Source organism: Arthrobacter sp. FW306-1B-F12A (assembly GCF_058781865.1).
Genome location: NZ_JBYSXD010000012.1, coordinates 30,494 through 85,817 on the forward strand (window position 1 = coordinate 30,494; position 55,324 = coordinate 85,817).

Here is a 55,324-nt window from a genome sequence, read left to right on the forward strand (position 1 = left end):
GGGGGGGGCCCAAGTGAGCCGCCGCCGTCGGGGGCTGCTTGTCAGCAGGCCGGCCGGTTCCGGACGTCGCTCGAGACATGCTGCTTGAGCAGCGAGCCACCGGCTTCTGCCTTCAATTCCCGGTTTTCAACCATGACCTGCCCGCGCAGGACCGTCATGCTCGGCCACGCCGCCACCTCGTAGCCGTCCCACGGGGTGTAGTCGGCTTCGTGCAGGTCCTCGGCATGGATGGCTTTCTTCACTGTGGTGTCCAGGACCGCCAGATCGGCGTCGCTGCCCACCGCGATCACGCCCTTCTGCGGGTACAGGCCGAGGATCTTCGCCGCGTTGGCCGAGGTGATGTCAACAAAGCGGGTCAGGTCAAGACCGCGTTTGGCCACCCCTTCGGTGTACGCGACGGCCATGCGCATTTCGACGCCGGCATGACCGCCCGTGGCGTCAAGAATGGTCTTGCCGCGGGTCTTCACCTCAAGGTCGGTGCACACGCCGTCGGTTGCCAGGGTGCTGAGTGAGCCTTCGAGCAACGATTCCCACATGGAGTCGCGGTCCGTTTCCGACTTCAAGGACGGGTAGGTGTGATAAATCGCGCCGTTCTTCTGTTTGTAGTCTTCCGCCGTGAAGTACGCGTAGTGCGGGAGGATCTCGCCGTACACCGCTTGGCCGCGCCCGCGTGCCTCGCGGATGGCGTCCACGCCTTCGCGGGCGCTGACGTGCATGAGGTAGATGGGCGCACCAACGTGCTCCGCGAGGGTGATGACCCGCTGGAAGGACAACTTTTCCGAGAGGTTGTTGTGGGCGTGGTGCATGTTCTCCAGCCCGATCCTGCCTTCGCGCTGCAATTGCTTGTAGGCGTACATGACAATGTCGTCGTCCTCGGCGTGCACCGCGAGCATTGCCCCGGCCTGGGCTGTTTGTTGCATGAGCCCCCACATGTTGCCGAGGTCTGTCTTCTGCTTGGGGCGCGTCGGGGTGGTGTTGGTCATCCAGACCTTGTAGCTGCCATGGCCGGCCGCGACGGCGTCGGGAATCTGCTCGAGTACCTCGAATGGAATCTCCGGTTCCTTGAACGTGCCGTGCAAGGCGTAGTCGGTGTAGCTTGACCCGGCCCACTCGGCCGATTTGCGGGCAAAGGACTCCGAGAGCTCATCGCCGGGTTGCCAATGCGCGAAGTCCACCAGCGTGGTGGTGCCGCCATAGATGGCGCCCTCGCTCACCCGGTCGGGGCCAAAACACTTGATTCCGCTTTCGGCCGCCGTCGGAAGGACGGAATTGGTGTGGACATGCGGGTCTACGCCGCCGGGGACAACCAATTGGCCGCGGAGATCGACCGTACGTGTTGCTTCCTCCGTGTGTCCGAGGCCGGTCTCGCGGAGGGACACAATTTTGCCTCCCGCGATGCCGATGTCCAGGGTTTTGGCGCCAGACGGGGTAACGACCAAGCCGTTGGTGAGAACGAGATCAAGCATCAGGGGGTCGCGCCTTTCAGTGTTGGTGACGGTTCAGTGTTGGTGAGGTTCAAGGGAAAACGGTGCGGAGGTGAAGTAGCGGGCGGCAAGGGAGACTTTGACCGAGGCACGGGCGTTGACGAGCTGGGACACGGAAACGTCTGCGGCCGCGCTCATTAGCATCGCTGTCTTCTCGCGGGTCCACTTCCGGTCCGCCTGCAGGAGTTCGAGCATGTCGTCGAGCGCCAGCCGCGCGGCGTCGTCGAGCGTCTCGCCGTCGCCGATCGTGATGACGGAACCCCCGGACAAGACCACCGGCCGTTTGACGGTGACCCCGGGCAAGACGTGGCAGGAGAGGACAACGCTGCCCTCGACCTCGACGGCGGTAAGGGAGCACTCGCCGTCGCCCTGTACCGCATGAAGGTCGCCGGCGTAGAGCAAGGCGTTCGCGCTCTGCACGGGCAGGATGACGGCGGAACCGGCGGTGACGTCCTTGCAGTCCATGTTGCCGCCGTGCGACCCGACGGTGCTGGAGTTGGGATTCCCATCGGCCGGTGCCACGCCGATTTTCCCGATCATGGGCCGGATGGGAATCCGGATGTCGTCGTCGAACCGGACGCTCCCGTCCACAATGTCGACCACCCGGCCGGACCGCCCCAGTCCGCCGGTGAAACCGCCGCGCCCGGGGAGCGTCACCATGGCGCCCCGGTCCGCTATCCGGATCTCGTGGACGTCAATACGGAGCGTGTCCCCGGGATTGGTGCCGCGCACTGCCACCGGCCCGGTCACGGGGATCGACAACTTCTCGTACTCCCCGGTGCTTTCGAACAGGCCGCCTGTCAGTAGGCTCCGGGCGCCGAGGGAGAACTGCTCGCCCTGGCTTACTTCGATCACGGGGGCGGCGTCGCGGTCAAAGGATCCCGACGCCGATTCATGGCTTGCGTGGAGCATGTTCAGCATGCTGCCCCTTTCGTTTGAGTCGGCGGGGTGAAGCTATGCGGTGGGGTAGACGGGCTGTGCCCACTGTTGATCGGCGGCGACCCGTCCGACGACCGCCTGCCGGTACGCGTGCTGCAGCTGGCGGGTGAGTTCACCCGCAGTACCGTCGCCGATGGGCGTGCGGTCCACGGAAGAAACGTGGTTGATTTCGGCGGCGCTGCCGCACACGAAGATTTCGTCGGCCGAGTAGAGTTCCGTGCGGTCGATCGGGCGGATGTCGACCTCGACGCCGAGGACGTTGCGTGCCAGATGCAGGACGCTGTCCCGGGTGATCCCCTCCAGGATGCTGTCCGTTGCCGGGGGAGTGCACAACCGGCCCTGGCGGACCATGAACACGTTGTAGCCGGCACCTTCGGCAACGTGACCGTCCTCGGTCAGCAGAAGGGCTGCGTCGTACCCGTTGCGCCGGGCCTCCAGCATGGCAAGGCGCCCGTTTTGGTAGTTGGCGATCGATTTGACGCGGGGCGGCATGGAGCGGTCGGACAAGCGGGCCCAACTGCTGATCTGCACGTCAAGTCCGCTGGCACCGAAATAGTTGCCCATGGGGATGGCCGCCATGAATACGGAGACAGGGCCGGTGTCCTCCGGCTTGCCGTCGCTCGAGTCGACGAATACTTGTGCGCGCATGTGGAGGTTCCCGCGTAGCTCGTTCGCCCGCACCAGGCCGAGCAATTGTTCACTCAAGACGCCGATGTCGCGCGGCCCGTCGATTTCCACCACCCGCATCGAGTCAATCAAGCGGCGCATGTGGTCGGCCACCCGGAAGGCGTAGAGCTGCTGGTCCTCATCGCTCCAGTAGGCGCGGAACCCTTCGAAGACGCCGACGCCGTACTTCAACGTGGTGCTCAGGACATGGAGCTTGGCATCCGCGTATTCCACCAGTTCACCGTCACGGAGCAGGTAGCGAACGCTGGGCTCGAATGCGGGCTCTTTGGTGTCGGTCACAGTTGCCGATTTACTCAGATTGGTCATTGTTGTCTCCAAATCGTCTTCGGAAAACAGATCAGGGCTCGGCTTCACACCAAGGTTGACATCCGTCTTCATCTTACTGTTGGTGTTGTCACCATAATGAAGACGCTTGATGGTCCTGTCAACAGTGACCATTGACACACAATCATAGACTTCAATAAAGTGATGAAACTTCGATATGCAAATTCTCGGCAGGATGTCGAGTGGCTGGAGCCCCGCATGCGCCAGTCAAAAGAAGGCTTTCACCTACACCCGTCAACCGGATCGAGTGCCAATTGAGTGAAACTACGACAGCCGAGTCCCGGACTCCAGTGAGGTCCCTGGGCGGACGTGCGTCGGGCTGGGCCAAGCAAGGCAGGGCCTGGGCGTACAAGCGATCAGGGGCGGTCCTTGCCGTCGTCGCCGCCGCCTTCATTGTGGGACTCCCGCTCGCGGCGATTTTTCTCCACCTTCCCCAAAACCCCCTCCAGCCGGACGTAGAATCCATGGCCCTGGCCCCCAACTCCGTTCATTGGTTCGGCACGGACGGCAACGGCATGGATGTGTTCTCCCGGACGATTGAATCGGCGAGGCTCGACCTTCCCATATCCCTCGCGGCGACGGCCATTGCCCTTGTCATCGGCGTTCCCTTGGGCCTCTTCGCTACCACCGGCGTGGCCGGCGAGGCGATCATGCGCGTAGTCGATGCCTTCGCCGCCCTCCCCATCATCGTGATAGCCGTGGTGTCCATCCAGCTCATGGGCGGCGGTGCCACCGATGTCATCCTCGCCATCGCCCTGGTTGCGGCTCCGCGCTTCGTACGCTTGTCCCGTGCGGCGGCGATTTCGCTCCGCTCATCGAGGTACGTCGAGGCGGCGGTGGCCATCGGATGCTCGCCAATCCGCGTGGCCTTCAACCACATCTTCAGGAACGCCTACGGTGTGATCCTCGTGCAGGCCACGCTGACCACTGCCGGCGCCCTGAGCACGATTGCCGCCTTGAACTTCCTCGGCGTCGGGGTCAAACCGCCCCAGCCAAGCTGGGGCGCGATGATCGACGACGGCGTGAGCATGCTCATCCGGGGCCAATGGTGGGCCGTGGCTTTTCCGGCGCTCGCCCTCCTCCTGGTCATCGGTTCTCTCAACATCATCGCCGGTGCCATTGAGGACAAGATGGAACGAGTGGAGCACACCCGATGAACAAGACCCTCCAAGTCCGGGAACTCGAAACCGAGTTCCACACTCCCCGGGGTGTGGTCCGGGCGCTGCATGGCGTCTCCTTTGAGGTGCAGGACAACGAGATTGTCGGGATCGTCGGTGAATCCGGCTCGGGCAAATCGACCGTGGTCCGCTCCATCACGAAGCTGTTGATGCCGCCGGGCAAGGTGTCTGCCGGCAACGTCAACTTCGCCGGCCGCAACCTCCTGGACCTGCCCGAGCGGGAAATGCGCCAAATCAGAGGCAAGGAGATCGGATTCATCGCCCAGAATCCGTTCAGCGCCTTGAATCCGGTGACCCGCATCGAAAAGCAGTTCGCCAATATCGCCAAGGCGCACGGAGTGAAGGTTGATGCCTCCGAGCGCAGCCGTGCACTCCAGCTCTTGGAGTCGACGGGAGTCCGCGATCCGGAACGCGTGATGCGCGGTTACGCGCACGAACTCAGCGGCGGCATGGCCCAGCGCGTCGTCATCGCCATGGCGCTTTACCTCAACCCGCAGCTGGTGATCGCCGATGAGCCGACGACGGCGCTCGACCTCACCGTCCAGCGCCAGGTCCTGGACACCCTTCGCCGGCTGACGGTCGAGAGCGGCCGTTCGATGCTGATCGTGACCCATGACCTCGGGGTGGTGGCCTCCTACTGCGACCGCGTCCTTGTCATGTATCGCGGAAATATCGTGGAACAAGGACTCGTTGAGGACGTTTTTGTCCGTCCGCGGCATCCTTACACGATCTCCCTGCTCAACTCGGTGGTGCGTCCCGAAGATGAGACGCAATTCGTTCCAGGGGACGCCGAAGCTCCGGATACCGCGGAGCCGGAAGCGCCTAACCCCTCCACGGTCCAATTGTCCGAAGCCCGGAGGTCTTGAGAATGCCGCTCCTTGAACTCGTGGATGTCACGAAGATCTTCCGTACTCCCCATGGGGAAGCACGCGCCGTGGATGGAATCACCCTGTCCGTGGAAGCCGGCGAGACGCTCGGCGTCATCGGCGAAAGCGGTTCTGGCAAGTCGACCCTGGGCCGCCTGATCCTGAGGCTCGCCGAGCCGGATTCCGGATCCGTCGTTATCGAGGGGCAGGACGTGTTGGCCCTTGGCCGTGGCGAACTCCGCCGGAAGCGCCGCCATTGGCAGATCGTCTTCCAGGAACCCTTCGCGTCATTGAACCCGCGCCTGACGATCCGGCAGATCGTCGAGGAGCCGCTCATCGTCGCCCGGATGGGCGACCGTGCCGAGCGGCGGCTGCGGGTCCTGGCGACATTGGAAGAGGTGGGCCTCTCGGCCGATTTCATGGACCGGCGCCCGGCGAACCTCAGCGGGGGACAGCAGCAGCGCGTGGGCATCGCACGCGCCCTGGTCACGAATCCCAGCCTGGTGGTCCTGGATGAGCCAACGTCCTCGTTGGACCTGACTATCCGCGCCTCTATCCTGCGCACCCTCGCGCGCCTCAGGGCTTCGCGCGGCCTCACGTACGTCTTCATTTCCCACGACATCGAAACGGTCCGGCACTTCTGTTCCACGGTGGCTGTCATGCACCGCGGAAAAATCGTCGAAACTGGTCCCACCCGAGATGTCTTGATGGCTCCGCAGCACCCTTATACCCAATCGCTGATTTCCGCGGCGTTGCCGGTAGTTCCCTATTCCGCCGTCGTTGGCTCTACGAATTCCCGGGGGCAGATTTCATGATCCGCTACATCATTTCGAGGCTCCTTGTTGCTGCCTTATTGCTGTGTGGCCTCATCACCCTCAGTTTTGGCCTCGTGTCCCTTCTTCCCGGCGACCCCGCGGTGGCCCTTCTGGGTGAATACGCAACCCCGGCAGACGTCGCCCGTATCCACGCGGAACTTGGCCTGGACCTGCCTTTCTGGGAACGCTACCTCGGGTACATGTCCAGGACCCTGAGCGGGGACCTTGGCCATTCCCTCTTCACGGGCAGTTCGGTGTCCAGCGAAATCCTGACCCGGCTCCCGAATACCTTGATCTATATGGTGCCGGGGCTCGCCTTGGCCCTCATCATCGGCATGGCGAGTGGAACGTTCGCGGCTTATCGCTACCGGCGTTTTGCCGATAAAGCCTTCACGTTCTGGATATCCATCCTCATGGCCATGCCGGAATTCGTGCTGGCCCTCGTGTTGCTGTTCGTCTTCTATCAACAACTGCGCATCGCGCCCGCACCGATCGGCATGCTCTCCAGTGCGCAGATCACTCCGCCCCGCGTCACGGGATCAATTCCCCTCGACGCCATAGTTGCCGGCCAATGGGGTACGTTTTCGTCAATCCTCGGCCGCGCTGTCCTTCCTATCGTGACGATGGGTTTGTTCTTTGCTGCCCCGTTTGGAAAGACGGTGCGCTCGGGACTCTTGCAGGTGCTCCAATCACCACAAATCGAGTTCGCGAAGGCCTGCGGACTGCGTCCCACCCAGGTCTTCCGATATGCCCTCAGTGACATCCGCGGGTCACTCATGACCTACTTGGTACTTCTCTTTGCCGCGTCCCTCAGCGGAGCGGCCATTGTGGAAAGTGTCTTTTCCTGGCCAGGAGTGGGTGGTTGGTCGCTCGACGGCGTACTCAAAGGCGATGTGCCCGTCATTCAAGGTTTTGTCCTCATCATGGGAACCACAAGCTTGCTCGGCTACGTCGTTCTCGACGCCTTGATCACCCTTCTGGACCCCCGTACGCGCAGCAAAGCCGTGGCAGGACGCCGTCAGAAGCGCCTGCGCGCAAACCCGGCAACCATCTCCTAAGAAGCCCTCAGCCGCCTCCGAGAAGTCTTGACAGACGTCTCCCGACTTCAATAGATTGAAGACATGTTCACTAAAGTTCATGAAGATAAAGTTATTGCCCTCGGTGGAACCATTCCGCTCGATGGCCGCGTGAGCTGGGTACCGGCCGGGGCAACCGGCTTCCAGCCGTCGAATTGCTATCTCCTCAGCGAAGGGTCCGGCCGACTGTTGGTCGACACCGGGCTCGCAGTCCACAGCCAGGAAATCCTCGATGACCTGGTTGAACTGCTCGACGACGACGGCCGGCTCTCCATGTTCTTCACGCGGAGCGAGATGGACTGCGTTTCGAACCTGGAACCCATTGCCGGGAAGTTCGACATCGAACGCCTCTTCACCGGCGGCGCCATCAACCCCTTCGATGCCTTCGATGACCTCAGCCGGCTTGCGCTCCGAGGACGCCGGCAGCAGATCGACCAGAAGGGAGAGGGCGGAGATTCCATGGCCCGCACTCCAGAGATCGAGGTGGCGCCGGGCCGTCACTTGACCATCGAGTCGCCGCTCCTGCGGCTCCTCCCGACCTTCTGGGGCTGGGACGCGAATACCGGAACCATCTTCACCTCCGACACCTTCACCCACGGCACCATGACGAGCCCGGACGGTTCCCGCATCATCGACTCGATCGCCCAGGACACCACCACGGCCAAGCAGGTCGCCGAGCACCTCTACGCGAAATACGAGTGGATCCCGCGGGCCACGTGCGAGCCGCTCCGGGAATGGCTCTCGGACAAGTTCGAGACCCTGGCCCCAGAGACCATCGCCCCTTCCCGCGGTTGCGTGATCCGCGGGCGCGAGCTCGTCCGCCGGCACCTTGATTTCATGCTCGCCGCGCTGACACCGGAAAAGGCATAGGAGAATCCCGATGGAAGAACTAGTAGAAACCATGAGCCGCGACCTTCCGCGCGAGGTAGCCGACGGCGTCACCTGGATGAGTTCGTGCCTGCCGTTCCACCTCCAGGACCGCGTTATCCACGGGCACACCTCCACGTACCTGGCACAAGGGACCGAGTCGTCCATCCTCATTGATACGGGCAACCCCTCCAGCTGGAACATCATTTCGGAAACCCTTGACGGATTGCTCGGGGACAAACCGCTGAGCTACGTCTTCCCGACGCATCCGGAGCTTCCGCACACGGGAAACCTTCCGCGCCTCGTGGAGAAGTACCCCGATATCAAGGTTGTCGGCGACATCCGGGACTACCACCTCTTCTACCCGCAGATCGTGCCCAACCTGCACGCCCGGGTTCCCGGGGACAAAGTGGATCTCGGCTGCGGGTATGAATTCGTGATCGTCGAGGCCATGATCAGGGACCTGCCAAATACCCAATGGGGCTTCGTACCGAAGTCGGGCGTGCTTTTCACGGCCGACGGTTTTTGCTACATGCACCGCCCGGAACTCGATGATGAGGATCCGGTGCACCTCCCCGGCGAATGTGGCCTGACAACAGATGAACTCTCGGCACCCATCGCGGTCGAGAACGCAGCCTTCTTTACCGGCAGCGCGTTGTACTGGGCCAGATTCGCCAACGACGCCGACCAGGTTTACGACCGGGTCGGCAAGCTGATGGATGACCTTGGGGTCAAGATCGTAGCGCCCACCCACGGCAACGTGATCACCAATATTCCGGAGGTGGCGCCCATCATCCGGGCCGGCCACAAGCACGCCTACCGTTACTAATCCACTGCCCCCATCAGCAGCGCACTACTCGTAACACGTCCTTTCCCTCTGTACAGAAATTGGAACCAGGCTTATGAAGAATTCGCGTTTATTGCTCGGCTGGGTCGCAGCAGCGGCAGCTGTGTCGCTCACCGGATGCGGGGGAGCCACTCCCACCGCGGCGGTGGCCAAGCCGGAGTCGGTCGTCATTGCGGTCGGCGCCCTCCCGGACAGCCTCACCCCCGCCCCGTGGGGCGGCAGTGCATCACACGTTGTGCTCAGCGGACTCGGTTCCCAGTTGCTGGAGTACAAGACCGGCGCAACTGATGACCAATCATGCTCGACGCCGTCTACCGCGGTGACCGGCCGGCTCGCCGAAAGTGCGGTTGCCGCCCCGGACGGCAAGGGGGTCATCGTCAAGCTGCGGAAGCTGACGAGCCAGTTTGGAAACACCCTCTCGGCCGAGGACGTGAAATGGAGCCTCGCGATCGGGATGGTGCGGCAGCCCGTCATGAAGGGGACGCTCAAGAGCAGCGGATTCAATGTGGACAACCTCGTCACGGTGATCGATGACCGCACTGTTGAACTCAACACCCTCGGCATGACGTCATACACGCTCGAGTCACTGCAGAACAATCTCTTCTACATCCACGACAGCAAGGAAGCGAAACTTCACGTCACGCCGGATGACCCCACGGCCAACAAGTGGCTCTCGAAGAACCTGGCCGATTACAGCGGGTGGAAGCTCGAGGAGTTTACTCCCGGGACGTCCCTGACGGTGACCGCGGACCCGAACTGGGGAGGCGATCGAGGCTCGGTAAAGCGGGTTGTGGTCAAGGCCGTTCCCGACACCGCGACCCGGACCCAATTGGTGAAGACCGGCGAGGCCCAGATTGCCAACGGCTTCGAATATGACCAATACAGCTCCATGACCGGTGTCAGTGGGGTAAGTGTCCTCAAGTGCACCAGCCAGACACGCGACACCATGATGTTCAACACGAAGACCGGTCCGCTGGCAGACGAGAAGGTTCGCCAGGCAGTCTCCATGGCGATCGACCGGGCCGCCCTGGCCAAGGGTGCCTACGCCGGCCTCGCGGACCCGGCGGGCTCGATCTTTCCCGCGGTGAAGGATTCGCCCACCTACAAATATGACCCCGACGGGGCCAAGAAGCTGCTGGCACAGACCCAGTACGCGAACGGATTCCCCCTGACACTCAGCTACAGCGTGAGCCGCCCGGGTCCCGTCGCGAAGAGTTCAGCCGTCCTCATCCAATCCATGCTGGCGAAGGTGGGCATCACGGTGCAGCTGTTGAACGTTGCGAGCCCGACCGACTTCTCCTCGGCGCTCATCGACGGACGCTTCCAGGCCGTCCTGTACTCCGAGCCGATCGTCATCGCAGACCCCGCGTTCTACACCTACGCGTTCTACTCGACGGGAGCTCCGAGCAACAGCACCGGATGGTCCAATCCTGAATTCGATGCCGCCCGGACCCAGCTGGCCGCCACCCCGAGCACGAACACGGACCAGCGGACGGCCCTGCTCAAGAAGATGGCCGGACTGGTGGACCAGGGCGCCCCGATCCTCTCCCTGGTGGAGGTCCGGAACCTGATCGTCAAGCAAGACACCTTGACGGGTGCGGTACCGCTCACCAACGACCAGGTCTATTTCGCCGGTCTGGGCAAGTAGCAAATCCCAAGAAGCACATGGTTCTGGCCGGCGGGGCGACCGCCGGCCAGGACTCACCCGACCCCATATCCGCTGTGACCCCGGATCCGCTTGAAGGAAGAAACCATGATTGAAATCTGCGGCAAACCCGTCCGCGACACCCTCGAGGAACTGCTCGATCCCGCCACTACTGCACTGGTTGTCATCGACATGCAGGTGGGAGCTGTTTCGCACGGTGGCGCAATAGGGGATTCCGGACATGACATGAGCATGATGCCGTCCGTTGTCGAAAAATGCGGGCGGGCCATCACCGCGGCCCGTGCCAATGGGGTGCCGGTTTTCCACATACGCGTCGAGAACCTTCCCGACGGCGCAAGCTCGCCGGCGGCCTGGCTGCGTGCCCTCTATACCGCAGCGAACGGCCGCCCCATTGACCTCGGCAAGCTCAGCGCCAAAGGCGACCCCGCGACCGAATTCTGCGAACCCTGCACGCCCGAAGACGGGGAAGTCGTGATCACCAAGCGACGCCCCAGCGCATTCATCGCCACCGAACTCGCCCTGCTGTTGCGCAGCCAGGGGATTGAGTCGGTAGCGCTCGTGGGCGTTTCCACCGGTGGCTGCGTCGAAGCGACCATGCGCGACGCCGTGCACAACGACTTCTATGCCGTGCTGCTCGAGGATGCGGTGGGAGCCTACGACACGGTGGTGCACGACGCCGCGTTGACCGTCATGCGGGCCCGGCACGACGTCTGCACCCTCGACGAAGCCATTGCTGTCTGGGAGACAGCCAGCGCCTCCTGAACCATCCGGATCCAAGGGAAGGAGTGAAAATGAGCGGTTTGCTGAGCGGCCGGATCTACCGGCTCGGCGGGGACATCGAACTGGATGAGCGCATGAGCTGGTGCCCGCCCGGCGTACAGCGTGCGCAAGCGGTGAACTGCTACTTGATCAAGGGGCCGTCCGGTTCAGTGCTGGTGGACACCGGGATTCGCCTTCACCAGGAAGACATCATCGAACAGCTCGACCGGCTGCTGTCACCCGGAGAGCCACTATCCATTGTCCTCACCAGGACAGAAATGGAATGCTGCCTCAACATCCCGGCCATCGAGGAACACTTTGCGGTTGGCGCGGTCTGGTACACGGGCGGAATCACCGTGCCCCGTTCGAAGGCCGAATCCAAGCGGATTGCCGTGGATCCGGGGACGTCGATGCGCGTAGAAGTGCAGGACGGCGTCGTCGTCGAACTCGTGTCGCCGCTCCTCCGGCTCCTGCCGACCCTCTGGGTGTTCGATCCGGAATCGGGCGCGCTGCTGACCTCGGATGCGTTCACGCACGGCGGGAGTGCCAAGCCGGAGACCCGCGAGGGGCTCCGGAAATTCCGCTGGTTCACAGGGGCAGATACCGGGCCGATCGCCAGGAACGTTGCCGACATCTTCCGGGACCGCGATGTCCGCGCCGTCGGGCCCGGCTACGGGACACCCTTTGTGGGCAGGGACCTGTGCCTTGAGCAGGCACAGCAGCTGGCGCGGGCAATCGAGGAAGTCGGGATCCAGAGAGTGAGAGTCCAGTGAAGCACGACGCAGTCGAACTCCGATGGCTTGCCGACGGAACCTATTGGCTGGGTGGCTGCCTGTCGGCCAACGCCCAGGGGCAGGAAGTCCACTATCACGTCTCCTCCTACCTGGTGGTGGGCTCCAAAGCGACGCTCTTGGTGGACACGGGGGATCCGGCTCACCGTGCCCTCCTTCTCGCCCAGCTTGAATTGGTTCTCGGTGAACGTCCCCTGGATTATGTGTTCCCGACCCATCCCGAGATCCCGCACGCCGGCAACCTGCCTGCCCTGCTGGACAAGTATCCCGGGGCGCTCGTAGTGGGGGATGTCCGTGACTACCACCTGCATTTCCCCGAATACCGCTCCAGGTTCCGGACACAGGCGGCCGGAAGCCGGATCGATCTTGGCAATCGGGAGTTCCGCTTCCTTCCGGCCTTCATCCGGGACCTGGAGAACACTCTCTGGGGCCACGACGACGGCGCCCGGATGATGTTCGTTTCGGACGGCTTCTCCTTTATCCACGATGTCCCCGCAGCGCGCGGAGACGGGGAAGCAGAGGACGACGACGAACCGGTCCACCTTCCCGGCCAATGCCGCCTGTTGTCGGGCGAGATGCCGGAACCTCCCACCGTGGACCAAGCGGCGTATGGCACCGGGAGGGCTCTCTACTGGACGAAGTTCGTGGATGTCAGTGATGCCTTCGAGGCGATCGAAGCGGTACTGGACACGCTTCCCACGAAACTGATCGGCCCGGCCCACGGCAACGTGATCGACGACGTCGACGGAATGCTCAGGACGTCATTGGCCGCGCACAGGAGGGTCTATGCGGAAGGCCGCTGATTGCATAGTGAAGTTCAGTTCAATATAATGAATTCTAGAGTTCGACGCTTCGATTGGTAGCGACGAACGGCAAGGAGTGAGTCAATGCGAGACCTCATTGGATACGGGGAAAACCCCCCGGTCGTGACGTGGCCGAATGGTGCCAAGGTGGCCATCTCCATGGTCATCAACTACGAGGAAGGCGCGGAGAGCTCCATAGAAGCCGGTGATGAAAGCGATGAAGACGTCACGATTTTCGGTGGTTGGTCCTCGGATCCGCGGCGGCGGAGCTTGATGAAGGAATCCTTCTTCGAGTACGGCAGCAGGGTAGGCATCTGGCGCTTTTTGGCTTTGCTCCGGGACTACAACGTGCCCGCGACATTCATGGCGTGCGGTGTAGCCCTGGAACGAAACCCGGAGGCCGCCCAGGCGATCGTGCGCGATGGACACGAGATTTGCGCGCACGGCTACAAATGGCGGGGGACCGTTGGAATGACTCCGGCCGAGGAACTGGCCGAAATCCGGGCCTGCGTCGCGGCGATCGAGGGAGTCTCGGGTGTCCGGCCCGTGGGTTGGTACGTCCGCGAAGGAATCACGGAAAATACCCGTGCGATCCTCAAGGACGAGGGCTTCCTCTATGACTCCAATTCCTACGCGGATGACCTGCCGTATTTTGTCTCCGCCGGGGAATCCCGCCACCTGGTGGTCCCTTACTCAGGCGACACGAACGACGCGAGGTTTTGGGGTCCCGGAAGCCTCGGGACAGCGGATGACTTCTTCAATGTACTGAAGGACAGCCTCGACTGCCTTCTGATCGAAGGGGAAACCGTGCCCAGGATGATGTCCGTGGGAGTGCACTTGCGCATCGGGGGGCGGCCCAGCGTGGCCTTGGGCGTCAGGCGCTTCCTGGAGTATGCCCGTGCCCGGAACGACGTTTGGTTCGCCACTAGGGAGGAAATTGCCCGGTGGTGGGTCGCCAACCCACCTGCCGCCGGTCAGCTCGAACCAGCGTACGAAGGCCGCGCGTGACGACGTCGATGCCGGGAGGACGGACTCCAATGGCCACTGACATTTCGCGCTTGGTCCACAACGTGGATGAGCAAGGCTTCACGGCGTTGGAGAAGACGGGATTGCGCGGACAAAGGGACCAGGGGCTCGTCTCTACGCTCATCTCGCGTGACCTGAGCGGCTCCGACGACCTCTGCGTCAGTTGGGGCAGGATCCTCCCCGGGCAACATCACCTGTGCCATCACCACCCCGATGCCTCCGAGTTCTACGTGGTCATCTCGGGCGAGCCCCTCGTCCATCTGGGCGACACCGAGTACCGGGCCAAGCCTGGCGATGGCATCTACATTCCCCGCGGCACCACCCATGGCATAACCAACGACGGCGACGACGACGTCAACCTTGTTGTCGGCGTCAGCAAGCCCGCCGACTGGCAGTTCGTGGCGGACGAGTGATGGCGGCGTCGCTGGTCCGGCAGGTCGGACTCATCACGGCCGAGCCGACCCCCACGCTGTTGTCCGTGGTTGCCTACCGAAACCTGGATTTCGTGGTCCTCGACGCAGAGCAGACAACATTGACCTTGCAGCAATGCGCGGATGCGGTCCAGCGACTGTCGGGCGCCAATACCCGGGTGGCCGTCCGTGTCCCCGACCTCGACGACATGACCTTGGTGGCGTTCGCGAACACGGGCGTGGACGAGATTGTGCTCCCCAGGGTGCGGCATCCGAAGGAACTTGAAAGGGCCTATCGGGCGACGAGGTTCAGCCCTTATGGGTTCCGGCCGAAACAGGCTTCGTTCGCCTCGGCGTTTGGTGCGGACTATTCGCTGGAGCCCCGGCTGACGGTCCTTTTTGAGACGGTGGAAGCCGTCGACGCCGTCGAAGACTTCGTCGCGTTGGAGTGTTTCGACGGCGGCTGGGTTGGCCCCACGGACCTGGCCGGCGAACTGATGAAACAGGGGAGGCCCGGGGCGGTCGCTCTTGAGGAGTCTGTCCAGCGCGTCGTCGACGTCCTCGGCGCCGCCGGCCAAAGCGTGGGCCTTCCTGCCGCGGACATTGCCAGTGCCGGCGATGTCCACGCCCGGGGCGCCGATCGCGCCGCGGTGTACTGGGAGCGTGAGCTCGCCTCGATGATCGCGCAGCTGGCTGATGCCGTCGCTCCGGAGACCCGGGTGACGAGGTGCGACTCCCTGTGAAAATGAACCGCGTGGTTCTTCTGCAGCGATGCCGATGCTGGCATGCTGTGACGATGAAGAAGGGCTCGACGCCGGAGGATCCAGGCAGGATTCTTCGTTTAGTTGACGAGTCTTCGATATACTGATGAGTGCTGGAACACTGAGGAGCCGTATTGGGAAGCACGGAAGTTGTTAAAGTCGACGACGATGACACTCTGCACCGCAACCTGTGGATCACCCACTTGGGGGCCATGCTCAAGGAACAGCGTGCGGGGCGATTCACAGTCGAGGAATTGGCGGACCGGGCCGGCGTCAGCGCCGGACTGATCAGCCAGATCGAGCGCGGCATCGGTAATCCGTCATTCGCCACGCTCCTTCGCCTCGCCAATTCCCTCGGTGTGCCGTTGGCGAGCATGTTTACCGACCCCAGCGAGACGCAGAACCACATGCTGGTGCGCCGGGCCGATCGCCGCCGCATCGAGATTCCTTCGCAGGGAATCGTCATGGAACTGATCGTGCCGGATGCGGACCGGAAGCTTGGCGTCATCAACATGACCATCCCCGCGCATTTCGACGGCGCGGAGGTTCCGCATTCGCACGAGGGCGAGGAGTGCGTCGTGGTCCAGACCGGCACGCTCGTGGCGAGTGTTGGCGGGCAGGAGTTCACCTTGGGCGAGGGCGACAGCCTGACCTATGATGCCACGCTGCCGCATTGGTGGAGCAACCTCACGGACACCGCGGCCGTCATGGTGGCGATCTCGACGCCGCCGTCGCTGGGCAAATCGCATTGATCAGCCGCCCGCCCGGCCCGTCGTCCCGTTTGGGAATGCTCGTGCCGTCGTCGAACTCGAACGCGGAGTCCCTGACAGCCGACATCCTGGCCGGATCGCCCGACATCGGCGTCCACTACAGCCGCTTCCGGCTCCCGGCGGACCTCGATGACCGCATCGATGCGACGGTTCTCGGCGACGCGCCGTCACTGCTCAGCGATGCTGAGCTGGATGCCATCGCGTTCCATGGAACGTCGGGATCCTGGACCGGCCTCGAAGGCGACCGGGCACTCGCCGAATCATTGACGCAGGCCACCGGCGCGCCAGCCACCACGGCGTCCCTCGCGCTCGTGGCCGCCCTGGAAGCGCTCGACGCCGGCCGGGTCGCCGTCGTTTTTCCCGGCCCCGCGGGCATCGTGGCACTCATTGAACGTGAGTACGCAGCCAGCGGCCTGGAAGTAGTCCGTTCCTCGGTGCCCGCGACGTCGATGTCCAATCCGGAGATCTCGCGGATGTCCAGCACCGAAATCGGCGCGCTCATGAAGCCCGCCTTTGGTTCCGACGTCGACGCGGTGGTCTGCATCGGGACGAACCTTCGCTCCGCCTATCTGGCGGCCGGCTTCGAGTCCGAATTCGGCGTGCCCGTGGTCGACAGCGCAACAGCCACGCTGTGGCATCTCCTCCGGCTGGCCGGAACTGCGCGCCCGATCCCTGGTTGGGGCGCGCTGCTCGCTAGGGCCTAGGGCTCGTCTTCAGCAGCCAGGCCTGGATGATCTGCGATCGCGTCGCAGTCCACGCTTGGTTTTTGCCCGCGTGGGACAAGAACGCATCCAGGGCGGCGGCGTAGGCAGGCCGGCCAATGAGGCGCGGGTGCAAGCCCACGTTCATGACGGACGGGCCGTGCCGGCTGTCAGTGAGCATCATGTCGAGCGTGCCGCACAAGTGGCGCGCGAACGCGGTGGCCGTGGGGAACTGCCTGAAGAGGCCCGAGTCGTTGGTGTCACCGGCGTAGGGCAGCACGGGCAACCCCGTTCCGTCCTTCCCCGCCTTGTCCATCCCGGTTCCGGAGTGCGGCAAGTCATCGTTGAAGCTATTGGACTCGTACATGAATCCAGCGGCGGCGAGAATGTCCCGCGTGCCAGGGTTGAGTCCGTCGCGGGAGTACCAGCTGGTCGGCGGAACGCCGGTGCTCCGGGCGATGGAGTCGCGGGAAGCGGTAATGAGCGCGCGCTCCTCCTCGGGAGCGAGCCCGGCGTGGGTATCCCAGTTGTAACCGTGGTCGGCAATTTCGTGGCCGTCCCTGACGAGCGCAGCAGCGATCTGCGGGTTTTGCTCAAGCGCCGTGGCGCAGCAGAAAGCCGTTGCCCTCGCGTCGTGGCGCCTCAGAATGCGCAACACGCGCCAGATGCCTGCCCTTGATCCGTATTCGAAAGCGGATTCCAGCGTGAGGTTCCGGACCGTGGGGTGGGCGGGGTGCTTGATCCAGTGGGCTCCAAGATCGTCCGCTGGGCCCCCGCGGGCGATGCTGCGCTCCGCTCCATCTTCGACATTGATCACCAGGGACACGGCAACGCGTGCATCCCCAGGCCAGCGGAACTCCGGTGGATGCTCGCCGTAGCCCACGAAATCCCGGGAGGTGGAGGGGACTGGCACTGTGGAATCTCCTCTGCGCTTTTTCTCTGTGGTTATAGTGAAGATACTTCGATATCATGAACGTAATCGATAGGGAGTCGAATGTCTACGCTCATCCACGGTGGCACCGTAGTGCCAGGCACAGGCAATACGGTGCTCGAAACGGGAGCAGTGATCCTGCGCCGCGGTCGCGTCGCCGACGTTCTCGAGCGTTGGGATCGCGATCAAGCGTTCGACGGCGAGGTGATCGATGCGGGCGGATGCGTCGTGATGCCTGGTCTCATCAATAGCCACGTCCATGGGGTGACTCCCGGGCCGCTCATGCCCAGCGGCGCCCCCGCGCTGCCCGACGACGAGTGGCTCGCGAATCTTGACCGCCACCTTCTTGCGGGAACCACCACAGTGCTGAACCTTTGCGGTTTCTGCACCATGGACCATGTCCGGGAAGCCGACCGCCGCCATGCGGTCCAGGTCCGTGGAGCAACGACATACTTGCCCGAGGCTGAGCGGGCCGCACGACTGGCTGACGGCAGGGGACTGCCCGCCCAGTCCGGCCACCGTACGGTGGAGAGGATGCTCGAGGACGGCGCGATCGCGATCGGGGAGCTCGGCGGCGGACAAACCCTCGGCGGGGGAGGGCAGGACCTGAGCTACATCCCCCGCGCCATCGAAAGGGCGAGCGGCGTGCGCGTGCACTCGGCGCAGGCCCGGCGGATGAAGGAAGCCGTCCTTGGCCGCTTCATCGATCCCGAGGCTTGCGACATGGCCGAACTGCGCGCCGCGGCCGCCGAAGCCGGCTTGGAAGGACAGATCGGCCTCGTCGCATTGCGGAAAATCATCGCGGATTCCGTGTTGCCTTCCATCGAGCCAGCACTCAACGGCATCCGGGAGGGCGTCCAGGCCGCGGCTCGGTTCGGCGTCCCGGCGATTGTGCACAGTGCAGCCGCGACAGCCCGGGTCATGCGCGAACTCATGGACGGGACACCACAGGCCACGGCAGGCGGGTCGAAGGCGAGTGTCATTGCCTCGCACGCCAACCACCCCTCGCACACCCCCGCGGAGGCGCTTGCCTTGGCCAAGTTCGGCAGGGACCACGGTTGGCCGGCCGAAGTCTCCGTTTTCGACCTCCTGCACCGCAAACAGACCGTGACCACGCGGGAGCACTGGGATGTACTGCTGCAGGAGCCCGGGCTGGTGGATGTCCTCGCCACGGACTACGGCCACGAGGGCCACCACGATGAATTGATCTCGGCCGTGCAGGATGTGGCCGAGCATGGCTACAGAACCTTGGCCGGAGCAGTGGCCATGGCAACATCCGCTGTGACCGGGTTGATTCCGGGGATTGCGCCGAACGGTGGGCGGATTGAAACGGGACGGGATGCCGACGTCGTCGTCGCCAGCGCCGAAGACTTCCGCGACGTACGGTTCGTCTTCGTCGGCGGCGTCTGCGTGGTGCGGGACGGTCGGCTGACTCCGGCGGCGCACCGGTGAACGGGCCCTTGACTCCAGAGCAGTCCGCGCGACTCATCGAGCTGGTTGGCGAGGCCATCCAGCGGGAGGACGCGGCCGCCGTCGAACGCTCATTCAATGACTTTCAGCGCGGCATGGCCGCGTTGAGGGCCGATTTCGACCCCCGACGTTTGCAGGAAGCCCCTGGAGGAGGCGCGAATGACTGAAGCATGGGAACTGGGAATCACGGAGGCGTCCGGGCTCCTGCGCCGCGGCGAACTCTCGGCGGCCGAACTCGTGGAATCCGTCATCGGGCGGCTCGAGGCCACCGAAGATTCAGTGCATGCGTGGGTCCACGTCGACCGGCTAGGCGCCCGAAACGCGGCCCGCGCCGCGGACAATAGCGCGGCGCGCGGAGAGTTTCTCGGACCGCTCCACGGGATTCCGCTTGGCGTGAAGGACGTCATCGACGTGCGCGGGATGCCGGCTGAAGGCGGGTCCCTGGCGCTCAAGGGCCGAGTTGCTTCCGACGACGCCGGTGTGGTGAGGCACTTGCGGCGGAACGGGGCAGTGATCCTGGGCAAGACGGTGACCCATGAGTTCGCCTTCGGACAAGGGACCCCGCCGTCGAAAAATCCCTGGGGGGCGGAGCGCTACGCCGGCGGGTCCAGCATCGGTTCGGGAGTGGCCGTGGCCGTCGGGAGCGCACCGGGCGCCCTGGGCACGGATACCGGTGGATCCGTGCGGAATCCGGCGTCGGTGAACGGGCTGGTGGGCCTCAAAGCCACGGCCGGACTGGTGGACGGTTCGGGCGTTCTCAACGTCAGCCATACTCTTGACCACATCGGTCCGATCACTCGAAGCGTGTCGGATTGTGCGGTGCTGCTCCAAGGCATGCTGGAGCCCGCGACGGCGGCACGCCTTCAGGAGATGGTGCTCCCCGAGGCGATGCCGGCCCCGACCCGGGTGGCGGTGGATCGTGGCGCCTGGGCCGAGTGGGAGGTCACGCCGGAAGTGGCTGCGGTCCTCGAGCAGGCTCTGATGGTTTTGCAAGGACTCGGGGTGGAGCTTGTTGAGGTGTCCCTCCCGGAACTGAAGATGGCCCTGCCGGCGAGCTTGGCGATTTCGCTGTCCGAATCGGTCGAACACCATCGCGAACTATTGGCCGGAAGCGCTGACAAGTATCTCCGCGGAACCCGCGTGATGATCGAAACCGGCGCCTTGGTGCCGCGAGAAGACGTCCAGTTGGCGCATCAAGTGCGCTCGTCTCTTCGCGCCTCCCTGCGGACTGCCATGGACAACGCAGGAGTCCAGGCTTTGGTGTCCCCGACGCTGCCGTCCATCGCGCCGATCGAAGCTGACATGTCCCATTCGCTCACCGGCTCAACGGGGAAGGATTCCCTCTCCAGCGCGCTCATGATGCTCTCGCCGGCCAACCTCACCGGAATGCCCGGACTCAGCATCCCGTGCGGATTTGCCGGAGGACAGCCGGTGGGGATGCATTTCCTGGGACGGGAATTCGCGGAGGCGGATCTCTTGGGCATCGCGCACGTCTATGAGAAACACACCTCGTGGCATGCCAAGGTGCCGGTACGCCGCTGAGCCGTAGTAGCCGTGAACTTTGTCACATAAGCTACTAGGAGAGTAGGAAGAGGTCGGCAGTGCATCCAGAGTCGCGTGGCTTGCGATTTTTCGGCGCGCGCTGGAAGGCCCGGCCCCTTGCCTCCCAGATTCTGGTGTGGTTGCTCTGCATCCTCTTTGTGACAGTCACTCTGGGCGCGCTTCTTTACACCCAGATCAGCAACCAGACCCTCGAAGACCAGTACAGGCTCCGGGCGCTGGGAATCGCCACGACGGTGGCGCAAATGCCGGAAATCGTGACGTCGCTGGGGAACGGAGATCCCACGCACTCGATTCAGGCGATCGCGAGCAAGGTCCAGTCCCAGGCACAGCCGGACTACGTCGTGGTCACCGATCGGAAAGGTGTCCGGTACTCCCACCCGAATCCAAACCTCATCGGGCAGACCCTGGAAGAACCCGTCGCGGTCCTTGACGGGCAGACCCACGTGGGAATAGACAAAGGCAGCCTTGGCGACTCAGTCAACGCCAAGGCGCCGGTGCGCGCGGCGGACGGGACCGTCGTCGGGCAGGTCTCGGTGGGAATCCTGGAGACCACGGAAAGCAGCGAACTCACCAAGCAGGTGCTGCTGATCGCCGGCTATTCAGCCGTGGTGCTCGTGATCAGTGCCATGGGTTCGGCCCTTCTGGCGCGCCGAATCAAGCGGGTCACCTTCGATCTCGAACCGGTGGAGATTGCGTCCCTCCTGCAAGAGCGCGAAGCCTTGCTGCACGGCATCCGCGAGGCGATGATCGGCTTCGACGACGACGGCCGGGTCACCGTCATCAACTCCGAGGCACGCTCCCTGCTACATCTCGAAGAAAACGTGCTGGGAGAGAAAATCGAGGATCTTCTGCCGCCCGGACGGCTTCGTTCCCTCCTGACGGGTGAGATCAGCGGAACCGACCAGATCGTGATCACCGAGGACGCCTTGCTGGTGGTCAACCGGATGTCCGTTGCCCTGGCTGGAAGGAGCATAGGCTCGGTGGTCACATTGCGTGACCGTACCGAGGTTGAGGGCCTCGTCCGCGACCTTCGCTCGGTCGAAGGCCTGATGGAAGCCTTGCGCGCACAGGAGCATGAGTACGCCAACCGGCTCCACGTGGTGGACGGACTCCTGGAGCTTGGAGATGTGGACCAGGCGCGGAATTTCGTATCGCGGATTTCGGACACCTCGCGCTCACTTGGCGAAGGACTGCGCTCGCGGATCGAGCCGCCCGAGCTCGCGGCCCTGCTGCTCGCGAAAATCACCGTGGCTGCCGAGCAGGATGTGGAAATATCGGTGACTGACGACTCGCAACTGCGCCAACCGTTCCTTGAAACGCAAGCACTGCTGACGATCGTCGGGAACCTCCTGGACAACGCCGTCGAGATCCTCGCGGAGCAACCCACACCCCGTGAGGTGACCATCCAACTGGACGACTCCTCGGGCATTTTCATTTGCGTGACCGACAATGGGCCCGGTGTTCCTGCAGAATTGGTGGGCACGATCACCGCTGACGGTTTCACCACCAAAGAACCGCGGCCGGGAATGCGTCGCGGGATAGGCCTTGCGTTGGTGAGCCGGATCGTTCACCGTGCGGGAGGAACCATGGATGTTTTCCCCGGACCCGGGGGACGCTTTGAAATCTGGTTACCGGAACCGCGTTTGGAATCCGAAACCCCGGTCATGACAGGAAAATCGATCGAATGATCCGCACCTTGGTGGTCGACGACGACTTCCGCGTAGCGCGCATCCACGCCAGCCGCGTGGCCAAAATCGAGGGATACGAATGCGTCGGCGAGGCACACACTGCGGCGGAGGCCAGGGAAGCCGTGCAGCGGCTCAAACCGGACCTTCTTCTGCTGGATGTCTACCTCCCCGATGAAGACGGCATCAGTTTACTGCGGTCCCTTCAGGGAGCCGGCGAAAAGCTCGACGCCGTCATGATCACCGCCGCCCGGGACCTTGAGACCGTGCGGGCCGCCATGCGCGGGGGAGCGGTGTACTACCTCGTCAAACCGTTCGGCTTCGAGCAGCTGCAAACCCAACTCGAGGCCTATCGGCGCTGGCGGCAGGAAGCGGAGTCCCGGACCGTGGCCGACCAGGCGACCGTGGACCAGCTCTTCAGCCTGCGCCGGACGGCTCCCCCTGCGAAAGCACCCCGGCGCCTGCCGCCCACCATGCAAAAAGTCCTCGACATGGTGGTTCACTCCACGGAGCCTTTGGGTGCCTCGGAGATTGCCGGCAGCGTCGGCATCAGCCGCCCGACGGCCCAGCGCTATCTCAGCGAACTCGAACGCAAAGGACTAGTTGACCTGCATTTGGCCTACGGTTCGACGGGCCGCCCGGTGAACACGTATCTGCCGCGCAAGGGGTGAGGAATCTAATCTGCAACCTAGGGGTTGCTCTTTCTTTGGGTTAATGCAACCCTGTAGTTGCAGTAACTGACTGAAAGGAACAGAATCATGACTATGACTGCAAACCAGGCCTCCGTCGTCGATGCCGGCGAGTTCACCGTGAGGCGCACCATCACCATCGCAGCACCAATCGAGAAGGTTTGGGCCGCGATCACCGAAGCCGAGCACATCGCGCGGTGGTTCGGACAGACCGCCGTCCTCGACGACGTCGCCGTCGGCGCCGGCGGTGTCTTCTCTTTCGAAGGATACGGCGCCTTCCCGGTGCGGATCGAGGAGCTCGACCCACCCCGAATGATTGCCTACCGCTGGAGCAACGACGACGCGCGCGGCACCCAGCCCACCGAGGTCGATCCTGACCGTTCGACCGTTTTCCGCTTCACGCTTGAAGCGCTCGACGGCGGAACGCAGCTCACCGTCGTCGAGACCGGTTTCGACACGACGAGCGATCCGGCGTTCAACATGGAGAGCCACCGCCAGGGCTGGGACTCGGAACTCGACGAACTGGCCGCTTATGTCGAGGGTGGGTCGTGACCGCGAGCACCCTGGTTCCCGTGTTCGCCGCGCTCGGCGACGAGACGAGGTGGAGCATCCTGGCTGCCCTCGGCGAGGGCGACGCATCGGCGTCGGCCCTCGCCGGGCGGCTCCCGGTCACCCGGCAAGCGATCGCCAAGCACCTCGCCGTGCTGCAGGACGCCGGACTCGTTGAATCGCTGCGCGTGGGCCGCGAACTGCGCTACAGGGTGCTCGGCTCACAGCTGAGCGAGACGGCACGCAGCCTCGAGCGCATCGGCGCAGAGTGGGACCGCCGCCTGGCCGCGATCAAGCGGATCGCGGAGGGGCTGTAATTCTTCGACAACGGGCGCGCCTAAGTTGAGCGTCGGTTGCGCGCTTGGTGCGCCAGTTGGATGAATCCGTAGATGAAGGCGGCCTCGATGAGCACCATCAGTCCGAGCCACAGCAACTCGCCGGTGCCGATGAAGTCGATGATTCCGACGAAGACCAGAACGGTTCCGAGGACCAGAGTGTAGACGGCGAAACCAAAGGCCACCCTTGCGCTCCGCACGCCCGTCTGGAAGCCAAAACCCAAGGGTTCTCCTCCCGGATAGCCCTGGACGCGATCGTGTCCCGCGGGCTTGAGCCTGTCGAACTCTTCCCAAGGATCCTGATCCTGATCGGCCATGGTTCCATTATCCCGCGAATGGCGCGGGGTGGCTTGGGGGACGCGTTGCCGTGTCAGGGCGAGGGCCCCACGCGTCACATTCGGGAAACGCTCGGGAAAGCCCTGAACAATGGGGGCCATGATGCCCGAAGAACTCACCGCTAGCCCGCGGGCCAAGGACACCGTAGCTGCTGGCGATCGACTGCAGAAAGCCGTCGCCCGAGCTTCCGCCTCGAAAGTACCCGAGGTGACCGTCTTGTTCTGGGTAGTGAAGATCCTCACTACCGGGATGGGCGAAACCACGTCCGATTTCCTGGTGCACAGCTTTGAGCCCGAGATCGCTCTGGGCCTCGGATTTGCGGCGTTGGTAATTTCGCTGGTCCTCCAGTTCCGCGTCCGCCGCTACATCCCTTGGGTGTACTGGACCGCCGTCGCGATGGTCAGTGTGTTTGGGACCATGGCTGCGGACGCTGTCCACGTCGGACTTGGCGTCCCCTATCTGGCGTCGACCCTCTTCTTCACCGCGGCTCTCGCTGTTGTCTTCCTGCTCTGGCACCGGAACGAGAAGACCCTTTCCATCCATAGCATCACCACCCGGCGTCGGGAGGCTTTCTACTGGGCCGCTGTGCTGACAACCTTCGCCCTCGGCACGGCTACCGGGGACCTGGCCGCCTACTCGCTGGGCCTCGGTTACCTCGCCTCGGGCGTCATGTTCGCGGTTGTCATCGCTGTCCCGGCACTGGCCCACTGGCGTCGCCTGCTGGCGGCGATCCCGGCCTTCTGGTTCGCGTACATCCTGACCCGGCCATTGGGGGCGTCCTTCTCCGACTGGACCGCTGTTTCTCCTGACCGAGGGGGACTCGACTGGGGAACCGGCCCGGTCAGCCTGGCCCTGGCCGCGGCGATAGCGGTCCTGGTCACGTTCCTGACGATCGGTTGGAAGCGAGCCCGCAAGTAGGGCGATCCACTGCAAAACGTTTCGTGCTGTTGTTCGTATGTCCTGACATATTTGCGTTAATTCTTCCTCGGGTTAACCCCGGATTCATGGGCCATGACCCACTCCTTCACCTTGCCCTTGGATGGTAGTTCCTGCCCTTGGGGGACTTTTCGGTTCAAGATGAAGGAACACCATGACCAACCGCTTTCTAGCAGCGGCCGCCGTCGCCGTTGTTGCAGCCACCGCTGTGACCGGCTGCGCTCAAAGCAGCACCGCAACGGCCCAGAACAATGGCGCCAGCGCATCCCCGGACAAGACGATCACCGTTTTCATCAGCGGGGACACGAACGTCCAGAACCTGTGGGAAAAGAGCCTTGTTCCCGCCTTCCAAAAGGCCAACCCCGGCTACAACGTGAAGGTCACCCTCGATCTGCACGGCGAGCACGATTCCCAGACCCTGGCGAAACTGACCAGCGCCACGGAGCAGAACAAGGAACCTGACTTCGACCTCGTCGATGGCGGCTTCGTTTCCAAGGCTTCCGCAGCCAATCTGCTGACCTCCGTGAGTTCCCAGACCATTCCGGCATTGAACGATGTCCCGCAGGACGTCATCAAGGCCGGCGGCACCGGTGGCATCCCGTACCGCGGCTCCGCGGTGCTCCTCGCATATGACACCAAGACGGTTGCCACTCCGCCGAAGACCCTCGACGATTTGCTCGCCTGGATCAAGGCAAACCCGGGCAAGTTCACCTACAACTCGCCCAAGTCCGGTGGGTCCGGCGGTGCATTCGTTGCCACCGTTTTGGACAAGTTCGTTCCGGCCGACGCCCGCGCCAAGATGACGGTGGGCTACGAGAAGGATCTCGAGAAGTACTGGGACCAGGGCTTCGCGACGTTGAAGGACCTCAACTCGTCCGTCTTCCAGGGCGGCGTCTACCCCAACGGCAACCAGCAGACCCTTGACCTGCTCGCCAAGGGACAGATCTCCATGGCTCCGGTGTGGTCTGACCAGTTCATCACCGGCTTGACCAACGGCCAGATCCCGTCCACCGTGAAGGCCACCCAGATCAGCAACCCGTCCTTCACCGGCGGTGCGGCGTACCTGGGCATTCCCAAGTCCTCGCCCCGCCAGGAAGCGGCGCTGAAGCTTGCAAACTTCGTCCTCTCGCCGGACGCGCAGACCATGATCATCAAGGAGATGTCCGGTTTCCCGGCCATCAGCCTGGACAAACTTCCGGGTGATGTGAAGGACAAGTTCAAGGACGCAGACACCAACAACCTGCGCAAGGGCTACTTCGACCAGATGGGTAAAGACCTGAACAACCTCTGGGACCAGAAGGTTCCCGGCCAGTGACAACCACGCTTCACAAGCCGGCGGAACTGCAGCAAACAGTTCCGCCGGCTCGTACCACGCGCCCCAAGCGCCTGGGCCAGCGCGCCGTCGGGTTCTTCATGGCACTGCCGCCGATCCTGTTGATCGCGATCTTCGTCGGCTTCCCGATCATTCTCGCGTTCGGCTTCAGCATTGGCTTGACCGGCGGGTTGAACCACACCATCGCCACCATTGGCCAGAACGTGCACGAGGCGGACGCCTGGTGGGGAACGCTGGCCGCGTACCAGGAGATGTTCACCAACAAGCGTTTCCTCGGGGACCTCCTGGTCACCGTCATCGTGACGCTGGTCAGCACGGCAACGGTCATCTTCCTGGCCTTGGGCATTGGGCTCTACCTCAAGCTGAAAGGCGGTCGAATGGCCCGCCTCCTTTCCGGACTGGCGATCGTGCCGCTCTTCATCCCGGTGGTCATCGCCTCGTGGGCGATCCTGACCTTCTACTCCGGCACCGGTTTCCTCCGGAGCGTCTTTGCCCTCTTCGGGCTTGACTTCCCCGTGTGGGCCTTCACCATGGTCACGGTCATCATCGGCTCGGTCTGGACTTCCCTGCCTTTCGCCGTGCTCATGGTCTCCTCCGGACTGCAGTCCGTGCCGAACGCCATGATCGAAGCAGCCCGCGACGCCGGTGCCGGGTCCTTGCGCACGATCGTTTCGGTAATCGTTCCGATGGCGGCAGTTCCCATCATCATTGCGACGACGTTTACGGCCATTGGAATTGTTGGATCGTTCACGGTCCCGTACTTCACCGGGCCCAATTCACCGAACATGCTCGGAGTGGACATGTCCAACTACTTCTCTGCCTTCAACCAGCCACAGCAGTCCGCGGTCATGGCTTTCACTGTCTTCCTGATTGCCTCCGGAATCGCCGCGCTCTACGTGTGGGCGAACTTCCGTTCCGCCAAGGAACAGGGGAAAGTCTGATGGCTCTCCCTACCGGATCCCCGGTTGGGTCCCGCACCCGCCGGCCGCTCACGCTGGACTCGATTGTCCGCAGTGCGCTGGTGGGCCTGTTCGTGGTCCTCATGATCGTTTTCATCCTTGGCCCGCTGCTCTGGCTCGGCGTTCGTGCTTTCGCCGGCAACTGGACCTTCCCCAACCTCCTTCCCGATGACTGGACATTGCGCTGGTGGCAGGTGGTGGTCAACGACGGCGCGCTCGGAATCGCGGTGCAGAACTCCTTGTTCTTCGCCCCGCTGACGGTCCTTGTGTCTTCGATCATCTGCTTGCCCGCCGCCTACGCCTTCGCCCGCTTTGATTTTCCCGGACGCCGTTTCTTCCTGATCAGCCTGTTCGCGACCAACGCCTTCCCCAAGATGGGCTTGTTCGTCACCCTCGCTGCGCTCTTCTACGCCTTGAACCTGATGAACACGGTGCTGGGAATCCTCGTGGTGCACGTGCTAGGCACCGTGGTGTTCATGACGTGGATTCCGGCGGCAGCGTTCGCTGCCGTGCCGCGGAACCTTGAGGAAGCAGCCCGCGACGCCGGAGCCTCCACATTGCGTGTGTTCGCTTCCGTGACCCTCCCCATGGCCCTGCCCGGGATTGTCGTCGCGGCCGTGATGTCCTTCCTGGCGTCCTTCGACGAAGCACAAGGAACGTATTTGGTGGGTGCACCGGCCTTCATGACCATGCCAACGCAGATGTACAGCCTGGTGCTGAACTACCCCACCCAGGTGGCTGCCGTCTTCTCGATCCTGCTGGCGATCCCCTCCGTGGCCCTCATGCTCGCGGCGCACAAGCACATCCTCGGCGGCCAGCTCGCCGAAGGCTTCCAGATCAAATAGCGCATCGCGCTCAATGTTCAGACAGAGAACCCATGACAATCCATGAACCGTTGACTGAATCACCCGCCAGCCCCACGAAGCCGGGCACTCCGGCGTCGGGCGGTGGCCTGACCATCCGCGGCCTCCACAAGATCCTCGGCGGCCGCACCATCATCGACAACCTCGATCTGTCGGTAAAGGAGGGCGAGCTGGTGTCCTTGCTGGGGCCCTCCGGCTGCGGCAAGACAACGACGCTGCGCATGATCGCCGGGTTCCTGGAGCCGGACTCCGGTTCCATTGAGGTGGAAGGCCAGGAGGTCTCGCACCTCGGCGCGGAGAACCGCCCCAGCGCCATGGTGTTCCAGAACTACGCGCTGTGGCCCCACATGACCGTGGCCAAGAACGTCGGCTTCCCGCTGAAGCTCCGCAAATTGTCCAAGGCTGAGATCAAGGGCAGGGTGGAAGCCGTCCTGGAGTTGGTCAGCCTTTTGCACCACACGGATTCCAAACCGGCACGCATCTCCGGCGGCGAGCAGCAACGCGTGGCATTGGCCAGGGCCCTCGTCCAGGAGCCGAAGCTCCTGCTCCTTGACGAACCCTTGAGCAACCTGGACGCGAAACTACGTGTCAAAGTGCGCGAAGACATCCGCAAGATCCAGCAGGAACTGGGCATCACCACGGTCATCGTCACGCACGACCAGGAAGAGGCGATGTCCATGTCGGACCGCATCGCCGTCATGAATGCGGGCCGGATCGAGCAATACAGCACCCCGGAAGCGCTCTATGCCCGCCCGGAAACCGAGTTTGTCGCTACCTTCATCGGAAGCATGAATCGCTTGGAAGGCTCGCTCGACGGCGGACTCATCACTGCGGGCCCGGACATTCTCGGGATCCGGCCCGAGGACGTCATCCTGGCAGACGCCCCCTTCGCAGGTGCTGTGCCGGCGACCGTCGAGAGGGTGGTCCCGCGCGGACACTTCCAGGAAGTGTACGTGCGCAGGGCCGACGCCCGGCTCCGCAGCTTTGTCAGCGGAGAGCTCATGCAGCCCGGCCAACAGACATATGCGGGGATCCGCAAGGCCATGACCTTCCGGGACGGACGCCTGGTAGGAGAGGCAGGTGCCGCACTGTGAGCAACACGATCGACACCAAAAGGACCCGGGCCGCGGCCCATCGGGGCGACTCCAGCAAATATCTGGAGAACACCTTGCCCGCCATCGCGTCAGCCATCGACGCGGGTGCGGACCTCGTGGAAGTGGACGTCCGGGTAACGAAGGACGGGCAGGTGATCCTGCTCCACGATGCCTCGCTGCTCAGGATCTGGAGCCTCGATGCGGACGTTGCAGACGTCGACTATGACCGCATCAGGCAACTGGGCGCCGGTGAGGAACGTATTCCCCTGCTATCCGAAGCCTTTGAGCTCTTTCGCGACAGCCGGTCAACCTTGCTCATCGACATGGACGAGCCCGGCCCCGCGAAGGCGACTGCCGCCGTCGTACGCGAAAGCGGCATCGAGGTGGCCTGGTGCGGGAACCTGGACGGGATGCGGATCATCCGCGCCCTCGATAAGGATGCCCGGATCTGGCTGCCTTGGAGCAAGAGGACTGCCCCGCCGGAGGAGTTGCTGGCCGAACTGGGTCCCGAGTTCGTCAATTCCGAGCACGTGGTCCTCAGCAAGGGCATGGTGGAACAGATCCACGCCGCGGGAGCCAAAGTAGCGTGCTGGACCGTGGACAACCTGGAAACCATGCGCTGGGCATTGGGACTCGGCGTAGACTCGATCACGAGCAACCAACTGGACCTGTTGCAAAGCGCCATCGCCGAAGACCCACAGGCATGGACTTCGGCCCAGGCTCCCGGAGGACTGGCCGGAGACGAAGTCCTTGAGTCCCGGAAAGTCGCGATGGAGCTGGCCGAATGGGCCGTCGGATACATGCGCGACGCCGATCGCGGCCTGGTCTCAACCAAGGCGCACCCTGCCGACCTGGTCACGGAAGTCGATGTCGCCGTCGAGCGCCACGTCCGCGAAGTGATTGCAGCCCGCCTTCCGGGCCACACAGTGGTTGGCGAGGAAATGGGCGGAGTCGCCGTGCCCGGCGCACCGTGTTGGTACCTTGACCCCGTCGACGGGACCACCAATTACGTAAACCAGATTCCGTGGACGGCGTTCTCGCTTGCCTTGGCCGTGGACCGCAAGCCCGCGGTCGCCGTCGTCGCAGATCCCTGGCGTGGCGAGATTTTCGAGGGGTGGGCCGGTCACGGTGCGTGGCTCAACGGAAAGCCGCTGTCGCTGGCTTCCGCGGGAGTTCCGACGTCGGCCCTGGCCGGAACCGTGGTGGCGACCGAACTCGCGGGGCACTTGCCGTGGCCCGGGATGCTGGAACTGCTCGCGGAGCTGGGCGAGCGGCACAGCATCATGCGGATTATGGGTTCAGCGACCATGACGGTGGTGGGCGTAGCTGCCGGGCGTGGTGCGGGAGCGATCATCGGGTGCTTCAGCCCGATCGACCACTTGGCGGCGACGCTCATTGTTCAGGAGGCCGGTGGCGTCGTCCTCAATTCCGAAGGCGAGATGGACACGTTCCCGGAAACCGGCGGGGTCCTTGCGGCCCGTCCGGAATACGCGGCCGAGCTTTACGAGCTGTGGAGGCAGGCCCATGCCGATGCGGGGGACTGAGCTTCTCGCCGCTCTTTTCGCACTCGACCGGCGGAGCTGCTTCAAGCTGGTCGGGGAGATCAGCCTCGACTTTCCGACCCACCACCCGCAGGGCATGGCCTTCGCCAAGGGACTCACGTTCTTGTCCTCCGTTGAGATCCTCGATGCGCCGCGCCCCGCGGCGGATCCGGCACTGCGGACTCCGGGGCGGGGGAGCGGGCACGTGTTCGTCCTCGGGCCGGACGGTGGGCTGCTTCGCGATATTCCCGTGGGCGAGGACGCGGCGTATCACCCCGGGGGTATCGATTTCGACGGCGACCACGTCTGGGTTTCCGTCGCCGAGTACCGGGCCGCGAGCAGAAGCACCATCTATACGATCGATCCGGGCACCTTCGAGGTCCGCGAGCGGTTCCGGGTGGAGGACCACATCGGTTGGATCGTGCGCGATCCCGGACTGGACCTGGTGTTCGGCGGAAGCTGGGGTTCCCGGCAGCTCTACATCTGGGACACGGAAGGCCGGCTGGTGGATCAGTGGGAGAACCCTGGCCACTTCGTCGACTACCAGGATGCCCAGCTCCTCGGTCCGGGACTTCTGCTGTGCAGCGGGATTTCCCTGTTGCCGCAGGTTGATGGTGGTGTCCTTGAACTCGGAGGGCTGGCCCTGGTGGAACCGCTGCGGCAAAGAATCACGTGGGACGTGCCCATCGGCGTGTTCAGCGGCGCCGGTCACGTCATCACCCGCAACCCTGTCACCGTCACTGCGGATGAATCCGGGCTGCTGATTCACGCGGCGCCCGACGACGGCGACGACGACGGCGGCACGCGGATACTGAGCTATAGGATCATTTAACACGGCTGTGACAGAGCGGAAACGGGTCTTGAACCGGGCCTCGATAGCGTGGCCGCATGATCGTATCCATCATGTCCAAGGTGAGCGCCTGGATCGAAGCTGCCTACTTCTACGACGCTGCCGAGCTGGGGGCCTCCGGAGCCACTGAAACCACCCGCTACGGTTGGCTCCCGGCGCTCAGCGGTGTGGCCATTGCCGACGCCCAAGCGCGGAAAATCCGCGTCGTAGAGTAGCGAAAACCCCCGGGATTCCGGGGTTCTTACGTGGCCAAATGTCTTGTTGAACACACTATTCGTTGACGGCGTGTACTATGCCCTAAACTGCTTCACTGAGGTGCCTGAAATGGCACTATGCAGCAACGAAAGTGAACCACACCAATGGCTACCGATTACGACGCCCCACGCAAGACCGAAGAAGAGTCTCCCGCCGAATCGCTCGAGGCCCTTCAGGCATCGCGCGGCTCCGGTGCCCAGACTGCTGTCATCGACATCGACGAGAACGACACAGCCGAGGGCATCGATCTTCCGGGCGCCGATCTGTCCGGCGAAGAACTAACCGTCATCGTTGTCCCGGAGCAGTCCGATGAATTTACGTGTTCATCGTGCTTCCTGGTCCGTCACCGCTCGCAGATCGCGCTGGAAAAGAACGGCCTCAAGTACTGCCGCGACTGCGAAGGCTAAACCCCGCACGCAAATCAGCCTCGCACGACTGGAATCCAGCAACCCCAAACCAGTCGGGCGGGGCTTTTGCATGCGTAGGCCCATCGATTGCTCCGTAACTGTCGTTCTGAGCGTTCAAAACGACAGTTACGGAGCAATCGATGCCGGCAAGCGCTCCGACGTCGTTATCCGTGATAACGAACAGAGGCGCGAGACGGCGCCGAAACCCCGGAAAACCGCGGAAAGCAGACCGTTGAATCACGTCCTCGTGACCCTTCGCGAAGCCTGTTAACAGTTGGGCGCCGAAGCGGATACGAAGCTCTCTCAAGGGGCCGGACGCTCCTACGCTTGAGGTATCGGATCGCTCAAGAATTCAAGGGGAGTGGGCCCAAGTGAGAAGGTTTTACGCGTGGTTGGCAGCTTTGGTAGTGGCCGCCGGGCTTGGTCTAGTGGTTCCAGGGGAAGCGTCGGCAGCCCCGTATTGCGGGATCGCGTGGGGATCGTTGGCGAAGTCAAACCCCGCGCTGACCCAAGCGCAAGTGGTGAATGTCCGGACGGGGCAGCAACCGTGCTTTGACCGCCTGGTGATCGACCTGAATGGCGCCGTTGCCGGCTATTCAATCCGCTACGTTCCACAAGTACTCCACGATGGCTCGGGACTTCCCGTCGAGCTGAGGGGCAATGCGTTCCTGCAAGTCACGGTCAACGCCCCCGCCTATAGTTCCAGCGGCAATGCCACGTACAACCCGGCCGACAAGAACGAGCTCACGAACGTCTCGGACTACAAGACTTTCCGGCAAGTGGCCTTCGCGGGCAGCTTCGAGGGATACACGAGCCTTGGCCTGGGTGTCCGCGCCCGGCTCCCCTTCAGGGTCTTCACGCTGGCCGGTCCGGGAACGGGATCGCGGCTGGTGATCGACGTCGCGCACATGTGGTGAAGCAACTACAACAGAAGCCCTGCTCCGGGTGATGCCGGAACAGGGCTTCTGCCACGCTGAGAGTTGCTGGCTTATTCGGGAACCACGAGGGCCGGTGTGTCCTTGCGAAGGGTTTCGCCGCGGAAGAAGCCGGGACGGACGCGGGCCATGATCACCATGACCACCGCTCCGAGGGCCAGGATGCCCACGCCGATGATGAATACGAGGCCGACGCCGAAAATCTCGGAACCGCTGCCGAAGTCGGGGGACCAGCTGTCCACCGCCGTCTGGATGAAGACGAGGGTCAGAACCACGCCGCCGATCACCGGGAAAAGCAGCCGCATGAAGAAGTTGCGGACGCTGCTGAATACGCTGTGCCGGAAGTACCAAGCGCAGGCAAAGGCGGTCATTCCGTAGTAGAAGCAGATCATCAAGCCCAGAGCCAGGATGGTGTCGTTGAGGACATTCTCGCTGACAACCTTCATGATCGCGTAGAACCCGCCGGAGATAGCCCCGGCCATGATGGTTGCGAATCCGGGGGAACCGAAGCGCTTGCTCACGGAGGAGAACTTCTGCGGAAGGGCGCCGTAGTGACCCATGGCGAGAAGGCTTCGGGCGGGAGAGGCCATAGTGGACTGCAGGGACGACGCTGTGCCTGCGAGTACGGCCAAAGACATGAGGATGGCCAAAGGACCCATCACAGGGGACGCCAACGCGGCGAAGATATTGGACTGGTTGTCCGGGTTGTTGAGCCCGATGCCGTCCCCACCAACGCCAGCCACCATCATGGTTGCGACGATTACGGCGACGTAGAGACCCAGCACTGCGATCGCCGTCGTGGTGCCCGCCTTGCCGGCAGTACCCTTGCCGCCCTTGGTCTCTTCGTTGACCGTCAGGCAAACGTCCCAGCCCCAGTAGACGAAGACCGCGAGGGACATGCCGGCAGCGAACTGCTCAAAGCTGCTGATCTTCGTGGGGTCGAACCAGTCCCAACTGAAGGCGATAGCCGTCGGGGTGTCGCCGGAGGAGGCATGGGTGAGGGCCATGACGATGAACACGCCCAAGACCACTACCTGGAATCCCACCATGGCGTACTGCACGAGTTTGGTAGCGTGAAGTCCCCGGTAGCTGACCCAGACAGCCAGTGCCACGAAGGCCAGGCACGTGGCGATGTTCAAGGCTTTGTTGGAAGTGAGGTCGGCAAGATCGGGGTTGCCGAAAACCTGGGCGAGGAAGAGGTAGAAGAAGTCCACCGCGACGCCTGCCAGGTTGGAAAGGACGATGATGTTCGCGGCAAGCAGCCCCCAGCCGCCCATCCATCCGATGAAGGGGCCGAAAGCCTTGGTTGCCCATGTGAAGGTGGTGCCGCTGTCCGGCGAGTCTGCGTTGAGCTCCCGGTAGGCGAACGCCACGAGGATCATCGGGATGAAGGCGACGATGAAGATCGCGGGGAGTTGCAGGCCTACCGCGTTGACCGCCGGGCCCAGTGAGCTGGTGAGGCTGTACGCGGGCGCCACGGAAGAAATACCAAGGACGACGACGGCGAGGAGCCCCAGCTGCCCCGTCTTGAGTCCTTTGCCGCTGATGCCGTGCTCGGTGCCGGCGGGATCGTGGGCCTCCACGGTTTTCCTGGCGCTTGGGCGGGTTATTTGAGTCATGTGCTTGGCTCTTTCTAGATGGGCCGAAGGTTGTTGCTGGGTGTTGCAGTGAAAGCCGTCTGCGGGGTCATCGAAGCTGATGGCGGGCGGGGGAGGTTGGGGCGCCCGGGTAGGTGGTGCAGATCATGATGGCTGTTCTCCGGTGAGACGGGAGTCACTAAATGAATGACGTTCATTTAGTATGGACGGGGAGAAGCCCTGGCGCAAGTGGTTTGACCAAACAATTTTGGTTCGGAGTGGAACTTCTGAGCGAGCGTCTGCCGGAAACGGCCTAAAAGTGAGCGAGCGTCGGCCGGAAACGGCCCAAAAGTGAGCGAGCGTCGGGGGAGGCCCAGCGGGTTTAGCGATCCGCGATCCTGGGATCCCCGCGGCTCCCCGCGGCTCAAGAAGGGACGCTCGCTCACATATGGGGCCAAAAGCGGTGACGCCCGCTCAGATCATCTGAGCGAGCGTCTGCCGGAAGGGACCCAAAAGTGAGCGAGCGTCAGGGGAGGCGTGCTTCTTAGGCGCTCAGCTCGGCCCGGAGGGGGTATTCCTTGCTATCGAGGAGAAGCTGCGTGCAGCGTCCGGTCTCCGGGTTCAGCACGATCGGGGCCGCGAGATTTACCGTGGTCTTCTCCGGGCTCGGGTTGACCACCACCAACGTGGTTGCCAGCTCAGCCCGGTCCAGGCCGAGATCGTCCAGTGTCGAGCGGGGGATGGCGGGCGCGTAGTCCGGAACGTATACGACGGCCTCGGCCAGGAACATCCGGATCCGCGGGCTCGCCGACTCCATCGCGTAGAGCCCGGGGGCGCCGTCGATTCCCCGCAAGGCGAAGCCGTCGGACGCTTCAAGCCCGGGCATGGGCGCGGTGAAGCTCAACGCCCGGGAAGCCTGTGCGGTGCTCATTTCAGGAAATCCATGAGCGTGGGCTGGAGCGTCTTGGCGGTGACCGCGAGGGCAACCTGGTAGTTGGTTTCCTGCAGCTTCAAGTCCATGACGACCTTTCCGATGTCTGCGTCTTCAATTCCGGAGCGCTGTGCGTCCAGCGAGGCCTTTAGTCCGTCGACGGAGTCCTGGGCGCGCATGAGCTTAGTCTGCCTGGCACCGGCGTCCGCGCGTCCGTTGACAACCGACTTGATCTTGTCGCCGATCGCCGTCAAACGCCCGCTGACATCCGCGCCGGAGCGGATATCGGCGACGACGTTGCTCACCAAAGCGAAGACGGAGCCGGCGCCGTCACCGAAGATCGCACCGCCGTCGGCGTCTACCCGCACCGTCTGTGTCGCGTCAATCCGCCGTTCCACTGTGCTGCCTGGCGTTCCGTTGAAGACCGGTGGCGTGGCGTTGCTGAACGCGCCGGCGGAATCGGAACTCCCGGCGAAGACATTGCGGCCCAGGTACTGCGTGTTCGCCTGGGCCAGGAGGTCCTTGTTGAGGCCTTCGATTTCGACGGCGATCGCCTCCTTGGCGTTGCTGTTCAGGGAACCGTTGGCAGCCTGGACCGTCAGGTCACGGACCCGGTTGAGGATGTTGGTGGCCTGCCCGAGGGCGGAATCGGCGGTGGTCAGCCAACCATTGCCGTCGTCGATGTTGTTCGAATACTGTCCGGCGGCACTGAGCTGGCTTTTCGTGGCGAGCAGGTTCGCCGTGGCCGCGGGATCGTCGGAGGGCCTGGTGATGTTCTTGAGGTTGCTGGCCTTGTCCTGCAGCGCGGCGAGCTTGGCCTGCCCGGCCTGCAGGTTCAGTTGCGCGGCCGCGGACATCGTTTGGTTCGTTACACGGTTCAGCATGGCTTACCTTCCCACCAATCCGGTGTGGTTGATCAGGACGTCGAGGGCTTCATCCACGGCCGTCATGGCCCGGGCAGCCGCCTGGTAGGCGTGCTGGTTGCTCAGGAGGCTGATGTTCTCCTCGTCGAGGCTGACGGACGCACCGGAGGAACGCTGCCCGACGGCGGCTGTGCTCGCCGCATCGGCGAGCTGCTGATGCTGCTGTGCCGATTGGGACGTCGTGCCGATCCCTGTGACGATTCCGGACCACAAGGCATCAGGGGATCCTTGCCCGGTGCCGATTTGGGCAACGGCGTCGGCGATTTTGCCATCGAGGGCGCCGGAGCCGGGGCTGCCGGTGGCGATTCCCGCGGCGCTCGTCGGGACAACGCTGAGGGACAGGGCCGCCGGGGCGCCAGGGGTGGTTGCGAAGAAATCGAGATTTGAGGTGCCGGTGGTGGACTGCCCGGTGCGGTGCACGGCGTTGACGTCGTTCATGAGTTTGGTGGCGAAGGCGTTGTAGGAAGCGGCGGCCTCGGAGATGGCCCCTCCCGCGCCTCCCGCCGTGGCGGGGGCAAGGAGGGAGACGGCGCCGGCGAGTTTTCCGCCGTCGAGGGAAACCGCCACACCGGGGCGATCGGCCCATTCCAACTGGACGGGTCCTCCCAGCGCCAATGTCGAGCCCGGTGCGCCCATGCTCGCCTGGCCGCCCAGCGTGAGCTCGCGGTGCGACGTGCCCGAGACGATGGCGTTGCCGCCCACGAAGACATCCACCGTGCCGTCGGCGTTGTCCCGGGCAGTTCCGCCAGCCAAGGAAGCAATGGTTTCAACCACCTTGTTTCGGGCATCGATGATCTCGTTGGCTGAGCCGCCCGAGGCTGTGACGGAACGGATCGTCGCGTTGAAGCCGGCCACCTGGGCTGCGGCATCGTTCAGGGTTGCGACGGTACTTTGGGCTTCTCCTCGTATCCGGGTCCACTGGGAATCCAAGGCCTTGTATCCCGCCGACACCGCATTGGCAACGGTGGTGCCGGCTTGCAGCAGCACGCCGGCCGGGGCTGCTTCGCCTGGGTGGTTGGAGACTCCCTGCCACGAGGACCAGAAGGTCTGCAACGCCGTCGATATTCCGGCGGGACCGGGCTCGCTCAGCGAGCCTTCGAGTTGCTGGAGTTGGGTGGACCGATAGCCGGCGTAACCGGCCTGGGCCGCGCTGGAGCGAACCCCGGCATCGAGGAAGCTGTTGCCCAGGCGGGCGATTCCGTCCACCGACACGCCCTGACCGGCCTGGGCACCCGCCGTGAAGAGGCCCGTGCGCGCGGGTGCGCCGACGGCGGATTGCTCGATCCGCTGCCTGGTGTACCCGTCAGTGCCGGCGTTGGCGATGTTCTGTCCGGCAACGTTGATGCCCTGCTGCGCCGCGGTGAGGCCCAGGTAGGCCGTATTGAGTCCGCCGAATGTGCTCACTGCTGTGTCCTTTGGGTGATCCGGGCCTTGAGGTGATCCGGCCTTTGCATGTCCGTCTACGTTTGATGAGTTTCGGTCAGAATTGCTGGTCGAAAAGGCGGGACGGGGTTGAGTCTGCTGTCCCGCTTTGGGAACCGGTCCGCCCGTGGGAGTCGTACGTCCCGGCCGCCGGTTTCAGGTCCGCCATGGTTTCCTGGGTGGAGCGGACGGCGGCGCGAAGGAACTGCTCGTTCGAATCACGCAGCTCCTTGATGGCCGCGGTTTGCTGCTGCATCGCGTTCAGGTGCGCGGACAGGACATCAGCCCAGGCCTCTTCCGGGGCCGCTGTGACCAGCTCGCCCAGTGAAGACTCGGCAGGCAACCCCCATTGCTCTGCCACGGCCGCCACTTCCACCGCCCTTGCAAGCCCTGCCTTGGACAGGTGCCCCAGGACCTGCTCCACTTCCCGGGTGCCATGCGGCAACCAACGGGATTTACCCGCCGTGAGGAGCAGTTGCTCTTCCTCCAGCTTGAATGTCAGCAGATCCAGTAGCTCACGTTCTCGCCACAGCAGGGCCGACAGTTCATGGATGGCCATGTCGGGTCAACTCCAGTTCCGGGTTGGTTTTTCGGGTGCGTTGCCGCGGGAAAACACTTCCCCTGTGCCTTCGCCGCGCTGAAAACAACTATCGGCTGCCGCGGCCCATGCGTTAGGCGTTGTTTATGCATGATTTATTCGCTTTGTCCAGTCAAGCGACGCGCGGCGGATCTTGAGGCCTGTGGCAAATTTTCCTGCGGCGTTTTGCTAACCAAAGGGGACCGCCGTTCCGATAACCAGAAGTGACAGGCCACGGACGGCCTGGAAGTACCAGCAGACCCAATCATGGAGGAATACATCATGGGCATGGCAATCAACACAAACCTGATGGCGAACAACGCTTACGGCAACCTCAACCGCACGCAGAACGACGTGTCCAAGTCGATGGAGAAGCTTTCCAGCGGCCTGCGCATCAACCGTGCAGCTGACGACGCAGCAGGCCTGGCAATTTCGGAAGGCCTCAAGTCCCAGGTCAGCGGCTCGGCAGTCGCCGCCCGCAACGCCCAGGACGGCATCTCGGTCATCCAGACCACTGAAGGTGCACTGACCGAAGTCCACTCGATCCTCCAGCGCATGCGTGACCTCGCTGTCCAGGGCTCGAACGACACCAACAACACCGCTTCCCGTGCGGCGATCAAGGGTGAAGGCGACTCGCTCGGCAAGGAACTGGACCGCCTCACGCAGTCCACTCAGTTCAACGGCATCGATCTGCTTAAGGGTGCGGCTGGAAACAGCGGCGCGTCCCTGAACATCCAGGTCGGCACCGGCGGCAGCGCCAACGACAAGATCGCCGTCAACCTCGGCGACGTCGCGACCGCCGTCGGAACCGGCGCTACCGGCCTCTCCGGCGCCGCGGGTGCTGCAGGCTTCAAGGTGGACACGAGCGCCAACGCCCAGCTGACCATCGCTGCCGTTGACACGGCCATCGCGGCCGTTTCCGCCCAGCGCGCCGACCTGGGTGCAACCCAGAACCGTCTGGAGCACGCCACGAAGACCCTCCAGGTCTCCGGCGAAAACCTGCAGGCAGCCGAGTCCCGCATCACGGACACGGACATGGCTTCGGAAATGGTCAAGTACACCAAGGCCAACATCATGTCCCAGGCCGGCACCGCAATGCTGGCCCAGGCCAACCAGTCCGGCCAGGGCGTTCTCTCGCTCCTGCGCTAAGACCTTCCGGTAGCTGACCGGTAATCAGCGAACGGCGGCCAGGACGGGAACACACCCCTGGCCGCCATTCGCGTCCGGACCCCGCCGACGTAACCAACACATCCGGAAGGACCAAACGTGGCAAGCTCGATCGACGGCCTCGCCAGCGGCTTGAACACCACCTCCATCATTGATTCGCTCATGGCGGTGGAAGCACAACCGCAGACACTTCTGAAGACGAAGCTTGCGTCGGACCAGACAATGATTTCGACGCTTCAATCGCTGAACTCGAAGCTGTCGTCACTGAAAGACCTCGCAAGCGGCGACTCGGCCGTGAACGCCTTGAACCTGTTTAGCGCCACCACGACTTCCCCGTCGATCACTGCGACGGCGACCACCTCCGCGACCGCGGGCTCAATCGACGTCACCGTCACCCAGCTGGCCCAGAGCCAAGTGGACGTCACCGCGGCCATGAGCAACTGGCCCACCGACGGCTCGGGTGCACCGGCACACCTGACGCTCGTCGACTCCACGGGAAAAAAGACTGAGATCACGCCTGCATCCACCTCCCTTGACGACGTCGTGACGGCGATCAACGCGGCGTCCGGCCCGGCCCGGGCCGTCAAGGTCCCGGCAGGCAACGGAACCTATCGCCTTCAACTGACCGCGGCCACTTCAGGTGCGGTTGGAGCGTACAGCGTCTACCAGGGCACGGCAGCGCAAGTGAGCGCGGGCACCGCGACCGACCTGATGGCTGACCCCTCCGCCGCCGTCGTCAAGGCCGCCCAGGATGCCAAAGCGACGCTGTATGCGGGGACTCCGGCAGCGCAGACAATCACGTCCGGAACCAACACCTTCACTGATTTGCTTCCCGGGGTGTCAGTGGCGGCCTCCGCCGTCACTGCCGGACCGGTGACCGTGAACATTGCCAGTGACTCCGCAGGCATCACCAAGAAGGCCGGGGATCTGGTGAACGCCGTCAATGACGTCCTCGGCTTCGTCTCCATTTACAGCGCCGTGACCCAGACGACCGACGCCAACGGCGCCTCCGCGGCCAGTGGCGGCATCTTCAGCGGCAACAGCGGCGTCCGCTCGGTCAACGACCAAGTCTTCTCCGCCGTGTCCATGCCCGTGAACGGGAAGTCTCCCTCCGAATACGGAATCAACGTCACCAGGGATGGAAACTTCACGTTTGACGCGGCCAAGCTCCAATCGTCCTTGGCTTCGGATCCCGCCGGGACGCAGGCAGCGCTCCAGACCATTGCATCCCGCGTGTCCGACGCAGCAACCAGCGCTACCGATCCGTTCAGTGGTTCGGTAACCGCCCTGATCAAGGGGCAACAATCCGAAGTGACCGACCTCGGGAGCCAGATCTCCGACTGGGACCAGCGTTTGGCCTCCAGGCGGCAGACCCTGCAAACGACGTACAACGCCATGGAAGTTGCCCTCGGCCAACTCAACGCCCAGCAATCATGGCTCACCGGCCAGATTGCCGGCCTCTCAAGCTCGACGAAGTAGGGAGCGTAACGCATGACCTCCACAGCCCTCCGCGCCAGCCAGCTTTCCCGGTACAACGACGACGCCGTCCTGTCGGCTCCGCCGGCCAGGCTCCTCACGATGCTTTATGACCGGCTGCTCCTGGACCTGAACCGCGCCCAGTTCGCCCAGGAGAATGCCAACTGGGGTGTCGCAAGCGAGAACCTGTTGCATGCCCAGTCGATCGTCACCGAGCTGTCCTCCACCCTGAAGACCGACGTGTGGGACGGGGCATCCGGACTGCTGAGCATCTACCAGTACGCGATGGAAGCGATGATCGGCGCAAACATCTACCGCGACGTCAACCGGACCAAAGAATGCATTGTGCTCCTGGAACCCCTCCGGCAAGGCTGGCACGACGCCGCTTCGCAGCTGCCTGTCCAGGCGACGGTATCCGGGACGGCACGGACGAACGGCACACTCGGTGTCGGCTGATCCTATGCAGGCATGGTCCGGAATCCTGGACCGGCTTGAAGCGGACATCGCCTTGGCCGTCTCCGGCGGCGAGCCCGAGGCATGGAATCCGCCCGCCGCGGACGAGGCCGGGCCGCTGCCTGAGGAGCTGGCGGACAAAGCACGCCGGATACTGGACGCGCAGCTGGAGTCCATGGCGATGCTCGGCAAGGTCCGCAACGACGCCCTCGCCCACTTGGACGCGCTCAGCACGGTCCCGGACAGCCAAAGTTCCGCGCTCCCGCTGTTCCTGGATGTGCAGGGCTGAAGAGAAAGTATTGAAAACAATCCCTCATCGGCTAACGGATGCCACATGCTTGCCGATGGTGGAAGTTGAGCAGGGATTGCTCGATGCACGGCCACGGATCGGCCTCTTCATACTATTCGCGAAGGTAGGCCGTCGTGTTCGAGTCAGTGACTTCCGTTGCCCTTGGTAGCGCCCTGGACGGGCTCTCATTGCGCCAGCGCACCATCGCCAACAACATCGCCAACGTCAACACACCGAACTACCACGCCAAAAGGGTCCAGTTCGAAGACGCGCTTGCGGCCTCGGTGAGCGCCGGAGACGGGCAGGCCACGGCTTCCGTCACTACGTCCCAGGAACCCACCCAACTCAACGGCAACAACGTCAACCTGGACACCGAAACCCTCTCGAACGTAGACACCGTCCTGCGCTACCAGTTCGCCTCCCGTGCCATCGGCGAACAATTCACCGCCCTACGCACGGCCATGAGGACCAGCTGATGACTTTCGACGCGATCGGGATTGCCGGCTCCGCCCTGACTGTCCACCGCAAATGGCTCGATGCAGTCTCGGACAACCTGGCCAACATTAATACCGCCACCCGCACCAGCGGCAAGGCGTTCCAAGCCCGCTACATCGAAGCCGCCGAGGGCAGCGATGGAACCGGCGTGTACGTCAAGAGCACTCCGCAAGGCAGTGCGACCGGCAGGCTCGTGTATCAACCGGACCATCCGCTTGCCGATGCCCAAGGCTATGTCCGTTACCCGGACATCGACCTCGCCGAACAGATGGGTGCCCTGATTGTGGCGCAACGCGGCTACCAGGCCAACGCCCAAGTGGTGGACCGGGCCCGTGAGACGTACCAGGCAGCGCTTGAGATAGGAAAATCCTGATGGCTTTGGACCCGATCGGCGCAATTCAAGGCGGCGGGGGACTTTCCGTGCAGGGCGTCACCGGCACCGGCTACCTGGGCGGCGCCGGCAACGTAACCGGAGCCGCGGGAACTTCGGACGGCAACGGCTTTGCGACGGCGCTGACTGGTGCCGTGGACAACCTCCAGTCACTGCAGTCGACGTCGAACCAGCTGGCCGTGTCCGCGGTAACGGGCAACCTTGACGATATCCACAAGGCGACAATCGCTGCCACCCGCGCCCAGATCACCATGGAGCTTGTCTCCACGGTGCGGAACAAGGGCGTTGACGCGTTCAACGAGACCATGAGGATGCAGGCCTGATGCCTCCACAGATTGCCGCCTTCTTCCGCAAGATGGGCGATGGATTCAAGGGGTTCACGGCAGGGCAGCGCACCATCGCCATCATCGGCATCGCCGTCCTGGTGCTCGGCGGAGTGGCCCTGTCAGCATGGTTGGGCAAGCCGTCCTACTCGCCGTTGTTCTCCGGTTTGAAGGACACGGATGCCAACGGGATCGTGGAGCAGCTGCGCAAGGACAATGTCCCGTACGAGCTCAGCAACGGCGGTTCCACCATCCTCGTCCCCGACGACAAGGTCAACGACGAACGGCTGAAAGCCGCCGCGGCCGGTCTTCCGGCGACCGCGGCCACCGGCTATTCGCTGCTCGACAAGCTCGGCGTAACCTCGTCCGAATTCCAGCAATCGGTTACCTACAAACGCGCGCTCGAGGGTGAACTCGCCACCACCATCCAGGCCATGGACGGCGTAAAGACAGCCGCCGTGCAGTTGGCCCTTCCGGCCAAAACGGTGTTCGTTGACAAGGCTCCGGACGCGACGGCATCCGTGTTCGTGGAAACACAGCCGGGCATCACCCTGTCCGCCGATAAGGTCCAGGCGATCGTGCACTTGACGTCCGCCGCGATCGAAAACCTGAAGCCAACGAACGTGACCGTGGTGGATTCCCAGGGCAACGTCCTCTCCACGGTGGGAGGCGGAGCCACGGGCTCCTCCTCCAAGCAAGCCGCCGACTACCAACAGCGCACCTCCGATTCGGTGAAGGCTGTACTCGATAGGGTTGTGGGACCGGGCAACGCCACCGTCGCCGTCGCGGCCGACGTGACCGCCGAGTCCGCGCAGCAGCGCAGCGAGACGTTCTCCACCGCCAAGGATGCCGCTCCGCTCAGCGAGACCACCAAGACCGAGAAGTACACGGGAACCGGCGGCGGCGCCTCCGGTGTCCTTGGCCCGGACAACATTGCCGTGCCGGGCGGCACCAACGGCAACGGAACGTTCGATTCCAGCGACACCACCAAGAACAACGCCGTCAACAAAGTCACCGAAGACCGCACCATTCCGCAAGGCGCCGTGAAACGCCAGACCATCTCGGTGGCGATCAACCAGTCGGCGGCGGCCGGACTCAACGTCAACTCGGTCAAGGCACTCGTTACTTCCGCGGCCGGCGTCGATCCCACCCGCGGCGACGTGGTGACAGTCGAAGTGCTGCCCTTCAGTACCTCGGCCGCAGACGCGGCGTCCCAGGCACTGGGCGCGGCCAAATCGCAAGCCGACGCCAAGCAACAGTCGGATTTGATGAACACGCTCATTCTCGCGGGCAGCATCCTGTTGGCAGTCGTAGCGCTGATCGTGCTCGTGCTGATCCTCCTGCGGCGCCGGCAGCACCGCGAACCGGTTGACCTTGGCGAACGCCTTGATTACGAGATGCTGCCTGAAGCGGTCTCCACCCCGGCGATCGAAGGACCGCCCGCCACCTCGGCGATCGAACTGCCGCCGGTTCATCCGGTCCCGGCGTTGCCGATGCCAGGCGCTGAGGCTCTCGACGGCGAACGGCGGCGGGCCCAGATTGAAGCCATGGTTGCCGAGAACCCCGCCCGGACCGCCGATTACCTGCGCGGGCTCATGGATGAAAGGCAGTCCGTATGAGGGTGGGGGAGCTGGACGTAGGAGGCTTGACCGGCGCCCAGAAGGTGGCGGTGGTGCTCATGCAGATGAGCCCTACCAGCGCAGCGTCCGTCATGACCCAGTTCTCCGAATCCGAGGCCGAGGACATCGCCGCCGAGATCGTACGCTTGCGCCGCGTCTCCTCATCCGTGGCAGACCACGTCATGACGGAATTCCACGACCTTGCGGTCAGCGGACGCCGGACGGCCCGCGGCGGCCAGGAATTCGCCGTCGGGCTCCTGGAAGCGTCCTTCGGTGCGGACAAAGCGGCCGGTTTCATGGACCGTCTCGCCTCCACGATGGCCGGGAAGTCCTTCGAATTCCTGGAGATGATGGATTCCGGCCAGCTGCTTGCCCTCATCGACGGCGAGATGCCGCAGACCATCGCCTTGATCCTGGCGCATTTGCGGCCGGGCAAGGCTTCCGCGGTCATGGCCGGCTTGGGCGACGTGCAACGCAGTGAGGTGGCCCGCTGCATAGCCACGATGGGATTGGCTTCGCCGGAGGCCGTGGGCATCGTGGCCGAGACGCTCAAGGTTCGTGCCGGAGCCGTCATGTCGCAAAGGAAGTCGAGCGAGATTGTCGGCGGCATCCAGCCCCTCGTCGACATCATCAACCGTTCCGACGTCAACACCGAACGTTCCGTGCTGGAAGGCCTGGAAACCCTCGATCCGGAACTGGCCACGGAAGTGCGCGCCCGGATGCTGACCTTTGTGGACATCGTGAAATTGGAACGGCGCGACATCCAGCAGATCCTTCGTGGCGTCAATGCCGAAGTGCTCGCTGTCGCCATGAAGGGTGCCCCTGCCGTGGTTCTCGACGCCGTGCGCACCAACGTGTCCGGCCGCAACCTCGAAATCCTGGAAGCCGAAATGGCTTCCGCCGGGCCGGTGCGCGCCTCCCAGGTTGAAGAAGCCCGGGCAGAGATTGTCCGTTCCATCCGTGAGCTGGAAGCCGAAGGCGCCATCGTGGTCCGACGCGGCGAGGAAGACGACTATGTCTACTGAGGCTGAATTCCAGAGGGTGATCTTCCCGGACATCCAACCGGCCGCGAGGTCGCGCAAAGAGGACCGGGGATACACCCAGGGACACGCGGCGGGCTACGCGGCCGGGATCCAGGCTGCGGCCGCGGAACAGCGCCGCCTTCGCGAACAATTCGAGGCCGAACACCGCGCAATGCTCGACGCCGGGCAGCTGGCTGTGGAGCAAGCTGTCCGAGTGCTCGAGGCGGCGGCCGCAGTGTCCCGGCAGCACCGCGGTGCCGTGCTGGAGGAAGCGCAGGACGTGCTGGCGGCCAGCGCGATGGAGCTCGCGGAAGCCATTCTGGGTTACGAACTCAACGACGGCGATAGTACCGCCCGCGCCGCGTTGACCCGGGCTCTGGCAACGGTTTCAGACGTGCAAGCGGTGACCACGGTCCGCCTCCACCCGGCGGACCTGGCCGCGCTGTCCGCCGTCGACGTCGGGAATGTGGCCGGCGTCGAACTCAAGGCCGATCCCGCCCTGGACCCGGGCGATGCGATTGCGGAATATCCGCAGGGTTGGCTCGACGCCCGGCTCAGCACCGCAGTGCACAGGGCCAAGGCAGCCCTGCTGGGGAAAGACGCATGAGCGGCATCAACTACCGGCCGCACTCAGGCCGTTTCCGCGCTGCCCTCGCCGCCGCGGCGCCGCAGCGCGTGGGTACCGTGACGTCCGTCCTCGGCCTTGGCCTTGAGGTCTCCGGACTGGACTGCGCGGTGGGGGACCTGGTGACGGTGGGCGAGGCGCCCGGGCTCGACGCCGAAGTGGTCGCCTCGGTCAGTGGCGCCGTCCGCTGCATGCCGCTGGGACGGTTGACCGGAGTGGCCGCGGGAGACCCGGCCCGTTCCAAGGGCGCTCCGATCCTGGTCCCCACCGGCCGTGGCCTCTTCGGACGGGTACTCGATGGGCTCGGGCGTCCGATCGATGGCAAAGGCCCGTTGCCCGCGAGTCCTATGGTCCCTTTGGACAACGAGGCGCCGTCGGCCATGCACCGTGCCCGGGTGGACACTCCGCTCCAGACCGGCGTCCGCGTCCTGGACACGTTGGCCACTCTTGGCCGAGGCCAGCGCATGGGGCTGTTCGCGGGCTCGGGGGTCGGCAAGTCCTCGCTGTTGTCCATGATCGCCCGCGGAACGGATGCCGAAGTGTCCGTCATTGCCTTGGTGGGGGAGCGCGGACGTGAAGTTCGCGAGTTCTTGGAAGACGACCTCGGCCCCGAAGGCCTGGCCCGTTCCGTGGTGGTCGTTGCCACGTCCGACGAGCCTGCCCTGATGCGCCTGCGCGCCGCCGTCACTGCCACCCGGATTGCCGAATCCTTCCGCGAAGCCGGCAAGGACGTCGTCCTCATGATGGATTCACTGACCCGCGTGGCCATGGCCCAGCGCGAAATCGGCCTCTCCGCCGGTGAGCCCCCCGCTACCCGCGGCTACCCGCCGTCGACCTTCTCCGTTCTGGCCCGGCTCCTGGAACGCGCCGGCACCGCCGAAACCGGATCCGTGACCGGTATCTACACAGTGCTGGTGGACGGCGACGACCACAACGAACCGATCGCCGACGCCGCCCGCTCGATCCTCGACGGACACGTGGTCCTGGACCGGAAGCTCGCCGTCACGGGGCACTTTCCCTCGGTGGACGTCCTTGGCTCGGTGTCCCGCGTGGCCTCCAAGGTCAACTCGGCCGATCGCACGGGGCTCGCGGCATCCCTTCGCAGGGTCCTCGCCGCGCGGCGCAGCGCCCAGGACCTGATCGACGTCGGCGCCTACCACCGTGGCAGCAATCCCTTGGTTGACGCGGCCCTGGACCACGAAGCTGCCATCAACGGGTTCCTGCAGCAAAGCATGGACGAATCCACCCCGTACAGCGAGTCCTGGCCGGAACTCTTCCGCCTCTCAGCAAGCCTCGAAGGAGCCGCGTGAACCGTCAATTCTCCCTGGCCGGGTTGTTGCGTTTGCGCCAGACGCAGCAGGATGCCGCCGCCAGTGGACTGGCCCGTGCCAACTCCCGGTCTGCGTCCCTGCGATCCCGCCGAGCCACCGCCCGGGAGGAACTGGCAGAGTCCGCCGGAGGCGCCGGAAGCTCCGCGTCTCTCCTGGCCATCGCGGCCGCCCGGGCGTCCGCGCAAAGCATGTTGGCCGAGCTTGACGCCTTGTCCGCCAGCGCCGAGGCTGAAGCCGCCGCGGCCCGCGCGGAATATACCGAAGCCAAGCGCCGCGCAGTAGGACTCGAGAAGCTCGAAACCCGGCACGGCGCCGCATTTGAGGCTTCGGCGCTGCGCGCTGAGCAAGGCGTGCTGGACGAGATCGCGTCCTCCGCGTGGCACCGGAAGGCCACCTCGTGAGCATGACCGAGGCCATCGGGCGCATTCAGAGCATCGAGTCGATGTTGCAGCAACTCAGCCAAGGCATCCGCCCTCAGGCAACTGCCGCGAGCACCACCGCTTCCACTGCCGCGGGCGCGGCCACTTCCACCGACTCGGCGTCCTTCGCGCAAGCGCTGAGCTCCGCCGTCGGGGGATCGGCGACGCCGGACGTGAGCCAGCTCTCTTCTTCCTTGGGGCTCGGCGGCAGTGCCGCCCTCTCCGGCATCGCGGGCGCGCTTTCGAGTGCCGGTACAGGCACGGCCACCGGCGCTGTCACGGGCGATGCCGTGGTGGCCGACGCCAAGAAATACGTCGGTGTGCCCTACGTCTGGGGCGGCACCAACCCGGCGGTGGGCATGGATTGCTCAGGCTTCGTGCAGCGCGTCTTCAAGGACCTCGGCGTTGATCTGCCGCGCGTCGTCAGCGACCAGATGCGGCAAGGCACTCCCGTGGCATCCTTGGCCCAAGCCAAGCCCGGCGACCTGTTGGTGAGTTTCGGCGGCGAACACATTTCCATCTACCTCGGCAACGGCAAAGCGATCGACGCGCCCGTCCCCGGCCAGACCATCCAGATCCGCGATGCGTGGGAACAGCAGTCCAATCTGACTGCGATCCGCCGGATTGTCCCCGCGGGAGGCTCGTGATGCCGTTGCCACTCTCTGTTGCGGCAGTTCCGCGTCAGGCTGTTCCCGGCTCTTCGCCCGTGCAGCAGTCCGGCGGGGCTGCCGGGTTTGATGCCGTGATGAACGGCGTGCTGGCGTCCGACGCGAAGACCTCGCTCGGGACCGCACAACAGACCCCCGACGGCGGCGCCCAGGAAGAGCCTGCCGGCGACGGTTCCGGGCCGGTCGCCCGAGCCGCCAAACCGGAAGCGTCGAAGGTCGCCAAGGACAGGGTTGATGCTGTGGGTGTGGTTGAGGCGGCTGGCGTGGCGGGTGCTGTTGTGGTGGGTGCTGTTGCGGCCGCCGTGGTGGGTGCTGTTGATGCGGCCGCCGCCGCTGTTGCTGGTGGACTCGCGGCCGGGACCGCTGCTCCGCAGGCGGGCGGCACTGGCGTTACTGTGTCGGCCAAAGACAGTGCCGTTGACAGTACGGTCCCGGCCAAAGCCATTGCAGGCACGTCGGCAGCGGCAAGACTGCCAGTCAGGATGCCCGCGGGCAACGCTCAGGCGACGCCGGCTGGAACGGAGGTGGGCGCATCTGTGCCGGCTGCGCTGCCGCTCGGGAGCCTTGGTCAGAGCCCAGCCCAGCCTGGTCCGATCCCGGCCAGCCCGTTGCCGGCCAGCCCGTTGCCGGCCGCTGCACCTGCCAGCCAGATGCCCGGCGCCCTGCCCAGTAGCCCGCCGCCAACCGTCGCGCTACCCGCCGGCCCGCTCCGCGGTAACTCGCTGCCCATCAACCCGCTGACCGCCGGCCTCGCGACCGGGGTCACCGCGACCGCAGCCCAAGCAGGCGAGCCGGGCACCGCCGTCGTACTTCCCGTCGGGAAAGCCGGGACCCAACGGGACTCGCCACCGGTCCTTGGGCAGGACACGCAAGTCGCCGCGGCACCCGGGCTTCCCTCGGAGATTCAGGCAGGAATTCCGTTGGTGGGGCGGCCGGCGCCGCCACTTCAGGAGGCTCCTACGACAGCCGCTCCCGGCATGGCAACGCCCACTCTCCAGGCAGACCCGGCGAAGCTGCTGTCCCAAGTGTCCGCACCGCTGTTCTCGCTTGCATCGGCGGCGCCCGGCTCCCACGTGATGACCTTGAAGCTCTCCCCGGAAGACCTCGGTCCGTTGACTGTCCGGGCGCATATCGAAGGCGCAGGGGTCCGGATCGAATTGTTCGCCCCCGGAGAAGCCGGCCGTGAGGCCATACGCAGCATCCTGCCGGAACTGCGGCGTGGACTCGGCGAATCGGGCTTCGGCGCGAGCCTCGACCTGTCCGAACACAACGCTCCGGCCGATGCCGGGGCGGGCGGCTCGGACCCCCGTGACCGGCGCCCGGCCGAAAGTCCCGCCTTCCCACGGGGCAGCGACGGCGAGTCGCTCCGCCAGGCGCGGACCGCCGTCGTACTTCCCCGAAGCATTACCAGCAGCCTGGACATTCTCGTCTGATGAAGGAGAGCCAATAGTGACCATCCAAGCCATCGCGGCAAGCAGCGGAGTCCAGCCCGGAACCACCGCAGCCAAACCCGCGCAGACCATGGACTCGAGCATGTTCATGTCCCTCCTGGTGACTCAGCTGAAGAACCAGGACCCGAGCGCTCCCATGGACACCAACCAGATGATGAACCAGACCGTCCAGCTGTCCATGATGGAGAAAATGACGGAACTCACGGCGGACGCCAAAGAGAGTTTTTCGCTCCAGATGCGCAGTGCCGCGGCACAGATCATCGGGCACAACGTCAGCTATGCGCTCGCCGACGGGACAAAGGGCTCGGGCGTCGCGAGTTCGGTTTCCTTCGCGGCCGGAACCCCCACGGTAGCGGTCGGGGGAGTGAACGTTCCGCTTGATTCCATCAGCGGGATGACCGCCGCTGCCACGCCAACCGCCTGACGCTCCACACCCCTCGAACCACCCGAAGAAAGGCAACACCATGCTTCGTTCGCTGTACTCCGGAATCTCCGGCCTCCGTGCCCATCAGGCCATGCTGGACGTCACGGGAAACAACATCGCCAACGTGAACACGGCCGGCTTCAAGGCCTCCTCCACGCAGTTCCAGGACACGCTCTCCCAGATGACCCAGGGCGCCGGCGCCCCGCAAGCCGAGACCGGTGGCACCAACCCCGCCCAGATCGGCCTCGGGGTACGCGTGGCGGGAGTCAGCACCAACTTCAGCCAGGGTTCATCGCAGAACACCGGGCGGGCCACTGACATGATGATCTCCGGCGACGGGTTCTTCATCACCAGCAAGGCCGGACAGCAGCTCTACACCCGCGCGGGCGCCTTCGACATGGACGCGGCCGGCCGTCTGGTGAGCCCCGACGGCGGGATCCTGCAGGGCTGGTCTGCCGCCAACGGCGCCGTGAACTTGGGAGGTCCCGTTGGCCCGATCGCCCTCTCGCCCAATACGACGTCGGCCGCCGTCGCCACCACCAAGGCCTCGCTGGACGGCAACCTGCCGTCCGATGCGGCCGTGGGGACCAGCGTGGAGCGCCAGGTCAAGGTGTACGACGCCGACGGCGCCTCCCGCAGCCTGACTCTGACGTTCAGCCGCTCTGCGGGAGGCTGGGATGTGGCCGGGGCCGACGCCAACGGCGCCACGGGGAACTCGACGCTCACGTTCGCGAACGGTGCGCTGACTTCGGGCGGTGCCATGACCGTCGGCGGCATCTCGGTGGACATGTCCACTGTTACCGGATTCGCCGCCATGAGCACACTCACGGTCGGCAGCCAGAACGGATCCGAGGCAGGCAAGCTGGAGTCATTCACCCTCGGCGGCGACGGCTCACTCATCGGCTCGTTCAGCAATGGCAGCAAGCAGGTTCTGGCCCGCGTGGCCCTTGCCCGTTTCACCAACCCCGGCGGCCTCGAGAAATCCGGTAGCTCCACGTATGTGGCTACCGCCAACTCCGGCGCGGCCCAGTTGGGCGCCCCGGGCGACGCCGGACTCGGCACCCTGACTGCCGGGGCCCTTGAGATGTCCAACGTTGACCTCTCCCAGGAATTCACCAACCTGATCGTTGCCCAGCGCGGCTTCCAGGCGAACGCCCGCATCATCACGACGTCGGACGAGGTCCTGCAGGAGCTGACGAACCTGAAGCATTAGTGAGACTGCCCGTTCACAGACAGAAGGATGGCCGGCATCCTTGGACGCCGGCCACCCTTCAGGCAGTTACTGCTTTTTAGAGTCCGGCGACCCCGTTCGGAGTGCCGACGCCCGTGGGTCCGTCCCATCCGGTGCCGGAGAGGCACCATTGGCTCGTGGAGCACGTGCCCGTTGAACCCGAGGCGACGTCATTGAATTTCCCGGAGTTCGTGTACGGAAGAGAGTTGGCCAGTGCCGAGGAGCTGCCTGTGTTCCCGGAAAGCGCGTACATGGCCGCGATCAGGGGCGAGGAGAGGCTGGTCCCTCCATACTGGGCCCATGACGAGGTGGTGCTGCTGCTCGGCGCGTACACTGCCAGGCCGGTCTGCGGATCTGCGACGGCGGAGACGTCCGCCGAGGCGCGCTTGCTACAGCCCGTGCCGAACGTGGCAGCCGCTGGCAACGCGGCATTGACACTTGAGCATCCGGATCCCGAGCCGGACCAGGCAGATTCGCCCCACCCGCCGTGCACTGGAGTTCTTGACCAACGATGTGCCTCCCACGGCGGTGACGTAACTCGAGGAAGCGGGGTAGGACGAGCCGGTGTACCCGTTGTCGCCGGTTGACGCTGTCACCGCGATGCCCGGGTGGTTGTAGTACGTGCCGTAGCTGGAGTCTGCTGAATCCCCGCCGCCGTAGCTGTTGGAGATCGCCGCGACGCCGGGCTGTTTTGCGGCCGTTGCCACGGCTGTCCCAAGGTCGCTGAGGCTCGCTGTTGTCGCCTGCACTACCAGGATCTTGCAGTCCGGACACGCTGCAGAGACGGCGTCGACGTCGAGGGCCGTTTCGTCGGCCCATCCGGAATTGAACCTGGGAAGCTTGTTGCCGCCGTTTTGGTCCTTGATGGTGAGGCAGCCGTTGCTGACCGTGCATGCCGGGAGGCCGAACTGTGAGCGGTAAACGCCGAGATCGCGTTCCAGGTTCGGATAGCCGTAGGCATCCACGATTGCGACGGTTCTGCCGCCGGACGCGAGGCCTGTGATGTTGTAGGCGCTCTGGATGTCCGCGGGGGTCTTGCCGGTGGCGGGCGGCGTGCTCGAAGCGGGTTTGGTTTGTCCTCCCGGCGACGCCTTGCCCGGAGTCGTCGAATCATCGACGTACTTGAGCGCAAAACACGACGCATTGCCGGCTGGGACATCGGCGCAGACCTTCTCCGCATGCCAGTTGGCGGACGGAGATGGTTGGGCAACTGCGGCCGGTGCTGTGGCTGAGAACGCGCTCAGCAACAGCAACATCGCCCCGGAAACGCTAAGGATCTTCTTCACGAAACCTCCCTGAGGAACAATAAGATCCGACTTGACAGGATAGTCAACTCGGCGTGACAAGCTTCGCACCAAACGCCACTATTGTCACCCATGTCACATCCACCCCTGCGGTCTCATGAGCCACCGGGGAGATTTGCGGTTCGATTGCTAGTGGTTGGTGAGGTGGGGGCTGTGGATGTGTTCGCGACGGAAACCGAGGCCCACAATGCGGCCCAAGAGGCGTTTGACCAGTGGCGTGTGGCTGATGGGCCGTATGAGTTGGACGGGTGGGTTGTTTTGGGCAAGGCGAGCGAGTTGGCGTGTCTGCTGTCGCTGCAATGCCTGTGCGATCCTTACCGCTGGTTCGCGTCGTCGTTGCACGCGCTGGAGGTCGGCGACGGCGATGGTGCCCGTGCGCAGTGGTACTGCGAGGTGATTGGCCGTGGCGACGGCGTCGGCGATGGCGTAGTTCACCCCGGCGGCTCCGGCCGGCGACATAGCGTGGGCGGCGTCGCCGATGCACAACAGGCCTGGCTCGCACCAGCGTCTCAACCGATTGGAGCGCACGGACAGCAGCTTGATCTGGTCCCAGTCGGTCAGCGCGGCCAGGCCGGCGGCCAAGAACGGTGCGGCACGTGCCACCCGGTCGCGGAAGGCGGCCAGCCCCGCGGCCTGAACCTGCGGGAGTGTTCCTTTCCCGATGATCGTGCCGCACTGCCAATAGTCGCCGCGGTCGATTGCGAGCACGATCTGCCCGCCGCCGACATAGCCCAGGGTCGGCGGCGCATCCTCGCTGCGCGGCACGCGGAACCACAGCACGTCGATCGGCATTGCGAACTCCCTTAGCGGCAAGTCCGCGTGTTCCCGGATAAGGGAGAACCGCCCGTCGCACGCCACCGTGAGATCCGCCCTGATCTCTACTTCGCCCTGGGGAGTGCGTGCCCGTACGCCGATCACTTGCTCACCGTGGCGGAGCAGGCCGGTGGCCTCGGTACTCATTTCCAGTCGGAAGGTGGGGTATTGCATGGCCTGGGTGGCCAAGAAGGTCAGGAAGTCCCACTGCGGCATGAACGCCATGAACTTGCATCGGGAGGGCAGGTGCCGGAAGTCCACCAGCCCGAAGGTCTGTCCGTCGATGCCGAGACGCAGTTCCGGTATCTCCGTGTGCGGCAGGCTCAGAAACTCTTCCAGCAATCCCAGTTCGGCGAGCACATCGGTGGTCGCAGGATGGATGGTGTCGCCCCGGAAGTCACGGAAGAAATCGGCGTGCTTCTCCAGCACTGTCACTTCGACTCCGGCGCGGGCCAGCAGGTAGCCCAGCATCATTCCGGCAGGTCCACCGCCGACCACGCAACACTGCGTGTCCCAAGAACGTGGGCCGGGGCCGGGGCCGGGGCCCGGGCCGGGTGTGGTTTCGGATTCGCTGGACATCCCTGGCTCACCCCATCGACCGGCTGAGGCCGTCAAGGATGAGGTTCAGCCCGAAGTCGAACTCATCCCCGAAGTCGTAGCCGGGTTTGAGGACGTGTTCGGTGGCGATCTCCATCATGTGGGGGTATTGCCCGGTCGAAAAGCGTTCAACGATCGGCGCTGTGATCTCGGCGGCGGTGTCCCGGCCGTCAAAAGGAAGGGCGGCTTCCTGGAGTGCGAATCCGTAGATGTAACTATCGAGCAAGGCATAGGCATGCGCCGTCATCTGGACGGAAAAGCCTGCTGCCCTCAAGGTCGCCAAGGTCGCTTCGTG

At 64.2% G+C, this 55,324-nt stretch carries 62 protein-coding genes (1 of these 62 only partly in view); 48 read left to right on the forward strand and 14 right to left on the reverse strand.

Annotated features, from left to right (window positions below):
• Positions 1–41: 41 nt before the first annotated feature.
• From AC3WJU_RS08345 to AC3WJU_RS08355, 3 genes are read right to left on the reverse strand one after another with little or no spacing between them, the layout of a single operon-like run.
• Entirely contained in the window at positions 42–1,466 is a 1,425-nt protein-coding gene (locus AC3WJU_RS08345; protein ID WP_306963853.1) for a dihydroorotase, read from the reverse strand.
• Between the two features lie 33 nt (positions 1,467–1,499).
• The gene (locus AC3WJU_RS08350; protein WP_492259628.1) at positions 1,500–2,405 is read right to left on the reverse strand and encodes an acetamidase/formamidase family protein; all 906 of its coding nucleotides are present in this window, start codon (positions 2,403–2,405) and stop codon (positions 1,500–1,502) included.
• Positions 2,406–2,438: 33 nt separating this feature from the next.
• Positions 2,439–3,416 carry a branched-chain amino acid transaminase gene (locus AC3WJU_RS08355; protein WP_307052695.1) on the reverse strand — a complete coding sequence of 326 codons (978 nt, stop codon included), beginning with the start codon at positions 3,414–3,416 and terminating at the stop codon, positions 2,439–2,441.
• Between the two features lie 272 nt (positions 3,417–3,688).
• Between AC3WJU_RS08355 and AC3WJU_RS08360 the strand changes: the two genes are divergently transcribed.
• From AC3WJU_RS08360 to AC3WJU_RS08430, 15 genes are all read left to right on the forward strand, one after another.
• Positions 3,689–4,591: an ABC transporter permease gene (locus tag AC3WJU_RS08360; protein ID WP_148667466.1), complete on the forward strand. Its 903-nt coding sequence runs from the start codon at positions 3,689–3,691 to the stop codon at positions 4,589–4,591.
• Positions 4,588–5,478 carry an ABC transporter ATP-binding protein gene (locus tag AC3WJU_RS08365; RefSeq protein ID WP_492259629.1) on the forward strand — a complete coding sequence of 297 codons (891 nt, stop codon included), beginning with the start codon at positions 4,588–4,590 and terminating at the stop codon, positions 5,476–5,478. Before AC3WJU_RS08360 ends, AC3WJU_RS08365 begins: the two co-directional genes overlap by 4 nt.
• A gap of 2 nt (positions 5,479–5,480) precedes the next feature.
• Positions 5,481–6,293: an ATP-binding cassette domain-containing protein gene (locus tag AC3WJU_RS08370; protein ID WP_284989435.1), complete on the forward strand. Its 813-nt coding sequence runs from the start codon at positions 5,481–5,483 to the stop codon at positions 6,291–6,293.
• Entirely contained in the window at positions 6,290–7,351 is a 1,062-nt protein-coding gene (locus AC3WJU_RS08375) for an ABC transporter permease (RefSeq protein WP_492259630.1), read from the forward strand. Before AC3WJU_RS08370 ends, AC3WJU_RS08375 begins: the two co-directional genes overlap by 4 nt.
• A gap of 63 nt (positions 7,352–7,414) precedes the next feature.
• Entirely contained in the window at positions 7,415–8,239 is an 825-nt protein-coding gene (locus AC3WJU_RS08380; protein ID WP_059388287.1) for an MBL fold metallo-hydrolase, read from the forward strand.
• Positions 8,240–8,249: 10 nt separating this feature from the next.
• Positions 8,250–9,065 (forward strand): MBL fold metallo-hydrolase, encoded by an 816-nt coding sequence (locus AC3WJU_RS08385; RefSeq protein ID WP_492259631.1) that lies wholly within the window; start codon positions 8,250–8,252, stop codon positions 9,063–9,065.
• 73 nt (positions 9,066–9,138) lie between these two features.
• Positions 9,139–10,731, forward strand: coding sequence for an ABC transporter substrate-binding protein (locus AC3WJU_RS08390; protein ID WP_284989437.1), 1,593 nt, complete (start codon positions 9,139–9,141; stop codon positions 10,729–10,731).
• A gap of 105 nt (positions 10,732–10,836) precedes the next feature.
• Positions 10,837–11,511 (forward strand): cysteine hydrolase family protein, encoded by a 675-nt coding sequence (locus tag AC3WJU_RS08395; RefSeq protein ID WP_492259632.1) that lies wholly within the window; start codon positions 10,837–10,839, stop codon positions 11,509–11,511.
• A 29-nt stretch (positions 11,512–11,540) separates the two neighbouring features.
• Positions 11,541–12,281, forward strand: coding sequence for an MBL fold metallo-hydrolase (locus AC3WJU_RS08400; RefSeq protein ID WP_492259633.1), 741 nt, complete (start codon positions 11,541–11,543; stop codon positions 12,279–12,281).
• Positions 12,278–13,102 (forward strand): MBL fold metallo-hydrolase, encoded by an 825-nt coding sequence (locus AC3WJU_RS08405; protein ID WP_059388282.1) that lies wholly within the window; start codon positions 12,278–12,280, stop codon positions 13,100–13,102. Before AC3WJU_RS08400 ends, AC3WJU_RS08405 begins: the two co-directional genes overlap by 4 nt.
• Positions 13,103–13,186: 84 nt before the next feature.
• On the forward strand, positions 13,187–14,110 hold the full coding sequence (locus AC3WJU_RS08410; RefSeq protein WP_306963837.1) for a polysaccharide deacetylase family protein: 924 nt from the start codon (positions 13,187–13,189) through the stop codon (positions 14,108–14,110).
• 29 nt (positions 14,111–14,139) lie between these two features.
• Positions 14,140–14,541, forward strand: a complete 402-nt coding sequence (locus AC3WJU_RS08415) for a cupin domain-containing protein (protein ID WP_306963835.1) — start codon at positions 14,140–14,142, stop codon at positions 14,539–14,541.
• Positions 14,541–15,281, forward strand: a complete 741-nt coding sequence (locus AC3WJU_RS08420; RefSeq protein WP_307052702.1) for an aldolase/citrate lyase family protein — start codon at positions 14,541–14,543, stop codon at positions 15,279–15,281. Before AC3WJU_RS08415 ends, AC3WJU_RS08420 begins: the two co-directional genes overlap by 1 nt.
• A gap of 152 nt (positions 15,282–15,433) precedes the next feature.
• Positions 15,434–16,051: a helix-turn-helix domain-containing protein gene (locus AC3WJU_RS08425; protein ID WP_059388278.1), complete on the forward strand. Its 618-nt coding sequence runs from the start codon at positions 15,434–15,436 to the stop codon at positions 16,049–16,051.
• Positions 15,976–16,773 carry a maleate cis-trans isomerase family protein gene (locus AC3WJU_RS08430; protein WP_492259665.1) on the forward strand — a complete coding sequence of 266 codons (798 nt, stop codon included), beginning with the start codon at positions 15,976–15,978 and terminating at the stop codon, positions 16,771–16,773. Before AC3WJU_RS08425 ends, AC3WJU_RS08430 begins: the two co-directional genes overlap by 76 nt.
• Here AC3WJU_RS08430 and AC3WJU_RS08435 read toward each other — a convergent pair.
• Entirely contained in the window at positions 16,763–17,683 is a 921-nt protein-coding gene (locus AC3WJU_RS08435; RefSeq protein WP_492259634.1) for a polysaccharide deacetylase family protein, read from the reverse strand. The two genes, AC3WJU_RS08430 and AC3WJU_RS08435, sit on opposite strands and share 11 nt — an antisense overlap.
• A gap of 81 nt (positions 17,684–17,764) precedes the next feature.
• Here AC3WJU_RS08435 and AC3WJU_RS08440 point away from each other — a divergent pair, with 81 nt between their 5' ends.
• The 7 genes from AC3WJU_RS08440 (at position 17,765) to AC3WJU_RS08470 (ending at position 23,974) form a co-directional block, all read left to right on the forward strand.
• Positions 17,765–19,153, forward strand: a complete 1,389-nt coding sequence (locus AC3WJU_RS08440; protein ID WP_492259635.1) for an amidohydrolase family protein — start codon at positions 17,765–17,767, stop codon at positions 19,151–19,153.
• 8 nt (positions 19,154–19,161) lie between these two features.
• On the forward strand, positions 19,162–19,338 hold the full coding sequence (locus tag AC3WJU_RS08445) for a hypothetical protein (RefSeq protein ID WP_306963828.1): 177 nt from the start codon (positions 19,162–19,164) through the stop codon (positions 19,336–19,338).
• Positions 19,331–20,713 (forward strand): amidase, encoded by a 1,383-nt coding sequence (locus AC3WJU_RS08450; protein WP_492259636.1) that lies wholly within the window; start codon positions 19,331–19,333, stop codon positions 20,711–20,713. Before AC3WJU_RS08445 ends, AC3WJU_RS08450 begins: the two co-directional genes overlap by 8 nt.
• An 80-nt stretch (positions 20,714–20,793) precedes the next feature.
• Complete coding sequence (locus tag AC3WJU_RS08455; RefSeq protein WP_306963824.1) at positions 20,794–22,422, forward strand: ATP-binding protein; 1,629 nt, start codon at positions 20,794–20,796, stop codon at positions 22,420–22,422.
• Positions 22,419–23,090 (forward strand): response regulator, encoded by a 672-nt coding sequence (locus AC3WJU_RS08460; RefSeq protein WP_059388273.1) that lies wholly within the window; start codon positions 22,419–22,421, stop codon positions 23,088–23,090. The genes AC3WJU_RS08455 and AC3WJU_RS08460 overlap by 4 nt, the downstream gene beginning before the upstream one ends.
• Positions 23,091–23,177: 87 nt before the next feature.
• Positions 23,178–23,660, forward strand: coding sequence for an SRPBCC family protein (locus AC3WJU_RS08465; RefSeq protein WP_059388271.1), 483 nt, complete (start codon positions 23,178–23,180; stop codon positions 23,658–23,660).
• On the forward strand, positions 23,657–23,974 hold the full coding sequence (locus tag AC3WJU_RS08470) for an ArsR/SmtB family transcription factor (protein ID WP_492259637.1): 318 nt from the start codon (positions 23,657–23,659) through the stop codon (positions 23,972–23,974). The genes AC3WJU_RS08465 and AC3WJU_RS08470 overlap by 4 nt, the downstream gene beginning before the upstream one ends.
• 20 nt (positions 23,975–23,994) lie before the next feature.
• Here AC3WJU_RS08470 and AC3WJU_RS08475 read toward each other — a convergent pair whose 3' ends face one another.
• Positions 23,995–24,309, reverse strand: a complete 315-nt coding sequence (locus tag AC3WJU_RS08475) for a hypothetical protein (RefSeq protein WP_306963817.1) — start codon at positions 24,307–24,309, stop codon at positions 23,995–23,997.
• A gap of 118 nt (positions 24,310–24,427) precedes the next feature.
• Here AC3WJU_RS08475 and AC3WJU_RS08480 point away from each other — a divergent pair, with 118 nt between their 5' ends.
• The 10 genes from AC3WJU_RS08480 (at position 24,428) to AC3WJU_RS08525 (ending at position 33,483) form a co-directional block, all read left to right on the forward strand.
• Positions 24,428–25,246: a COG4705 family protein gene (locus AC3WJU_RS08480; protein ID WP_492259638.1), complete on the forward strand. Its 819-nt coding sequence runs from the start codon at positions 24,428–24,430 to the stop codon at positions 25,244–25,246.
• Positions 25,247–25,418: 172 nt separating this feature from the next.
• On the forward strand, positions 25,419–26,579 hold the full coding sequence (locus AC3WJU_RS08485; protein WP_306963814.1) for an extracellular solute-binding protein: 1,161 nt from the start codon (positions 25,419–25,421) through the stop codon (positions 26,577–26,579).
• A complete protein-coding gene (locus AC3WJU_RS08490) occupies positions 26,576–27,538 on the forward strand; it encodes an ABC transporter permease (RefSeq protein ID WP_253257217.1) in 963 nt (320 codons plus the stop codon). The genes AC3WJU_RS08485 and AC3WJU_RS08490 overlap by 4 nt, the downstream gene beginning before the upstream one ends.
• Positions 27,538–28,401: an ABC transporter permease gene (locus AC3WJU_RS08495; RefSeq protein ID WP_492259639.1), complete on the forward strand. Its 864-nt coding sequence runs from the start codon at positions 27,538–27,540 to the stop codon at positions 28,399–28,401. The genes AC3WJU_RS08490 and AC3WJU_RS08495 overlap by 1 nt, the downstream gene beginning before the upstream one ends.
• Before the next feature lie 32 nt (positions 28,402–28,433).
• Entirely contained in the window at positions 28,434–29,513 is a 1,080-nt protein-coding gene (locus AC3WJU_RS08500; RefSeq protein WP_059388265.1) for an ABC transporter ATP-binding protein, read from the forward strand.
• Positions 29,510–31,057 (forward strand): inositol monophosphatase family protein, encoded by a 1,548-nt coding sequence (locus AC3WJU_RS08505; protein ID WP_492259640.1) that lies wholly within the window; start codon positions 29,510–29,512, stop codon positions 31,055–31,057. Before AC3WJU_RS08500 ends, AC3WJU_RS08505 begins: the two co-directional genes overlap by 4 nt.
• The gene (locus tag AC3WJU_RS08510; RefSeq protein ID WP_492259641.1) at positions 31,038–31,886 is read left to right on the forward strand and encodes a DUF6454 family protein; all 849 of its coding nucleotides are present in this window, start codon (positions 31,038–31,040) and stop codon (positions 31,884–31,886) included. Before AC3WJU_RS08505 ends, AC3WJU_RS08510 begins: the two co-directional genes overlap by 20 nt.
• A 56-nt stretch (positions 31,887–31,942) precedes the next feature.
• Positions 31,943–32,119 (forward strand): hypothetical protein, encoded by a 177-nt coding sequence (locus tag AC3WJU_RS08515; protein ID WP_172465532.1) that lies wholly within the window; start codon positions 31,943–31,945, stop codon positions 32,117–32,119.
• Between the two features lie 144 nt (positions 32,120–32,263).
• Positions 32,264–32,566, forward strand: a complete 303-nt coding sequence (locus tag AC3WJU_RS08520) for a DUF4193 domain-containing protein (protein ID WP_059388261.1) — start codon at positions 32,264–32,266, stop codon at positions 32,564–32,566.
• A 371-nt stretch (positions 32,567–32,937) separates the two neighbouring features.
• Positions 32,938–33,483: an AMIN-like domain-containing (lipo)protein gene (locus tag AC3WJU_RS08525; RefSeq protein ID WP_284989467.1), complete on the forward strand. Its 546-nt coding sequence runs from the start codon at positions 32,938–32,940 to the stop codon at positions 33,481–33,483.
• 71 nt (positions 33,484–33,554) lie between these two features.
• Here AC3WJU_RS08525 and AC3WJU_RS08530 read toward each other — a convergent pair whose 3' ends face one another.
• From AC3WJU_RS08530 to AC3WJU_RS08550, 5 genes are all read right to left on the reverse strand, one after another.
• On the reverse strand, positions 33,555–35,120 hold the full coding sequence (locus tag AC3WJU_RS08530) for an APC family permease (RefSeq protein ID WP_284989468.1): 1,566 nt from the start codon (positions 35,118–35,120) through the stop codon (positions 33,555–33,557).
• A 502-nt stretch (positions 35,121–35,622) separates the two neighbouring features.
• Positions 35,623–36,009, reverse strand: coding sequence for a flagellar assembly protein FliW (locus AC3WJU_RS08535; RefSeq protein WP_307052715.1), 387 nt, complete (start codon positions 36,007–36,009; stop codon positions 35,623–35,625).
• The gene (flgL, locus tag AC3WJU_RS08540) at positions 36,006–36,893 is read right to left on the reverse strand and encodes a flagellar hook-associated protein FlgL (RefSeq protein ID WP_492259642.1); all 888 of its coding nucleotides are present in this window, start codon (positions 36,891–36,893) and stop codon (positions 36,006–36,008) included. The genes AC3WJU_RS08535 and flgL overlap by 4 nt, the downstream gene beginning before the upstream one ends.
• 3 nt (positions 36,894–36,896) lie before the next feature.
• The gene (gene flgK / locus AC3WJU_RS08545) at positions 36,897–38,336 is read right to left on the reverse strand and encodes a flagellar hook-associated protein FlgK (RefSeq protein WP_492259643.1); all 1,440 of its coding nucleotides are present in this window, start codon (positions 38,334–38,336) and stop codon (positions 36,897–36,899) included.
• A gap of 76 nt (positions 38,337–38,412) precedes the next feature.
• Entirely contained in the window at positions 38,413–38,913 is a 501-nt protein-coding gene (locus tag AC3WJU_RS08550; RefSeq protein ID WP_284989472.1) for a flagellar protein FlgN, read from the reverse strand.
• Positions 38,914–39,213: 300 nt separating this feature from the next.
• On the opposite strand from AC3WJU_RS08550, the gene AC3WJU_RS08555 reads away from it, so the two are divergent.
• The 16 genes from AC3WJU_RS08555 to AC3WJU_RS08630 all read left to right on the forward strand — a co-directional run bounded on the left by AC3WJU_RS08555 (position 39,214) and on the right by AC3WJU_RS08630 (position 52,297).
• Complete coding sequence (locus AC3WJU_RS08555) at positions 39,214–40,080, forward strand: flagellin N-terminal helical domain-containing protein (RefSeq protein WP_284989473.1); 867 nt, start codon at positions 39,214–39,216, stop codon at positions 40,078–40,080.
• A gap of 117 nt (positions 40,081–40,197) precedes the next feature.
• A complete protein-coding gene (gene fliD, locus AC3WJU_RS08560; RefSeq protein WP_492259644.1) occupies positions 40,198–41,577 on the forward strand; it encodes a flagellar filament capping protein FliD in 1,380 nt (459 codons plus the stop codon).
• Between the two features lie 12 nt (positions 41,578–41,589).
• The gene (gene fliS, locus AC3WJU_RS08565; protein WP_234751449.1) at positions 41,590–42,030 is read left to right on the forward strand and encodes a flagellar export chaperone FliS; all 441 of its coding nucleotides are present in this window, start codon (positions 41,590–41,592) and stop codon (positions 42,028–42,030) included.
• Positions 42,020–42,316, forward strand: coding sequence for a hypothetical protein (locus tag AC3WJU_RS08570; protein ID WP_492259645.1), 297 nt, complete (start codon positions 42,020–42,022; stop codon positions 42,314–42,316). The genes fliS and AC3WJU_RS08570 overlap by 11 nt, the downstream gene beginning before the upstream one ends.
• 134 nt (positions 42,317–42,450) lie before the next feature.
• A complete protein-coding gene (locus AC3WJU_RS08575; RefSeq protein WP_492259646.1) occupies positions 42,451–42,792 on the forward strand; it encodes a flagellar basal body rod protein FlgB in 342 nt (113 codons plus the stop codon).
• A complete protein-coding gene (locus tag AC3WJU_RS08580) occupies positions 42,792–43,184 on the forward strand; it encodes a flagellar basal body rod protein FlgC (RefSeq protein ID WP_059388252.1) in 393 nt (130 codons plus the stop codon). The genes AC3WJU_RS08575 and AC3WJU_RS08580 overlap by 1 nt, the downstream gene beginning before the upstream one ends.
• A complete protein-coding gene (gene fliE, locus AC3WJU_RS08585; protein WP_492259647.1) occupies positions 43,184–43,525 on the forward strand; it encodes a flagellar hook-basal body complex protein FliE in 342 nt (113 codons plus the stop codon). The genes AC3WJU_RS08580 and fliE overlap by 1 nt, the downstream gene beginning before the upstream one ends.
• Entirely contained in the window at positions 43,525–45,144 is a 1,620-nt protein-coding gene (fliF, locus tag AC3WJU_RS08590; RefSeq protein WP_492259648.1) for a flagellar basal-body MS-ring/collar protein FliF, read from the forward strand. The genes fliE and fliF overlap by 1 nt, the downstream gene beginning before the upstream one ends.
• Positions 45,141–46,169: a flagellar motor switch protein FliG gene (gene fliG / locus AC3WJU_RS08595; protein WP_284989479.1), complete on the forward strand. Its 1,029-nt coding sequence runs from the start codon at positions 45,141–45,143 to the stop codon at positions 46,167–46,169. The genes fliF and fliG overlap by 4 nt, the downstream gene beginning before the upstream one ends.
• A complete protein-coding gene (locus AC3WJU_RS08600; protein WP_492259649.1) occupies positions 46,159–46,773 on the forward strand; it encodes a FliH/SctL family protein in 615 nt (204 codons plus the stop codon). The genes fliG and AC3WJU_RS08600 overlap by 11 nt, the downstream gene beginning before the upstream one ends.
• A complete protein-coding gene (locus tag AC3WJU_RS08605; RefSeq protein WP_492259650.1) occupies positions 46,770–48,101 on the forward strand; it encodes a FliI/YscN family ATPase in 1,332 nt (443 codons plus the stop codon). Before AC3WJU_RS08600 ends, AC3WJU_RS08605 begins: the two co-directional genes overlap by 4 nt.
• Positions 48,098–48,523, forward strand: coding sequence for a flagellar FliJ family protein (locus tag AC3WJU_RS08610; RefSeq protein ID WP_284989482.1), 426 nt, complete (start codon positions 48,098–48,100; stop codon positions 48,521–48,523). The genes AC3WJU_RS08605 and AC3WJU_RS08610 overlap by 4 nt, the downstream gene beginning before the upstream one ends.
• Positions 48,524–48,525: 2 nt before the next feature.
• Positions 48,526–49,188 carry a C40 family peptidase gene (locus AC3WJU_RS08615; RefSeq protein ID WP_306963884.1) on the forward strand — a complete coding sequence of 221 codons (663 nt, stop codon included), beginning with the start codon at positions 48,526–48,528 and terminating at the stop codon, positions 49,186–49,188.
• Positions 49,188–50,642 (forward strand): flagellar hook-length control protein FliK, encoded by a 1,455-nt coding sequence (locus AC3WJU_RS08620; protein WP_492259651.1) that lies wholly within the window; start codon positions 49,188–49,190, stop codon positions 50,640–50,642. The genes AC3WJU_RS08615 and AC3WJU_RS08620 overlap by 1 nt, the downstream gene beginning before the upstream one ends.
• A 16-nt stretch (positions 50,643–50,658) precedes the next feature.
• Complete coding sequence (locus AC3WJU_RS08625) at positions 50,659–51,084, forward strand: flagellar hook assembly protein FlgD (RefSeq protein ID WP_059388250.1); 426 nt, start codon at positions 50,659–50,661, stop codon at positions 51,082–51,084.
• A gap of 40 nt (positions 51,085–51,124) precedes the next feature.
• A complete protein-coding gene (locus tag AC3WJU_RS08630) occupies positions 51,125–52,297 on the forward strand; it encodes a flagellar hook protein FlgE (RefSeq protein WP_492259652.1) in 1,173 nt (390 codons plus the stop codon).
• 76 nt (positions 52,298–52,373) lie between these two features.
• Here AC3WJU_RS08630 and AC3WJU_RS08635 read toward each other — a convergent pair whose 3' ends face one another.
• The 4 genes from AC3WJU_RS08635 to AC3WJU_RS08650 form a co-directional block, all read right to left on the reverse strand.
• Positions 52,374–52,739 (reverse strand): hypothetical protein, encoded by a 366-nt coding sequence (locus tag AC3WJU_RS08635; RefSeq protein WP_492259653.1) that lies wholly within the window; start codon positions 52,737–52,739, stop codon positions 52,374–52,376.
• The gene (locus tag AC3WJU_RS08640) at positions 52,705–53,601 is read right to left on the reverse strand and encodes a S8/S53 family peptidase (protein WP_492259654.1); all 897 of its coding nucleotides are present in this window, start codon (positions 53,599–53,601) and stop codon (positions 52,705–52,707) included. Before AC3WJU_RS08640 ends, AC3WJU_RS08635 begins: the two co-directional genes overlap by 35 nt.
• A gap of 147 nt (positions 53,602–53,748) precedes the next feature.
• Positions 53,749–55,011, reverse strand: coding sequence for an FAD-dependent oxidoreductase (locus AC3WJU_RS08645; protein WP_492259655.1), 1,263 nt, complete (start codon positions 55,009–55,011; stop codon positions 53,749–53,751).
• A gap of 7 nt (positions 55,012–55,018) precedes the next feature.
• On the reverse strand, positions 55,019–55,324 hold the end of the coding sequence (locus AC3WJU_RS08650; RefSeq protein ID WP_492259656.1) for a TetR/AcrR family transcriptional regulator. 363 nt of this gene lie beyond the right edge of the window; only the last 306 of its 669 coding nucleotides appear in the window; the start codon falls outside the window, past its right edge; the stop codon is at positions 55,019–55,021.

Coding starts and splice junctions, on each gene's coding strand:
- AC3WJU_RS08345 (WP_306963853.1), bottom strand. CDS start 1,466: ATGCTTGATCTCGTTCTCACCAACGGCTTGGTCGTTACCCCGTCTGGC.
- AC3WJU_RS08350 (WP_492259628.1), bottom strand. CDS start 2,405: ATGCTGAACATGCTCCACGCAAGCCATGAATCGGCGTCGGGATCCTTT.
- AC3WJU_RS08355 (WP_307052695.1), bottom strand. CDS start 3,416: ATGACCAATCTGAGTAAATCGGCAACTGTGACCGACACCAAAGAGCCC.
- AC3WJU_RS08365 (WP_492259629.1), top strand. CDS start 4,588: ATGAACAAGACCCTCCAAGTCCGGGAACTCGAAACCGAGTTCCACACT.
- AC3WJU_RS08370 (WP_284989435.1), top strand. CDS start 5,481: ATGCCGCTCCTTGAACTCGTGGATGTCACGAAGATCTTCCGTACTCCC.
- AC3WJU_RS08375 (WP_492259630.1), top strand. CDS start 6,290: ATGATCCGCTACATCATTTCGAGGCTCCTTGTTGCTGCCTTATTGCTG.
- AC3WJU_RS08380 (WP_059388287.1), top strand. CDS start 7,415: ATGTTCACTAAAGTTCATGAAGATAAAGTTATTGCCCTCGGTGGAACC.
- AC3WJU_RS08385 (WP_492259631.1), top strand. CDS start 8,250: ATGGAAGAACTAGTAGAAACCATGAGCCGCGACCTTCCGCGCGAGGTA.
- AC3WJU_RS08390 (WP_284989437.1), top strand. CDS start 9,139: ATGAAGAATTCGCGTTTATTGCTCGGCTGGGTCGCAGCAGCGGCAGCT.
- AC3WJU_RS08395 (WP_492259632.1), top strand. CDS start 10,837: ATGATTGAAATCTGCGGCAAACCCGTCCGCGACACCCTCGAGGAACTG.
- AC3WJU_RS08400 (WP_492259633.1), top strand. CDS start 11,541: ATGAGCGGTTTGCTGAGCGGCCGGATCTACCGGCTCGGCGGGGACATC.
- AC3WJU_RS08410 (WP_306963837.1), top strand. CDS start 13,187: ATGCGAGACCTCATTGGATACGGGGAAAACCCCCCGGTCGTGACGTGG.
- AC3WJU_RS08415 (WP_306963835.1), top strand. CDS start 14,140: ATGGCCACTGACATTTCGCGCTTGGTCCACAACGTGGATGAGCAAGGC.
- AC3WJU_RS08420 (WP_307052702.1), top strand. CDS start 14,541: ATGGCGGCGTCGCTGGTCCGGCAGGTCGGACTCATCACGGCCGAGCCG.
- AC3WJU_RS08440 (WP_492259635.1), top strand. CDS start 17,765: ATGTCTACGCTCATCCACGGTGGCACCGTAGTGCCAGGCACAGGCAAT.
- AC3WJU_RS08450 (WP_492259636.1), top strand. CDS start 19,331: ATGACTGAAGCATGGGAACTGGGAATCACGGAGGCGTCCGGGCTCCTG.
- AC3WJU_RS08460 (WP_059388273.1), top strand. CDS start 22,419: ATGATCCGCACCTTGGTGGTCGACGACGACTTCCGCGTAGCGCGCATC.
- AC3WJU_RS08465 (WP_059388271.1), top strand. CDS start 23,178: ATGACTATGACTGCAAACCAGGCCTCCGTCGTCGATGCCGGCGAGTTC.
- AC3WJU_RS08475 (WP_306963817.1), bottom strand. CDS start 24,309: ATGGCCGATCAGGATCAGGATCCTTGGGAAGAGTTCGACAGGCTCAAG.
- AC3WJU_RS08480 (WP_492259638.1), top strand. CDS start 24,428: ATGATGCCCGAAGAACTCACCGCTAGCCCGCGGGCCAAGGACACCGTA.
- AC3WJU_RS08485 (WP_306963814.1), top strand. CDS start 25,419: ATGACCAACCGCTTTCTAGCAGCGGCCGCCGTCGCCGTTGTTGCAGCC.
- AC3WJU_RS08495 (WP_492259639.1), top strand. CDS start 27,538: ATGGCTCTCCCTACCGGATCCCCGGTTGGGTCCCGCACCCGCCGGCCG.
- AC3WJU_RS08500 (WP_059388265.1), top strand. CDS start 28,434: ATGACAATCCATGAACCGTTGACTGAATCACCCGCCAGCCCCACGAAG.
- AC3WJU_RS08510 (WP_492259641.1), top strand. CDS start 31,038: ATGCCGATGCGGGGGACTGAGCTTCTCGCCGCTCTTTTCGCACTCGAC.
- AC3WJU_RS08515 (WP_172465532.1), top strand. CDS start 31,943: ATGATCGTATCCATCATGTCCAAGGTGAGCGCCTGGATCGAAGCTGCC.
- AC3WJU_RS08520 (WP_059388261.1), top strand. CDS start 32,264: ATGGCTACCGATTACGACGCCCCACGCAAGACCGAAGAAGAGTCTCCC.
- AC3WJU_RS08530 (WP_284989468.1), bottom strand. CDS start 35,120: ATGACTCAAATAACCCGCCCAAGCGCCAGGAAAACCGTGGAGGCCCAC.
- AC3WJU_RS08535 (WP_307052715.1), bottom strand. CDS start 36,009: ATGAGCACCGCACAGGCTTCCCGGGCGTTGAGCTTCACCGCGCCCATG.
- flgL (WP_492259642.1), bottom strand. CDS start 36,893: ATGCTGAACCGTGTAACGAACCAAACGATGTCCGCGGCCGCGCAACTG.
- AC3WJU_RS08550 (WP_284989472.1), bottom strand. CDS start 38,913: ATGGCCATCCATGAACTGTCGGCCCTGCTGTGGCGAGAACGTGAGCTA.
- AC3WJU_RS08555 (WP_284989473.1), top strand. CDS start 39,214: ATGGGCATGGCAATCAACACAAACCTGATGGCGAACAACGCTTACGGC.
- fliS (WP_234751449.1), top strand. CDS start 41,590: ATGACCTCCACAGCCCTCCGCGCCAGCCAGCTTTCCCGGTACAACGAC.
- AC3WJU_RS08580 (WP_059388252.1), top strand. CDS start 42,792: ATGACTTTCGACGCGATCGGGATTGCCGGCTCCGCCCTGACTGTCCAC.
- fliE (WP_492259647.1), top strand. CDS start 43,184: ATGGCTTTGGACCCGATCGGCGCAATTCAAGGCGGCGGGGGACTTTCC.
- fliF (WP_492259648.1), top strand. CDS start 43,525: ATGCCTCCACAGATTGCCGCCTTCTTCCGCAAGATGGGCGATGGATTC.
- fliG (WP_284989479.1), top strand. CDS start 45,141: ATGAGGGTGGGGGAGCTGGACGTAGGAGGCTTGACCGGCGCCCAGAAG.
- AC3WJU_RS08600 (WP_492259649.1), top strand. CDS start 46,159: ATGTCTACTGAGGCTGAATTCCAGAGGGTGATCTTCCCGGACATCCAA.
- AC3WJU_RS08605 (WP_492259650.1), top strand. CDS start 46,770: ATGAGCGGCATCAACTACCGGCCGCACTCAGGCCGTTTCCGCGCTGCC.
- AC3WJU_RS08615 (WP_306963884.1), top strand. CDS start 48,526: ATGACCGAGGCCATCGGGCGCATTCAGAGCATCGAGTCGATGTTGCAG.
- AC3WJU_RS08620 (WP_492259651.1), top strand. CDS start 49,188: ATGCCGTTGCCACTCTCTGTTGCGGCAGTTCCGCGTCAGGCTGTTCCC.
- AC3WJU_RS08630 (WP_492259652.1), top strand. CDS start 51,125: ATGCTTCGTTCGCTGTACTCCGGAATCTCCGGCCTCCGTGCCCATCAG.
- AC3WJU_RS08645 (WP_492259655.1), bottom strand. CDS start 55,011: ATGTCCAGCGAATCCGAAACCACACCCGGCCCGGGCCCCGGCCCCGGC.